Source organism: Streptomyces sp. KLMMK (assembly GCF_036961605.1).
GTDB classification, from domain to species: domain Bacteria; phylum Actinomycetota; class Actinomycetes; order Streptomycetales; family Streptomycetaceae; genus Streptomyces; species Streptomyces telluris.
Genome location: NZ_JBAMDC010000017.1, coordinates 1 through 56,406, shown reverse-complemented (window position 1 = coordinate 56,406; position 56,406 = coordinate 1). Strand labels below are relative to the sequence as shown.

The window sequence follows — 56,406 nt, the reverse complement described above, 5'->3', positions numbered from 1 at the left end:
CCTCGCCGTCATCAGCGACCTGATGGGCGTCCCCGAGGCCGATCTGCCGCGCATGGCGCACTGGACGGAGGTCCTGCTGTCCGCGGGCCACGGGCGGGAGGCCAGCGACCGCGCCAAGGCCGAGATGGCCGCCTATTTCGTGGAGATGCTGGCGCGCAAGGGCGCGGAGCCGGGGCCCGACCTCGCCAGTGAGCTGGCCGCCGCCGTCGCGAAGGGCGAACTCAGCACGGAGGAAGCCGTCGCCATCGCCCTGCTCATCCAGGCCAGCGCCGCCCACGCCGTGCGCAACAACAGCAGCAACATGGTCTACGCCCTGCTCACCCACCCCCACCACCTGGAGCGGCTGCGCCGCGAGCCCGGGCTGCTCCCGCAGGCCATCGAGGAGTTGCTGCGCTACATCCCGCACCGCAACGCCGTCGGCCTCGGCCGCATCGCCATGGAGGACGTGGAAGTGGGGGGCGTGCTGATCCGGGCCGGCGAAGTGGTGCACTCCTCGTACCTCACGGCCAACCGCGACCCCTCCGTCTTCGACCGCCCGGACGAGATCGACTTCGACCGGGAGCACAATCCGCACCTGTCCTTCGGGCACGGACCGCACTTCTGCCTGGGCTCGATGCTCGCCCGCCTGGAATCCGAGATCATCCTCTCCAGCCTGATCGCACGCTTCCCGGACCTGCGTCTCGCGGAGCCGGTGGAGAAGATCCGGTGGCAGCGGAGCGCGCTCATCCGGGGGCCGGAGCACCTGCCCGTCGCGTGGTGAGCGATGCCCGGTGAGCGAGGAAGGGTCCGATGGCCGAACCGCTGACGAATCCGACGCCCGATGCGACGTCCGCCCCGGCCGCCGCCGGCTGCCCGGCCTTCCGCAAGCCGGGCGGGACGGTCCACGACTGGCCGGTGGACCACCTCCCCGCCCTGGAGTTCGACCCCCTCATGCACCGCCTGCTGCGCGAGGAGCCGATCGCGCGGATCCGGCTGCGGTTCGGCGAGGGCGACGCCTGGCTGGCCACCCGGTACGAGGACGTCAAGACGGTCGCCGCCGACCCCCGGCTGAGCCGCGCCCTCACCGTCGACCGGCCGGTCACCAGCATGACGCCGCACGTCGTCGCCCCGGCCGGCGGCGTCGGCCGCACCGACCCGCCCGACCACACCCGGATCCGCCGGCACGTGGCCCTCACCTTCGGCCGCAAGCGCGTCGCCGCCCTGCGCCCCCGTGCCGAGGAACTCGCGGACCAGATGCTCTCCGCCATGGCCGAGCACGGCTCCCCGGCCGACCTGACCGAGTGGCTCACCGACCCCCTGCCCGCCCAGCTCATCGGCGAGCTCCTCGGCGTCCCGCCCCACGACCTCGACCGCCTGCAGAACTGGCGCAGCGTCATCCTCTCCAGCAACCACTCCGAGCAGGAGAGCAACGCCGTCAAGGGCGAGATCGCGAGCTACTTCAAGGCCATGGCCGCGCACCGCCGCGAGCACCCCGGCGACGACCTGTTCAGCGCCCTGGTCGAGGCCCAGAAGGAGGGCGGCCTCAGCATGCCGGAGCTGATCTCGCTCGCCGTGATGCTCGTCCTCAACGGCATGGACGCGGTCCGCAACCAGGTCTCCAACATGGTGTACGCACTGCTCACCCACCCCGAGCAGCTGGCCCGCCTGCGCGCCGAACCGGCCCTGCTCCCCCAGGCGGTGGAGGAGCTCCTGCGCTACATCCCGCACCGCAACGGCGTCGGCCTGCCCCGCGTCGCCACCGAGGACCTGCAGGTCGGCGAAGCGGTGATCCGCAGCGGCGACGTCGTCTACGTCTCCTACCTCGCCGCCAACCGCGACCCGTCGGTCTTCCGCGACCCGGACCGCCTCGACCTCACCCGCGACGACGCCCCCAACCTGTCCTTCGGCCACGGCCCGCACTACTGCGTCGGCGCCCTGATCACCAGGATGGAGGCGGAGGTCATGCTCACCGCCCTCCTCAACCGCTTCCCGGACCTGAGCCTGGCCGTCCCCGAAAGCGAAATGCGCTGGCGCCGAGGCTCCATCAACCGCGGCCCGGAGTCCCTTCCGGTCGCCTGGTGAACAGCGCCTGGTGAACGCCGTCCGGTGACCGCCGTCCGGTGAACGTCACCCGGGGAACGCAGAAGCCCTCCCGTCCGGAAGGACGGGAGGGCTTTCTGTCCGTGTGCCCCCGGGCAGATTCGAACTGCCGACACCTGCTTTAGGAGAGCAGTGCTCTATCCCCTGAGCTACGGAGGCGGGGCTTGCTGGATTCCTTGGTGAAAACCCTGGTGGATCTTCGTGGGGCTCAGCTTGCTCCTCGACCGCCCGCGTACGGGCGGTCGAGGACAGGTTAGCGGATGGCAGGTGGCCTGCGCTGGTGGGTGCTCGGTCTGGCTGGCTGGTCAGTGCTGGTGGGGTGTGGGGTCTTCGTGGTGGCGGGCGGCACTGGTGGCGTTCTGGGCGAGGAGGAAGCCGAGCATGACCAGGCTCTGGGCTGGGGCGCCGAAGGCGATGAGGCGGCCGTTGAAGAGGTGGCGGTCGAACTGGGCGAAGACGGATTCGGCGTCGTCGCGGTGGGAGTAGATCTCTTCGTGGGTCTTGGTCCCCGGGGGGATGGGGACGAGGTGCTCGGCTCGGTGGAACTTCCGTTCCGCGTCACTTTGCCCCGGTGGGCGTTCGCCGGGTGTGGTGGTGATGCCGACGCCTTCGCGGTGGTGGTGGGGGCCGTGGGGGCAGGGGACGGTGATCTGGTGGTACCAGCGGTGGCGGGTGTGCTGGCCGCGGCGCTGGAGGCGGGTGATGGGCAGAGGTGTCAGGGTGCTGGTGCCGTCGTCGCGGTAGGTGCGTTCGGTGACGCGGCCGCCGTGGGCCCATAGCTCGTGGCGGCAGCGGGGGTAGTCGAGGGTGTGCAGGGGGACGGGTGTCAGGCCGTCGTGCTGCTTGTTGATCAGGAGGCGGCCGCGGCGGTGGAGGGTGTCGCGGTGGGTGCCGCGGCAGGCGCCGTCGTAGACGAGGCCCAGGCAGCCGGCGGCGTCGGGGTGGTCGAGGAGTTCGGTGGCGGTTTCGATGGCGGCGGCCGCTTCGCCGCCGGGGTGGTGGTGGGGGACGTGGCGGTAGGTGATCACCACGCGGCGCAGGTATCCGGTGCGGCGGGCGGAGAAGACGATGAACTTGGTGCCGCGAACGGGGCGGCCGCCGCCTTCGGTCTGGGGCCAGGCTGCGGGGTCGACGCGGCGTCGGCGGATCTCTCCGGTTGTTTCGTCGAGGGTGTAGGGGGTGGTGGCGAGGGTGGGGGCTTTGGCGACGGTGCCGTCGCCGACCAGGAGCTGGTGGCGTGCGGGGTGACTCCAGGAGCGGGGCGCGGTGAGCGGGAGCAGTCCCTGGCGGAGGGCTTGTTTGAGGGCGAGGTCGCGGCAGGCCGCGTTGAGGTCCTCCAGGTGCGGGATGAGGAGGCTGCGCTGGGCATGCTGCCAGTGGTTGCGGCTGGGCCCCAGCTCGGGCAGGCGGGCGGCCTCGTCGGTGCCGAGGTGCTGGGCGACACCCTTTTTGATCTCGTTCCAGACGGTGGGGTGCTGCAGGTGGCCTGCGGTGGTGCGGGCGGAGCCGTAGACACCGCGGACGGCGAGGAAGAGCAGGTAGACGTACGGCGGGTAGTGGGCGGGGCGTCCGCCGCGGCGCCGGGGTGAGGCGGTGTCGAGGACGCGGGCGAGGGCGTAGAGGTCGGGGAAGGCGGCACAGTCGGCGATGCGCTGCGGGAGAGGGCGCTGGTCTTCTTCGCGGGCCCGGCGTTTGCGGCAGGGGCGCTGGCGTGGTGGTACCGGGTTGCCGAAGAGGTCGTCGGGCACGGTCAGTTCGCCTTTCCATGGGGGCGGGGTGGGGCGTGGGGGGCGGGTTGCCAGTGGTGGCCGATCGTGGCGGCGGTGCGGTCGAGGGAAGACAGTCCGAGCAGGAGGGCGGCGTCCTCGATGCGGCCGGTGCGGGCGTGGAGGTTCCAGGCGGCGTAGGCGGTGACGGAGGCAGGACGGACGGAGACGTCGGCGGCCACGCCGATGCGGGCGAGGAGGTCACCGAGAGCGACACAAGAGCGGGCCTGCAACTGCTCGTCGCCGCCCGCCTGCGAGGAGACCGCCAGCTTCAGCCGGCCGTCCGGTGTCCCCGGGGGCGCGTGGTCCCGGACGTATCCGGCGCGGGAGGTCAGGGTTCTGAGTTCCCAGGGGCTCAGCGGGCACCAGCGGGGTGTGGTCTTGGACGAGCCGTGCATCCATACGCGGGCTGCGGGCGCATCGAGGTCGGCGAGGGTGGTGTGGCCGATCTCGCCGGTGTGCCCTCCCGAGAGAGCGAGGGCGGCTGCGGCGGCGTGCCGGCTGGGCCGGTCGGTGAACTCGGCGGCGTGCCGCAGGGCGATGGCCTCGTCCTCGCTCAGTGGCCGTATCCGGCCGTACGCGCGCGGGGGCAGGGTGATGGCCCAGGTGGGGTCGTGCTCGCACAGCCGGAGTTCGCGGGCGGTGCGGAAGTACATCCGCAGCACGCTGCGGCGCAGGTACCGGGTGGCCAGGGCCGCGGGGGCTGTGACGCCGTGGCGGGTACGGCCGGGGGCGTCGATGAACGCCGAGGCAAGCTGCTCGGTGACCTCGGCGAGCAGGAATACCTGGCGGGCGTTGGCGTAGCGCTGGAAGCGGGCCAGGAGCAGGGTGAACTTCTCCAGGCTCTGCCGGGACATCTCGCCGCGCCCGGTCATGGCCGCCCAGGTGGCCATGACCTCTGCGACCGCGGCGGCCAGAACGATCTCAGTCACGGCCGACCGCCGGGCAGGCGGAGAGGGCCGTGTCCTGCCGGGCAGGCGAAGGCCCACCCTCACGGGTGTGGTGCATACATACACCGTGAGGCTGGTCGCGGTGCCCGGCCATTCCAGGCGGCCGGACCGGTGACGGCCGCCCCGGGAGGAGTGAAGGTCCGGGGCGTCAGTCCGCGGTGATCCCGGGTGGGTGAATCCCGGGCGCGTGCCCGGGTTGACGGCTGGCCGGGGCCGGCGGGGCCGGGTGTAGTCGTGGGTGTGGTGGGATGCTCACGTGGATGGCAGGGGAGTCGAACCCCTCGCGCGCAGTTCTACAGGCCGGGCGCGGGCACCAGCCGCCACCCCACCGGCGCCGGCGAGCCCCTGTTTCGGGGTGGACCGGCGCCGCTTTGCGGGTGTCGCCTGTCAGGCGGTGGTGGCCGGGGTGGCGTTGAGAGCTTTGATGCTGTGGGCCAGGCCGTGGAGGATTTCCGCGTACTGCTCGTTGGGCAGGGCCCTGAGCTGGTCCATGGACAGGCCCATGATCAGCACCGGGCCGGTTCCCGTGGCGTCAGCTCTGCCTCCGGTTGCCCCGGACGGGCTTGCCGGGGCTTCGTCGTCTGCGCCGTGGCCGTCGCCTGCGGGGGCTTCGGGCTCGGGCAGGCTGAGGTGCAGGCGCTTGTCGCGGCGGACGACGAGGGCGATGACGAGCCACTCGACCAGGTAGATTCCTCGGCGCGGCTTGCCCGGCAGGCCCTGCTGCAACCGGGTTGCCACTTCCTCCTGCGGCAGGGGCCCGTCGGCCAGGATTCGGACGGCTTCCTGGGCCGCCCAGTGGTCCTGGTAGAGGCCGCGTAGCAGTAGCCGTGCACGGGCGGAGTCCGCGTTCCACAGCGCGGCGAACTCCCGGCCCGCGCTGGTGGTGCGGTAGCGGCCGCGGCCGCCCTCGGCCAGCCCGGTGCCGACCAGGTAGCTGAGGGACTCCGTGACCGAGTCGGCGTAGCGGCCCATGTGCCGGGCGAGATCGGCGCCCTTGATCTCCCGGGCGTCCCCGCCGCTCAGTTCGGCCAGCGCCTGGGCCACCCGGATCTGACCTGTGACCTGCATCCTGTCGGTGGGCAGCATCCTTGCCGTCTTCGGGGCGCTCATCGCGGATCCCCGGTCCGGCCGGGCGTCCACGCGCACGGCAAGCGGCGTGGGCGGTTAACCCGTGAGGGGGAATCAGGCAGTGCCATGGTGAACCAATCCCCCGCCCCTCAGGGCAGGTTGGGGACAGGGGGCTCAACCGGCACCGCAAAAGTGTGCTTACACTTGCCGTCGTTGAGCCCCGAATCGGGTGCGCATCACGGTGGTGCCGCTGAAGGTCTGCGAAATCGACGGCGGCGCCACCTTTTGTTTTCCGTGCCGGGCGCCTTACCCGCCCGTGGTCTCAGCGTCGGCGGATGCCTCGTCGGCGGCTCCGGCGATGCGCCACCAGCCGGTGGCGACGTGGACGATGCGGCGGACAGACTTCAGGTGGGTCAGCCTCGGGCTGACCTTGCCCGAGTTCGCGTCCGGCTTGACGGTGCGCACGTGGCTGACGATCTCCTGTGTGGAGGCCTTCCGGCGCCCCGCGAGGAAGCCGAGGATCAACTCATCGGTGGTCGGCGCTCTCTCCTGCGCCTGAGGGCCGCCCGGCCGCGGCGGAGGGCAGGACAGCACCATCAGCCGTTCCTCGAGCGCCGACAGCGCGCTGGAGGTGGCCTCGGCCCGCAGGCATGCGCCCGCAAGCCCGCGCTCCGCCTCCTCGACCACGCCTCGTGCCTGCTCCACGCGCGCCTCGTCCTCCCGTGACGCCTGACGCAGTACCTCAACCAGCCCCGCCACGTACTCGTGATGCGACACCGCGCACCTCCCCTCAGCCGGCGCCCGCCGAACGCTACGCGACCACGCACCCCACCAACCCCGCCCATCCAGGAAAACAGCAGGTCAGACAAGACGAAGAGGCGATCAAGTTCCCCCTATCGGGGGTCGGACACCTGCGGTCGCATGACGCCCGCACCATCCGCGCCCACCAGGGAAGCCGCACCGCACCTTCGCCCGCAGCCCCTGAAGGCGACTGGCGCGCCCAGGTGGGGCGATGAACGGGGTGTCGGTCGCACGCAGACCACGGTCCACTCGCTAGGTTTGGTCCATACATGCACCGCAGCTGTGTGCTGCCCTCCGCAGCAGGAAGGGCCGGGCCCGTGGGCGCATGGGATGATCCGTGGATGCCCCGGAGCAGTAACGACCAGGTGCCGTGCCATTACGTAGCCGACGGGGCCTGGCCGCACGCCACCTTGACCTTGGACGCTCCCGCCAGTGCCCACTACGGCCAGGCCCTGGCCCGCAACCTGCACCGGGCCCTGGCCAGCACCAATCACAGCTTGCGCACCCTCGCCGAGGCCACGGGCATCACCCACTCGACCATCAGCCGCGTCCTCAACGGCAAGGTCCTCCCCGACCTCGGCACCCTCGCCCGCCTGGAAGCGGCCTTCGGCTTCCAGCTCTGGCCCGGCCCCGCCGCCCTGCCGCCCACGCCGTAGAACACCCTCCGCCTCCGCCGCCCGGCCGTACGCCGGGCGCGGCGACGCGCGCAGGCGCAGGCCTCGGCCTACCCTCACGTCATGTGCATGTATGCACCGCTACTGTGGCGGCAGGTCTATCTCGTCTGTTTCGAGGAGCGTCATCGCATCGCGTTGCTGAGCCCGCAGGCGCCGCACGACTGCCGGTGGACGCTGCCCGGTACGCGCCGGCGGGAGTGCGAGTCCTACCCCGAGGCCGCCCAGCGCCTGCTGCACATCCTGGCCCCGCCAGGTGCGCTGATGCTCGCCGCCACCGAAGGACGCATCCAGGCATCAGCACCCGTACCGTCCCGGCGGTCGCGGCGCTGGGAGACACGCCTGTTCCTCACCCACGCCACCGACCCCTCGGCCCTGACCGCCCCGGCCGGGAGCGGGGAACTGTACTGGGTGCCCTACCGGCAGGCGGCACGTGTGGTCACCGGCCTGGCCATCCCCGAACTCGGCTACTTCCTCGACGGCTACGTCGGGGGCTGGATCCCGGACGGCTGGATCACCCTCGGCGGGCCCGGGCGATGATGCCCGCCGAGAAGGCCAGTAGGTGTGCGAGGGGCCAGCGCGGGGATGTGCCCGGCCATCGGTACCGCAGGTTCCCACCGCGCTGGGCGGGGCCGGACGCCCTGTCATGCGCCTGTCTGCCGGAAGAGAACCCTCTTTGCTGGGCAGCCTCTGACAGGAAGCCGAGAAGCATGATCCGGGAGGGACTGTGAAGGGACCCGCACCATCGTCATCACGGCGGGTGCACTGACTGTGCCGGCGCTGGGCAGCACCGCAAGCGCCTCAGCCAACACCATCATCAGTGTCGGCGTTGGTGTGCTGGGCGGCAATGAGGCGGAAGTCGCGGTCGGGGCAAAGCCGTCCGCCACCGAAGGGAGAAGCCCATGTTCGGACCCAAGAAGTTCGCTGCCGCTGTCGTCGGCGCCGTTCTGCTGAGCACGGGCGCAGGAACGGGAGTGGCCTCGGCGCAGGGTCTGCCGATGGCACCGCAGCCCGGCGCCGCCCCTGTCGATCAACTGCCTCCGCGTGCCGGACGGGCACTCGGGCCCGCCGAGCGTGCCGGGTCCACCGGCGTGGTCGATGTCCACGGTGCGCGTGCGAGAGGAGCAAGCTCCCGGAAGCGGGTGAGAGACGGGGCGCGCTTCTGCGCGCCGCCCCGTACCGGAGGAGAACGCTCCTGCCTGGGGCAGGAATCATCCCGGAGATGTCACCGAGTCGAAGGAGTGACCTGTGGATGCTGTCACAACAATCGTGAATGTGCTGTCAGCCGTCCTCGACGTGGTATCAGGGCTGCTCGGTGGGTTGCCGTTGCCGGTTCCGCTCCCTCCCCTTCCCGTAGCGTAGCTCCCATAGAGAATCCCGCGCGGAAAGGTGACCAGGTGCCGGGAGCCGCCGAAGGAGAGGGCCGCTCCAGGCATCGCCACGCGAGGCAGGGCCAGGGTCGACGATCTTGAAGCCGGGCGGATGGCGTGCTGTCCGGTGTCGGTGACCTGGGTGGCACCAGTGTTGCCTTGACCGTCGGTGACTGCGGCGAACTCCTGTTCCGGCTCGCCCTGGGCGATGGCAACATGCGCGGTGTTCGAGGGCGGTGGTGATGTCCAGGTCGGTGTGGATCGCGCCCATGGCCAGGGAGCCCATGTGCAGGGCGTAGCTTTCCCGTAGCCGTGGGATGCGGGTGCTGGTTTTCCGGGTGAGCAGCGGCCCGTACGTGCTGCCGGTGGTGGATTTGAGGATGCACTCGTCGACCCGGCTGTACCGGCGCGGTCCATGGGGACGAACGCGCGCCGGGCCCACGCGGGCCTTGGGGGCACTACCCGTGCGGCCGGGCTGCACATTCCGCAGGCGACTGACGGGCACCAGACGGGGTGGCGCCGGCACGGCTGATCGTTCGCCGGCCTCGGTCGGCCACTGTCCCGGGATGTGCCCCCAGGGTGTGAGCGGGAGCTAGTCGTCCTGCCCGGCGGCCTCGCCGGCGGGTGGACTGCCGTGGACACAGGGAGCCCCAAGCCCGGCAACGTTGTTTCCGCAGACGTTGATCGGGACCGCCATGGGGATGGTGACCTGCGTCCCGCCCAACACGCCGCCCTCAAGCCCGAGAGTGGTGTCGGCTGAGGCGGTGGTGGTGCTGCCGAGCGCGAGCGCGGTCAATGCACCCGCCGTGATGACGATGGTGCGGAATCCTGTCATAGTCCCCTCCTCGGTGTGCTCTCCGGTTTCTTTTCGGGAGGCTGCCCAGCGGAGGCGGTTCTGCTTCCGGGCGGGCGGGGGCGCGACAGGGCGCCCGGCTCCCTCGTCCGGCGCGGTCGGACCCTGCGCGAGACCGGGCAGCCGGGCGGCATCTGTGCCGGCCCCTGCTGCCGCCCGTTCGGCGCTTCGCAAGGGGTGTTGGCCGGGTCCGCCGATGGTGCCCCATCACTCAGAGATCCAGTGGATCCAGCCGTCGGCACCGGCGTCGGGGAAGGCGCCGAGTCCGGGGCGTCCAGGTCGGCATCCGCGCGGGCTGCCTGCCGGTACGCCGCACGAGGCGGCTCCCCGCTGCTTGCAGGAGCGGTCAGCGGTCAGCGGTGACGGGCCGCTGGCCCCGGATTCTCCGGTCGGATGGGCCATCTTGGTCTGACCGTGCGGTGGGAGGGCCGGATCGTCGGACGGGTGGGCCCAGCGCACGTGCGGCACCCCTGACTCCCGCGACTCCTCGCCGATCCCGGCCTTGGACGCCACGGCCAAGGTGCCGCCCAGGTGGCCCGGGCGGTTGGCGGCAGGCAGCTCCTCAGCGGTTCTTCGTGGTGGGGGTGTGGGGCTCGTCCGGCTCGCTGGCGGTGAGCGCGCGGGCCGCGTCCTGCAGGAGTTGTGCGAACTCTTCAAGATGCTGGGCGAGTTCGGGGTTTCCTTGGAAGGTGCTGCCGGGTTCGGGGGCGAGGTCGAAGAGCTGGAGGGCGATGCGGCGGGGGGTGTCGGCGGTCAGTTCGATGGTGCTGGTGTGCGCGCCGACGCTCCGTACGCGCTCGGGCAGGACCTGGGTGCGGTCGAGGAGGGTGGCGGCGTCGGTGGGGACGGTGACGCTGAGGGTGTAGCGGGCGGGGGTGGCGACGATGCGTGCGGCGAGGAAGGCGAGGGGGTCGGTGGCGGGCAGCTCGCGGGGGGTGACGCGGTGGCCGGTGGGGGCGGGTTCGGTGAGCCGGTCCACGCGGAAGGTGCGCCAGTCGGTGTGGGTGGTGTCGTAGGCGATCAGGTACCAGCGGTGGCCCGCGACGACCAGGCTGTGCGGCTCGACGCGTCGCGGTGTCGTACCGCCGCTTTTGGACGCGTAGGTGAAGGTGACGATCTCGTGGTCGCGGCAGGCCGCGGCCAGGACGGCCAGAGCTGAGGGGTCGGCCCCGGGTCCTGTGTCCCAGGGGACGGTGGCGGTGGCGGCATGGATCGCGGCGACCTGGTGGCGCAGCCGGGCGGGCAGCACCTGTTCCAGTTTGGCCAGGGCACGCACCGCGCTTTCGGCGGCGCCGCTCACGCCGCTGGTGGCGGTGCGCAGGGCGGTGGCGATGGCGACGGCTTCCTCGTCGTCCAGGAGGAGGGGTGGCAGGTCGGCGCCGGCGGCCAGGCGGTAGCCGCCGGCGGTGCCGGTGGTGCCCTCGACGGGGTAGCCCAGCGTGCGTAGCCGGTCGATGTCACGCCGGACGGTGCGCAGGGTGACGTCCAGGCGGTCGGCGAGCTCGGCGCCGGTCCAGGTGCGGCGCATCTGGAGCAGGGAGAGCAGGCGGAGCATGCGGGCGGGCAGGTCCTGGGTCATGCAGTCCAGGTTCTCAGGGATTAGTGACGCGAGCTGTCCTAAAGCAGCTCTACCGTCGAAGACGTCCGAGCGGCGAGGAGCCACCTCAGCGGGCGGCAGCAGTCCTCTCCCCGCGGGAGAAGGCAGTGGCTCTGCCCGGGCAGCCTGTGGCTCCTCGTTGACGAAGTAAGCCCGTCCGCACCCCGTGGGTGATCGGATGTGCCTCAGATGAGCAGGAGAAGTCATGATTACCGCAGTGAACACGGTTGTGGTCTGGGTGCTGGACCAGGACTCGGCCAAGGCATTCTTCACCGAGAAGCTCGGCCTGCAGGTGCGCATGGATGTGCCGTCCGGCGATGACCCGCGCTGGCTCACCGTGGGCCCCGAGGACCAGCCGGAGCTGCAGCTCAGCCTCATGGTCCCGGGAGCACCGCTGCAGGACGCTCGGTCCGCCGAGCAGCTGAAGGCGCTGCTCGCCAAGGGGGCGCTCTTCGGCTGCACGTTCACCGTCGAGGACTGCCATGCGGCCGTCAAGGAACTGTCGGCGCGAGGGGTGGCCGTCCTCCAGGAACCGCAGCACAAGCCGTGGGGCATCTCCGCGATCTTCCGCGACGACTCCGGGACCTGCCACGAACTCCTGCAGCCCCAGCACGGCATGCCGGCAGACAGCAACTCCTGACCATTCCCTGGGGAGGGCCCCCTTCCGCCCGAAGCCACGATGGCGAGCCCCGAGCGTCACGCTCAGGACGCCGCCACCGGATGACGACGGTCGCCGAGCCCGCACGTCACGGCCGCGGGTGAAAGGGGGCGTACTCTATGTCGCTGGTGGTCATGCCGAGGCGGTCCGCGATGCAGGCCGGCCCGCCTGGGGATCTCCACCACCCGCCGCGCCTATGGTCGTTGTTCTGAACGGCAGGGGCAGTACGTCGCCTTCAGGCGGCGGCGAGGGTGGTCGGTGCCGTCTGGCCTGGCGGTGTGGGCGGGTCCGACGGTGGGACACGAGCGTGATGGGTGCCCGCTCATAAGTGCCCCCCTGCCCTTCTGCCGGCGCCTCCGCGGGGAGGGGAAGCTCAGGGCGTTCAGGAATAGTCGATCTGGGCAAAGCCGTCGCTGCCGCTCTTACCGTTACCCATGAAGTTGCCGACGTAGCCGCCATCGCCGCCGTTGCCGTGGCCGTTGCTGTTCACTCCGCCGGCCCTGTCTCCCGTCGGGCTGCCATTGTGCCCGCCGGTACCAGGAGTTTTGACCGGTGCTGTGAGTGTCATGCCGCTGACGAGCCCGAGGAGGTTCAAGGTGCACCCGTCGGCACGCGTAGGTGTGAATTCGCCTGCTCGGGCACCCTCGGAAACATCGGTCCCGTAGGTCGAACCGCCCCAACCGCCGCCACCCCCGTGGGCTCCGCAGACGAAGCCGGACGGGCCGGGCAACTCGAATGCCGTGCTGCCGCCGCTACCACCACCCCCGCCAGCAGTAATCCCATAGCCGCCTCCGTCGCCAAGACGATTTCCCCGGCCTCCCCTCGTCGTCACGGAGGTGCTCGCGCTGACCCATGCCCCGCCGCCGCCACCACCGCCGCCGCTGCCGTAGCGCCCCGTACCGTTTTGTCCATTTCCGCCGTCTCCGTACTGACGGCCTCGGCCATTGGGGCCACCCGCACCGCCGGTACCGCCGTTCCCCTTGAGCCCGTCGTCTGGAGCGTTGTCGTTGCCTGCTCCTCCGCCGCCACCGCCCGTGCCGACCAGGACGTTGAAGGTCTGGCCCGCCTTGACCCCCCTGACGGTGAAGGTGATCCGGTTGCCGCCGGCACCGCCGGCACCGGTGCGCTGGGGCGCATATTCGGCCCCGCCGCCGCCACCTGCGCCGGCCCCGGTCAGTGTCACTGTCAGGGTGGTCACGCCCGGGGGGACAACGAAGACCCCTGACTCGGCGTATGTCGCGGTGCCCGCCGCATACGCCGGGCCTGGCATGCCCGCCATAAGGCCCTGCGCGACCAGGCACCCTCCGAGCAGGACCGCCCAACGGCGCCGCCCCAGTCTCCACCCGCCGGCCGCACCGGCCAAGGATGCCCGCCCGCCTGCAACAGCCGGGCTGTTTACCTTCCTCTTCGCTGCTCCGGTCTGGCGCCGGCCCCCACCGGTGCAGGGCTGGTGCCGCCCCTTGCGCGCCGAGCTGTCATGAAGCCCCACGCTTCACCCCCAGGAGAGAAGGACAGTCGGCCCAGAGGCCGCTGACCGGCCATGGCTTTCCGGAATCCTTCAAGAGATACCGGCACGCAGAAAAATCCACCCATTCAGGCATGAACGCCAGTGCGATTCGGGGGTGTCGTCCAACGGGAACTGATTGCCGGGGCGGCGCTTGCGAGTGTTGCGGTAGGACTCTTCGCCGGCCCGGGGCAGGACGATCTGGTCCGTGATCTTCTTAGTGATGCGTTCAGTGCCGGTAGCGACCGCGTCGAGAGCGGATTCCCGCATGAGGATCGAGAGGCTGTTGATGCTTCTGCTGGGTGCGATCGTGGAGGTATTCGCAGTGTTGGGTGGCGTCAACGGCGCGGATGCCGAAGCGGCCGAGTTCGAAGAGGGTGAAGCGGCCTGGGTCCAGGACTACTTCATGCACCTCGGCTGTTCCCCACTCGCCTGCGTCGATCACCAGGTGTTCCTCCACCCGGACCGGTGCCGCCAGTCGCGCGCCCCTGGGGCGTCCGCCTTGCCCCCGTGCCTCTGAGCCCTCTCGCCCTTCCGAGCGCGCTCGCCTCTCGTAAGGGCGCACGGTGGTCATGCAGGGGTTACTTCGGCGGGAGTGCGGCAGCCGCTTCCCGGCCCAGTTCCAGCCATTCGTCCAGGATGTGGTCGTCGAGGACTTCTCCTGCAACGATGATCCAGCCTTTCGAGATCCGGCCGCGGAATTCATACGGTCGTGCGCCGGGCTGGGCGAGGGCCTGTGGGGTGTCGTCCGGGGTGACCCGCACCAGCAGTTCGTCGCCGACCACGCCAACCGCCGTGTTCCCCCGCACCGTGAAGACGAGCCCGCCGAACATCTTCTTCGCGACGACCTCGTCGGTCTGCTCCAGCAGCTTCCGGACCCGTTCCGCCAGCACCTCGTCATACGCCATGGCTCTCACGCTACCCACGCGTCACGGCATCCGCCCGCGCAACCCCGCCACGAGCCATATAGGACATTCCTCGCCCTACATGCTCGTTACGGTCAGATCCAGAGGGCGGAAGCCGTCCCGGCCGCCCGCAGCGGCTGCTCTCACCAAGACGGCGGCCCCCGGAGTGCACGCCCGCCCCGACCGGCGGAGAAAGGAACCGCAGGGGCGCCCGGCGCATGCCGCCCCTGCGTTCGCACCCTGGTGAAGGCCGCACCTGACCGCCCCCGACCATGGAGGACCCATGCCGTTCGCCCCGTGCCTGAGTGTCAAGGACACCGCGGCCAGCATCACGTTCTACAAACAGCTCGGCTTCGACGTCGATTCCAGCACCGCCCGCCCCGGCGACGACATCCACATGCTGCTCTACCAGCGCGGATTCTGCGCCATGCTCTACAGCAACGCCGACCTGAAGAACTGGCTGCCCAGCCTGGCCGACACCCCCATCGGCTTCGCCGGCATGTTCTACCTCGGCGTGGACGACTTCGACGGCGCCCACGACCGCATCGCCCAGCACGCCGAGATCATCAAGGACACCGGCACCGACCACACCGGCCAGCGCATGTTCTACTTCCGCGACCCCGACGGCTACGTCATCGGCATCAACGACCAAGCCGCCTTCCAAGCCAGCGACCTCGGCAAATACGCCTGACCCGGGCCCCGGACAACAGAAAGACAAGACCAGAGCCATGAACAGCGACAAGTTCGTGCACGAGTGGGCCGACGCCTATAACGACCAGGACTTCGACCGGTTCGGGGACCTGTACACCGACGACACCGCCTACGAGTGCGGGCCCTTCGGGCTCGCCTTCACCGGCCGGGACGCCTTCGTACGCCACCTGCAGGAGTACGCCGGTGCCGTTCCCGACCGGAAGTTCACCATCAAGCGAATCATCGCCGACGGAGACGCCATCGCCGTCGAATTCGACTTCGCGGGAACCAGCTCCGGGACACACCCGGGCCTGCCGCCGGCGGGAGAGCCCGTCACCGTCAGCTTCTGCTCGGTCCTGCAACTGCGCGGGGACCGGATCGCCTCGCAGACCGACTACCTCGGCGGACAATGACCTCCCTCTAGAGGCACAGACGCGGTTCCAGGTGCCCGCAGGCCCGTAACCCCGGTCGTTGATCACCACGGGCCGGGAAACCGGCCATGGCCAGGCACCTCCAGGATTCCCCCGGCTCAAAGCGGAGTCCGGCGAGGGGCCGACGCGGTCCGGAGGCCCCCGTTCGGCGGCCTCACCCGCGGAAGCACCCGGCCGTGTGCCGGCGTACGGCCCGCCCGATCGTCACCCCCCGCATGAAGGACAGCACCGAATGAACCCCGACGACGTCGCGGCCTACGCCCTGGACCTGCCCGAGGTCACCGAGGAAGAGCCATGGGGCCCGCACCGGCCCGTCTACAAGACCGGCGGCAAGATCTTCGCCACCCTGGCAGCAGCCAACACCTCCCAGCCCGACCGGCTGAGCGTGAAGTGTGAATCCGCCCTCGCCCTGCACCTGTACGAGCAGTACCCCGCGGTACGCCCCGGGTACGGATACCAGGGCCCCCGGTGGCACTGGATCACCGTGCACCTGGACGGCACGGTCCCCAACGAGGAACTCGCCGAAATGATCAGCCACTCCTGGCACTGCATGGTCGACGGCCTGCCCCGCACCACCCGCGACCGGCTGCACAGGCTCCACCGCGATCAGACCCAGCCTCCCGCGCAGAGCCGGGCGGACCGACCGGCATCGCCGTAAGTGCGCGTGTCTGATCCCCGGTGCCGAAGAAGCAGACACGACAACTGGCACTACCGCTCTCTACGCGCTGACCTGCGGCGACAGCCGCGGCGTTCCCGAGAGCCGGGAGGGGCGTTCCCTGATACCCCGCCAGCAGGGCCCTGCCCTGCGGCTTCTGAGTTTTCATCAAGCCCCACGGAGGCGGGGCTTGCTGACTTCCTTGATGAAAACCCTGTGTGGATCTTCATGGGGCTCAGCTCGCTCCTCGACCGCCGTGCGTGGTGCGTGCAGGGCGGTCAAGTACAGGTTAGCGGATGGTAGGTGATCGGCGCTGCTGGGTGCTCGGTCCGGCTGGCTGATCAGTGCTGGTCGGGTGCGGCGTCTTCGTGGGGGCGGGCGGCGCTGGTGGCGTTCTGGGCGAGGAGGAACCCGAGCATGACCAGGCTCTGGGCTTCGGCGCCGAAGGCGATGAGGGCGGCCATTGAAGAGGTGGCGGTCGAACTGGGCGAAGATGGATTCGACGTCGTCGCGGTGGGATTTCCGTTCTGCGTCGCTTTGCCCTGGCCTGCGTTCGCCGGGTGTGGTGGTGATGCCGACGCTTTCGCGGTGGTGATGCGGGCTGTGGGGGCAGGGGACGGTGATCTGGTGGTACCAGCGGTGCGTGGATTCGCCACGGCGCTGGAGGCGGGTGATGGGCAGGGGAGCCAGGGTGCTGGTGCCGTCGTCGAGGTAGGTGCGTTCGGTGACCCGGCCGCCGTCGGCCCATAGCTCGTGGCGGCAGCGGGGGTAGCCGAGTGCGCAGGGGGATGGGGGTCAGGCCGTCGTGCTGCTTGTTGATCAGGAGACGGCCCCGGCGGTGGAGGGTGTCGCGGCGGGCGCCGCGGCAGGCGCCGTCGTAGACGAGGCCGAGGCAGCGGCGGCGTCGGGGTGGTCGAGGAGTGCGGTGGCGTTTCGATGGCGGAGGCTGCTTCGCCACCGGGATGGTGGTGGGGGACGTGGCGGTACGCGGCGCAGGTATCCGGTGCGGCGGGTGGAGAAGACGATGAACTTGGTGCCGCGTACGGGGCTGCCGCCCGCCTTCGGTCTGTGTCCAGGCGGCGGGGTCGACGCGGTGCCGGCGGATCTCGCCGGTGGTCTCGTCGACGGTGCAGGGGGTGGCGGCGAGGGTGGGGGCCTTGGCTATGGTGCCGTCGCCGGCTAGGAGCTGGTGGCGCTGCGGGTGGCTCTAGGCGCGGGGTGCGGTGGGCGGGAGCAGGCCTTGGCGGAGGGCTTGTTTGAGGGCGAGGTCGCGGCAGGCGGTGTTGAGGTCGAGGCGTGGGATGAGGAGGGTGCAGTGGGCGTGCTGCCAGTGGTTGCGGCTGGGCCCGGCCCGGCGGCCTCCTCGGTTGCGGGGCCGGTGGTCTTCGAGCGTGCGGGCGAGGACCTGGTACGGCTGGGTGGATACCTCCCGCTGGGAGCGTCACTGCTCACAGCGCGACTACGGCACCATCCCTCATGGAGCGCCGAGGATCTGCATGAGCGGTTGATGGCGGCCCGGGACCGGCTGGGAGAACTGCGCGCCGGCGAGCGTGCGGTCGCCGCGACGTCCGAACTGTCCTATCGGGACCTCGCACCGGAACGCCAGCACTTCTTCCAGTGCCTCGGTTTCTACCCGGGCACAGAACTCGACGTGTACCTGGGATCTGCGCTCGGATCGGTCTCGGTGGTCGTAGCCCGACAGCAACTGGACGGGCTCTACGACGCCCAGCTGATCGACGAACACCCAGGAGTCGATACCGGCTTCACGATCTCTTGCGCGACTACGCTCGCGGTCTCGCTGACGGAGGAGACAGCATGGCCCACGTACAGGCCGTTAAGCGTGTGTCACCTACTACCTGGCCGATCTCGCTGTCGCGCATGAGCACATCGTCCGCAGCGGTTCGATGGTTCCACCATCAGTCGGCGACACGGGACACGTTGAGACTCCGGCCATGGAGTCTCGTACGGCGGCACTGGGCTGGCTGGAGAACGAGCGGCCCAACGTTCTGGCCTGCATCCGGCCGGCCAATGGGTTCGCCCTGCATGACCTCGTGATCCGTCTGGCCTCGGCGATGGCGCCCTTCCTGCGGCAGGCCGGCCCCTGGGACCAGGCCGTCGGACTTCACCGGACGGCTGCCGAGGCCTCCCGCCACACCGGTGACCAGCGGGCGCTGGCCGCCGCACTGGCCGAACTCGGCGTCGCACGGCGCTTCATGGCGTCCTACTCCGAAGCGACCGAGAGATCGAGCGATTCTACGGCACGGCCGATGCCGACATCCAGCCTTTCGACGAGCGTCAGGACCAGATCGAGGGGGCTCTCTTCGGGTCACCGCCTCTCGCCTCCGCTGCTGGTCGAGGACGAGGCCGTGGACGTCGTCAGGTCGCCTGAGTAGTAGTTCTCCGGCGGTGGCCTCAGAGGGCAACACCGGCTCGCGGGCGACTCGGCGGTGCGAAGAGTGTCAGACCTCGTTGTCGGGGTGACGGCAGACGGTGATCAAGCCGCGCGTGTCGTCGGTGGCTCTTGCCTCTGGCCTCACGGTAGCGGTCCCATGGGACCGCCACCGTGAAACACGAAGAACGTGATGACTCTCCAGCGTCAGACCGAGGAGGCTGGGTCGACCGAACGGACCAACTCGGTGCGTTGTGCTCAAGCCGTTGGCGCGGGATCGGACGAGATGACGCGAGGAGCGGACTTGGCCCGCACGGCGTGCGACGGCATGCGTCACTCCTGCAGGACGTTGTCCCGCCCTGCAGCGCGAGCAGGTGGTACCTGCTTCTTGACCTTCACAAGGCCCAGTTCGACCTTGAGCTGCTCGAAGACCAGGTCCGGAGTTCCGATACGCCCCACGGCATGGCTGTGTGCGGTCAGCGTGGCCTCGGCGAATGGGCTGTCGAGGGTGGCGACGCGATCCCAGCTTCTGGCCTCTGCCAGGGGAACAGACTTCACGTTCTCCCTGTCCAGCAACAGATGAGGGATGTCGAGGTACTGAGGCAGGAGCTGGAACCTGTTGTCGTCCGTTCGGAACACCCTCAGGAGAGCGTCGCGGTTCTTGCTTGTCCCCTCCTCGCGCCACTTGGCCACGAGGGTCGACTCGAACAGCGGGCCTGCCTTGACGACCCGAACGAACTCGGCCTTCGCCTTCCGCAGCGGACGGCTCGGGTTGGGCACTGGAGCGTCCTCGTACAGGTCACAGGCGGGTGTGAGCACCAGCCACCAGGATCCCTCCGGATCACGAAGAAGGTCGGCCGCGGTGAGGTGCAAGGTCACGGGCGGCTTGAGGTAGGTCCGGGCGGCCGACGAGTGGCCGACCACGGTGCCGTCCGCCCCGTCGAGGGCACCGTCCAGCTCTCGGATCGCGTTTTCCTTGAGCCAGGCCGCCAGCCGGTGTACGAGCAGCGGAGCGATCTGCTGCTGGTCGGCCTTGGCCATGTCCGGCCAGTTCGGCGCAATGACGTCCCGCAGGAAGTCCCGGATCTCCCGGTCCACGAGATCACCGAGCCGACGGGTCAGCGAAGGGACTCCGGACTGGAGTCCGATGCGTACGGCCTCCAGGACCTCGTCCAGCCTGTGCTTCGTCACGACCTGGACGAGCGGTGGCGCCTCCAGGTCCTGCACTTGACCGGGAACGTTGGTGCAGAAGATCACCGGAACCCAGCGGGTCTTCGCGATCCTGTCGTACAGGTCCCGACCCCGCCGTTCGAGACCAGGGACTATTCCCGGCCCCTGAGACGAGTCCCTGACGTCGAGAACGACCAAGTCGATCTGTTCTCTCGCGAGAATCAGTTCGGCCTCGCCGAAGTCCTGTTCCGTCTCGATGGAGATGGAGCCCAAGTCGCTGAGCTCCTCCTCCAACATGTTTTTGAGTTCACCTGCGATGTCCTCCTCGTCGTCGACGACGAGTATCCGGAACACCGCTCCCCCCTCTGTCACCCAACTCTCCTTCGAAGGCGTGCTCTGAAACATGCGCCGGCAAGTGGTCCTGGCGAGACCAGGTACAGGTCGCCGTCGTAAAAGTCCTTGACCACGCTGCCGGCGATGCTTAGCCCCAGGCCGATCCCGTCGGGCTTGTCGCTGAAGTAAGTGTCGAAGATCAGGTCCTTGATCTCCTCCCTCACTCCCGGACCGTTGTCGCTGACATCAATGTCGACCTCACCGTCGGGGGTGCGCTCGGTCGTGATGAGGATGCAGCGGTCAGCGCCCTCTGGAAGGGTGGACAGCCAGTAGATCGCGTTGCCGACGAGATTGAGGATCACCTGGGCGATATCGCTCGGCTCTGCCGTCACGGTCACGTCTTCTCCGCCGACAGTGACGGTTATGCCCTGCTTGGCGAGCTCCGCCTCGTGTACGGACACCGCCTCGTCGATGGCCTCGTGCAGCGAGATGTTCTTGGGACGACCGCGCTGGCGCCCGCTGAGCGGCTCGACGCGGGTGAACAACCGGTCGAGGGCTTTCTCCTGAGCGCTGAAGTCGGTGTGGACCTTGGTGAGAGCTTCGCAGAGGCCGGGATCCTGCTCGCTCGTTCCCTTCGCCAACCTGTTCAGCCTCCGCAGCACGTAGGCGATACGTGTCAGGGCGGCCCGGCCGTCGTGGAGCACCACGTCCACCAGGGTTCCGAGCGTGGCGAGCCGGGAGAACTGGGAAATGATCTCCTGGACCTTCTGCACACTGTCGTTGATGGCTTCCGCGGCCTCGTCCAGAGCGCGTCCGAGTACGGCGTCGTCCGGATAGCGCTGGTTGACCACATCGCGGAGTGGGGCAAGGGTGAAGTTCTGGAAGACCCCGTGGCCGCCGCCCTCTGTTGGGGGCAGCAGAGGCTTGCTGTCCAGAGACCGGGGAGGCTCGGGCCTGCGGAGTCTGTACCGCCATGTCTCCAGCCTGCTCACGGCTTGGACCATGATTCTCTTGAGTTCCTCGTACTCCGGGGAGTCGATCAGCCCTTCGCGGTGAGAGCGGTCCCGCAGTCCGGGGTTCCCGTCGGCTGTGACGTAGACGAATCCCGCCACCTGGTTGTTCGAGAGTCGCATGGTGGGGTTGTTCACGCGGCGCTGGTCGAACTCCAGCCAGTCGTATCCGGTCTCTCCGAACGGCTGGACACGGAAACCGTCGCGGTACAGGGCGATGCCGGTATTGCCCCGGATGAGTTGTCTTACCTCGCTGACGTTCCGGGCGCCGAGGTCGATCTTGAGAAGTCTGCGCAGTGAACCGCTGTCCAAATCCCAGGTTCGGATGTCCAGCTTCACGGGGCCGCAGCTGGGGAGATTCGTGTCCTGCCGGAAGTCGTCGCGGATTACGACCTCCTCCTCCACGCCCATGGCAGTGAGGGTGAGGTGTGCCTGTCCGTCGGCGTCCACGGCGCCGACGAGCCGGTAGTGAGGATGTGCCAGCGTCTCGCTTGCGCTCACGAAACCCGAGTAGTGACGCAGTTCGCCCGGCGGAGTCTCGATGTAGATCGAGAATTCTGGCTGGTCCGGCACTGCCAGTTCCGTGGGGGGCGGAGGCGGGAGCAACCGAGAGAGGGACCGTTTCAGAGTCTCGATGGACTCCGCCGTCCACTGCTGGCGAAGACCTTCGAGGCGTACGACCGTCCCGTGCGGACACCGCCCCGGTTCTGCGGTCACGCCAGTCTGGAACTCTCCGGCCAAGTCGTCGAACAACTGCTCCGCCTCGCCGCCGATGGCGAAGACCTTCGGAGACCGGACCGACCAGTTGACCGGGACTTGATCCAGATAGGCGTCCTCGACGGAGAAGCTGCGCCAGTCGAGTCGCAGAGTCACCTCGTCACCGTCACCACGGCACGTCGCCAGCGAGGTCACACGTGCCAGACGAGCGGCGGAAAACCTTCCGATACCCTTGGCCCCGAGCACTCGACGCCCGCGCCCTTCACTGAGGGGACGCCGGTGTCGATGGGAAGTCGCGATCTCCATCCAGGTGCCGCGGACGGTTTCCGCTGACATGCCGTGTCCGTCATCCCACACCTCGATGGAACCCACCCCCTCTTCGAGGGGTGCGTTGAACCGAATCACCACGAGGCTCGCGTCGGCGTCGTACGCGTTCTTCACCAGTTCGGTGAGGGCGACCCGCTCGTTGCTGATCAGTTCCTCACCCAAGGTGCTCATCAGTCGCGCGCGCGGCCGGAGGTACGCCTCCGTGTCCTCCGAGTCCACCTGAGCCCCGCTTTCGGTCACCATCTGCGCTGCCTGTCCGCATAGCAGGCCGGGGGCAGAATCCTATAGGCGACAGGATCGGCGAATGGTGCCTACGGATGGCACGCCGGGTGCTTCGGCGCCGGAGTGGCCGAAAGTCGCCCGAATCGGCCGTGCTGGCGAAGGCGAACCGTCTCGAATGTGTCTTCTGGAGGGTGCCCTCGTTGGGACGGGTATGCAGGTTGGCGCGAGATGGCTGCGCGTGCGGGCCGCCGACAGCAGTGTCAGTGGCGTCCCGTACCATAGATCACCTCAGGATGCACCAGGAGACTGCCTCGGACGTCGGTCGCGCGCTACGCCGACCTTGTGGGCGCGAGGCGGGTCAGACCAGGCGAAGGTCAGGTGTTCCGGCAGTCCAGGGGCGCCGGAATCATTGCCTCCGCAGGTTGGTCCGTGATCTCCTGGTGCTCATTCATGTCGTGTGTGCGGAGGGCTGTGCTGTGGAGAAAGGGAAGTACGGCGTACCCTTGGAGCGGAGCGACTACCTCCCGTTGGAACCCCATGAGGAGAGCTGCTCTCCGGAGAACTTCCGGAAGTGGCTGAAGACCTACGGTAAGGGCAAGCGACTGGCGGTCGACCTCTTCTCCGGGGCCGGCGGCCTGAGCTACGGCGTGAAGCAGGCGGGGTGGACGGTCGCAGCCGCTGTCGACTTCGACGAGCGTGCGCTGGAGACCCACGCGGCGAACTTCCCGGGCATGAGCCTCCGCATGGACCTCGGCAACTCAGACGAGCGCGACACCCTGATAGGACTCCTGAAGGGCGCCGACATCGACCTGATCGCCGGCGGTCCTCCCTGTCAGCCCTTCAGCCGTGCCGGGCGCAGCAAGATCCGGGATCTCGTGGCCAACCATGATCGGGATCCGCAGGACCTTCGTAAGGAGCTGTGGCGCTCCTACCTGCACGTGGTCGAGGAAGTCCGACCCCGCGCGGTACTCATGGAGAACGTTCCCGACATGGGGCTCGGCGACGACTTCTTTGTCGTACGCACGATCGAGCAGCGCCTGGAGGATCTCGGGTACGCTACACAGGTTCGCCTAGTGGACGCTTGGCACTACGGTGTCCCCCAGCACCGGAAGCGACTCATCCTGCTCGCCAGGAACGACGTCGAGCGCTTCGACTGGCAGCCGAAGCAGGAGGGGTTCACCAGCCTCCGTGACGCGATCGGCGACCTTCCCGATCTTGACCCGCAGCCGATAGAGCGCGTCGGTGAACGAGAGCTGCCGTACCGCGCTCCGGAGGTTCCTTCCTCGTTCGTGGAGATGATGCGCAAGGACGCACCAGAGGGCCTGATCTGGGACCACATGACGCGGCGGGTCCGTGAGGACGACTGGGAGATCTTTTCCAAGCACATGGACTCCACGACCCTCTACTCGGACATCCCGAAGAGGCTCCGTCGCTACAGCGCCGAGCACTTCACAGACAAGTACAAGAAGCTTGCCTGGGACGAGCGCAGTCGGTCGATCACAGCGCACATCGCCAAGGACGGCTACTGGTACATCCACCCGGACCAGCCGCGCACGCTCACTGTGCGTGAGGCGGCCCGGGTGCAGACTTTCCCTGACTGGTTCCGGTTCGCCGGCACTCGCAGTGACGCCTTCCGGCAGATCGGGAACGCGGTGCCCCCGCTGCTGGGCAAAGCGGCCGCCGAGGCCATCGCACCGGTGAAGGGTATGCAGGCGCCACTTGGAGGGCTGCAACCGCACTGGCGCCAGGTCCGGGACGAACTGGCGACCTGGGCAGAAAGCCGGCGAGATGGTGACGACTGGTGGCATCTCCCAGGAGAGCAGCTGTCATCACTCTCAGCGGCGGTGATCGCGCTCCTCTCCGGCACCAAGCTGTCAGCAGCTCAGATGGACGAGGTCCTGGCGGACGTGAGATCGCGTAAGTGGCTCACCACCAAGGCATACGCGAACCTCCTGGAAGCCGCTCCCTCGGAGAAGGCCAGAACCCGGCTGGAACGTCTCGCCCCTCTCGTTGATGGCACAGCGGCCTGGAAGAAGAGCAGGCGTCTCGAGATTCCCGAACGCCTCGCGTTCAAGCCGGCCGAGTCGTCGCTCTACCGCCTGCTGGTGGGCGACGACCTTCTCTGGGTGGGGCAGGGCGCGCTGCGAGTTGCCGCACGCCTGAACGACAGTGACGCGGACCGCACGAACAAGCTCAGTGACGGCCGTGTCAACCTCGTGAGACTCGTGGGTGCAGGAGACGAGAGCGCGCCGCTCCGTATGGCAGCGCTGCGCCTCCTCGGTAACACGGTCTGCGGTGCGCAACGGTCGCTGTGCTCTGACTGCCCGCTGAGTAAGTACTGCCCACGGAAGTCCGATGACGCCTCGGCCGTGGAGGCGAACAGCAAATCGAAGGGCAACACGCAGGGAAAAGGTAAGCAGCCGCCGAAGTAGGAGGAGGCATTGCTGAGGTCGATCCCCCGGGCCTACGGCCGCGCGCTACGACGATCCTGAGCGCGGCCTGCTCGGCGTCCGAACGGACCTCGCACTCCCAGACGCGAATCACGGTTCAGCCGGCGACCTTGCACGCCTGGGTGTTGCGTCCGTCGCGCCTCCTGTTCGCCTCGGTCTTGTCTGACCACCGCTTGGCGTTCGGCCCCTGGAACTCGACTACACCGTGGACAGGGCAGCCATGCCAGAAACATCCGTCGACGAACACGGCGACCCGATGACGAGGCAGGACGAAGTCCGCAGTGCAGCGGGGAGCGACCCTGCGCTGGAGCCGGTAGCGGAGCCCGAGACGGTGAACTGCTCGTCGGAGCTTCACCTCCGGGCCGGTGTCACGGACCGGCGTCCGCGCAGATGATCACCTTTCCTGGTTCGCACCCAGCCGCTGTCCGGCTCCTCGACACTGCGGTCCATGATCAGTGGTCCAGTTCTCCGGGTACTTGAGGAGGAGAGCGTGCCACACTCCTTCCATGCTCCGAGAACCCGCCGAAATCCGCATCGGCGACCACGGCCAAGTCGAAACTTCCCATGGGTTTTCTCGCGGAGGCGGGCCTGACGCCGGGCACCGAACTGTTCGCCTTCAGCGACGGTGATGGCCGCATCGTCCTACGGCGCGCCGAGGACGCAGTCCGTGACCTTCTGGGGACCGGAACCTTGTGAAGGTGGAGGGAATCCCTCGCCCGGACCGCGAGGTGAAGCTGCACCGGTTCGAGGAGGCCCTTGGCCGCTTCGCGGACCAGGGCGCTTCCGATGCCTCTTGGCCAGCCGCGGTACGTATTGTCGGTGCAGCGCGAGCCACCTCGTGGGCGCCGATCGCCCCGTCGGGCACGCCACCACCCGCCACCGCGACGCCTTGGCCGCGGAACGCAGGAAATGCCCCGTATCCGCAGCGCCGCTGCGGCCCGAGCGACCAAAAATACCCAAGTGGGTGCAGCGGGCAATATATTTTCGCGATCGCGGCATGTATGCCAAATGTGGGCGCGATTTCACCGGGCTAGTGAACCGGTTCAGTTCCGAGAACTCTGACCACACGATCCCGCTCGCTCAAGGAGGCCTGAATGGTGCCACCAGCCTCAAATTGCTGTGCTCTGACTGCAACAACAAGAAATCTGACAAGTTCCAGCTGGTGAGCAGTCGGTATCAGAATTGGTACTGAAAGTTCTGTCGTCACATGCTGCAGAGCTTCCAAGCACAGCGCGCCGAGCAGAGCCCCAGGCTCCCAGGGGCTGACAGCGTGCTGACGCTGTTCGCCGGCGAATGATCAACCTGCTCTGCAATCTGCGGACTGTACCCGGTAAGGACGTGGAAGCTGACTGCAGCTTCTGCCCCTCCTGGAGCGCCAGCGCCCACGAGTAGGCTCAGCCGCCGCGCCTTCAGCGGTTGGACCGGATGCCACCCGCACGTTCAGCCGACACGACAGCCGATCCGGCGAACCTGCGCGGTCGGAGCGCTAGACGACGGCCGGACTGAATCCGATGCCGATCGCCTTTTCGTGTACCAGCAGCGCCTGGCTGGCCTGGGCGGGGGAGATCTCGCCCTCGGTTCGCAGCTTGGTGGCGATGACCTTGGCAAGTTGCCGTTCGGAGGGTGCCAGATTCCGGGTCTGGAGCGCCCACTCGCCGAGTGACTCCCACTCGGCCGAGCCGATCCCCCGTACCTCGGCCAGATTCTCTCCCTCCGTTTCCGAGGCATCCACCGCGAACTCGACTGGCCGTTCCAGGAGTTCGGCTTCGAGTGAATCCGGAACCTCCCAATCCAGGCCGGAGACGTCTTCCCAGCAGGTGCTGCTCTTTGCCCACTCCGTGACGTGCTTGCCTTGCGTGATGACCTTCTCCATCACGAGGGGGCAGAGGTCGTTCACTGCGGATAGCAGGGCTGGAGTCACTCCCTGTTGGCGCCAGATGCGGTCGAGGTCGATCCTCTGGGCTGTGGCGGCAGACAGCCGAGCCATGGTGTACGTGGTCACGAGCGCCTTGTGGCTTCCGGCCTCGTGCTCTTTCGCTACCGCGTCAATGACCTTGAAGAGCAGGCCCATGGCGATGACTCGCTGGCAGTAGGCGACGTTGACGACCGGTGGTGCGCCCTTCATGATGATCATGAACTCGTTGAAGTTTTTCTGGGCGCCCCGGCTCACGTGGTGCGGCAGCTGGTTCCAGGAGTTCACGTATTTCGCGAGGTCGGACTTGTTGAACCGCTGCTTGGTGGGGTGCTCCTCTCGGAACTTCCGTCTGGCAGCGACGGAGGGCGTCTTGGCCTCCTCCTCCGCGTACTGGCCACGCGCCCGTTCGTAGAACCAGCGGGTCTCCTTCTGCGCACTTCCGTCTACTGCGGGAGCCCAGAGGGACCTGCTGACCCGCTCGAAGTCCACGTGGAATCTGTGGTTCGAGCTGAAGTCGACCAGCGTCACCTTGTTCTGGGTGTTCGAGTATCGGGAGATCAGGGGGACGATCTCCTCAAGGTGGTCTGGGGCGACCAGGGACAGCTTCATCTGTACCCGGACCTGCGTGAGGTCCTGCTTGTCACGCTTCATGACGTGGTGCAGCGTGGCCGTGGTCTGGCCGCCGTTGACGATCTGAAGGCCGGTCAGCTTACGGATGGCCACCGGGTGGCCATCCGGGTCCGCGACGAAGTCGGCCTCCGACGCTGTGGCTGTGATTCCGTTGTTGTACGCGAGGAAACGCGCCGGCCGGTTCAGCAGGGTGTCCCGGATCCCGCGGTTGACCGCTGTACGGGTCTGGAGGAACGCTCGGACGTTCAGCTCGAGAAGACGCGTCCGGTGTTCGTCGTACAGCTGGGCGAGCCGTTCGCCGGGCAGCACTGTGAGGATCACCGAGTGGTTCGGCTCGGTGCTCTCGGCCGACAGGCAGGAGAGGGGCGGTTCGAATTCGACCACGATGGGCTCGCTGATCGAGCCCGAGGTTTCGTGCCGGTACAGGCGGGTGAGGTCCCAGAGCTCATGGCTGACAGGCAAGCCGTTGAATTCGGTCGCTTCGGGGAGAGCGCCTGCGGTGCTCACCTGGTTGGTGAACAGGAACAACCGGATCTTCACCGCGTTCGCCAGGGCCTTCTCGACGCCCTCGCACAGCTGATGGACCTCGCTCGCCTCAGAGTGGTTGTGGCGGATGGATCCGCACTTTCGCAGGAACGCCAGCAGCCTGCGGAACGCCTTCGAGGAGTCGCCCTTGGTGAGCTTGTCGGCACCGGGTTGACCTTGGGCGAGGTCGTACTCCGTGGTGTACAGGTCGAGAGTGGATCGGTCCTCGCTCACCCCGAAGCCATAGACGACGAGGCCGTGCTCTTGGTGGTAGGCGACGGTGGTGTTTGTGACCACGCCGGCCTCTTCGAGCTGATCCAGAACCCGTCGGGTGAACGTCGTCGGAATGGATGCGGCCTCGTTCTCGGCGAGCGACTGTATGTCGCTCATCAGCGTGCGGGCGTAGTCGTGAAGGGCCAGCTCAGCCATCGGTACCTCTGATCAGGGCGGTGACCTCGTCGGTCGTGACACGGTGCTGCTCGAGCGCGGTGACGCTTAGGTCGTAGGTGCAGTTCCCTACACCGCGGGGAAGGGCCGACTCCACGATGCGGGGGAAGCTCTCGTCGACCTTCCACAGATCCGTACGACGGAGTGTGAACCTGGGCTCGTCGTAGAGGTGGCGGTGATTCGCGAAGTACCCTGCGCGGACCAGCTGGATCTCGAGACGTGTACGAGCGGACGGATTGCTGAGGCTGTTCCTGACGCTCCCGACAAGCGAGTTCAGGCTCTCACCTGACCCACCTCGACGTTCGTCCACAGCGAGTTGGACGAGCAGGATCGTCTCTACACCTGTTTCGTCGAGCTGGCGCTCGTTCGATATCCGCACGAAGCGGGGGCTCTTGACCGTGGTTGTCTTGACCTCGATCGCCGCGTTCGGCAACTGGAAGTCCTGGTTCGTGCCTTCGGGGCCTGTCCATGACGACAGAGCGGTGCTCTGCGGCTGCAAGGGCAGCACGAACTCCCGCAGGACGTAGAGCTCGCCGAAGAGGCCGCGTCTGGCTTCACCCCGGAGACCCTCGCTGCCGATGCTCCGCATCAGCTGCTGCCAGTGGAGGAACCGGCGCACGGCGGCCTCCAGAGCGGTCTCGCCTGATTCGGTGTCCTTCACCACGCTCGCTATGTCCTCGACCAGTGGCGTGAACACCTCGCGCAGCTCGTCGGCGGTCAGGGAGACCTGAAGCTCGAACGCGCGAGGGGAGACCGAGCTGAACGACAGGGTCAGCCCGTTGGTCTGCGGCAGGTCCACAAGGAGGTGCCGCACCTTGTCGGCAGCACGGGCATCGGCCCGCAGCAGCAGCATCCTTCGATGACCAGGATGCGATACCGAGAGGTGGATGTCGTGAGATGACTCGGGGAACAGCCGCCTAGTGGAGCGCCCGGTGCCAGCCTGCGGGGACTCCAACTCGCGCCAGAGACTCTCGTCGATCACTGGTCGACCTCGTCTTCGCCCTCGCCGTCGAAGTCGTCAATGTCCGAACCCTGCTTCCACCAGACCTCGTTGACCACGTACTCGGTCTTGCTCTGGTGCTTCGAGAACGGGAAGCTCACCGCGAAGCCGACCAATGGGACCGACGGCCCCTGGCAGTCCGAGGCCGGCGGTTCGATCGGATAGATCAGGAGCAGGGGTTGGTCGGGACGACGCTGAGCCCGGAGCGGGGTGCCGGTGGGGGTGGTGGGGTTCCTGGGCTTGCCGTCGCGCTTGAGCTTGCCTTCGGCAGCTTTCTTCGTCGCGGCCATGGCCCTGTCGTACTGTCCCTGGTCAAGATCGGTGCTCTCGTCCTTGGGGCTCAGTACACGCTTGATGGTGTAGCGGCTTTCCGAGGTCCTTCCAGAGGAGGCCCGGGTGACCATACCCAAGGAGTGACCGGCGATATTCACCGGCTCGGTGACGGGCTTCCTGCCCACGACACGCACCGTCCAGTCGCTCAGCTCCCCGTACTTCGCGCACTGGCGGATGTAACCGGCGATGAACTGAGGACGGACCCGGTGGGCTTCCTTTGCGGTCTGGTACGCGTCGAAGAATGCAGCGGCCACTGTCTCAGGGGGGATCCCCCGCCACACGAGGCTGCCACTGGCCTCGTCGACCACCGGGGCGGAGAGCTCGGTCAACGTCCTGGTGAAGGCGTGGAGCGCGTCGAGATTCTTCTGGGCCACGCCTTCACTGAGGTTGAAGATGGTGGTCTCGGCCAGTTCGCCGGAGTAGCTGAGCCGCACGCGTGTACCCTGACGCATCTTGTTCGCGGCCGTGATAGCCAGACCGAGCGACGAGGTCCGGACCTTGAGGCCGAACTCCCGAGGGGTGAGGCCCAGAACCGCCATCTCCTCCACGTCGCGGCGCAGCTCGTCCGTCGCCGCGGTGATCTCCGCGTAGGCCGACTCGAGCGCACGTGTCGTGTACAGGCGACACAGGTCCTCGTAGCCAGGCCGGTAACCGAACCAGCGGCCCATCTGGAGCAGGGTGTCGTACGTCTTCGAGAAGCGCAGGTAGTAACTGACAGAAAGACCCTCGAGTGTGAGGCCTCGGGAGAGCTTCTCGCCACCGATCGCGATGACGGAGAGGCCCTTGTGTCGGTTCTCGTAGTAGTCGAGAACGTCCTTCGCGGCACCGTTCACGGCCTTGACCCGGAACTTCTGGATGGCGGGGAGGATTTCCTCAGCCACCTGGTCCCAGATGAGGCGCTCGGCCTCGTCTGCCGGGAAGTAGTCCGTAGTGGAGACGAAGTCCTTCTCCCAGACGTCCCGGAGCTCGGCCAGGCAGGTTGCCGAAGCGCTTCCGTAGCGGTCGCGGAGACTGTCCGCCAGGAGTCGTACGAAGTCGTCCACCTGATCACGCACACGGCCCTGGACCGCGGTGAACCGGGTGACATGCACCAGCATGGAGTTGTGCTTGTTCACCTGTCCCCGTGCACGGCGAGCGGCACAGGTGAGGACGAAGGAGTAGATCGCCCGTTGGAGCGAGGGAGGCAGGTCGCCAGCCGGGGTGTGACCTGACTTGTGCTTCTCGGGGATCCACGCGGAGGTGTCGTCCACGTGCCGGATCAGGGGCAGCGGCTCGATGTCGTTCTCCTCCTCGTTGTCCACTCGGAGGCCGAACAGGCGCTCCGGGCCGAGGTAGTTGGACGGGGCGCGCAGCGTGCGGATGAAGCTGTCGGGGAAGAGGTCGCCGCCGAGGGTGTCGTGATCGGCGTCGGGATCGACGTAGATGTTCGCGAACGGTGTCGCCGTGTACCCGACGTACGAAGCTTTGGCAAAGCTCCCTACCAGCAGGCGGATCGCTTCGTTGATCTTCGAAGGCTCGTTGTCAGGGTCAGAGGTGTTGATGGACGCGTTGTCGGCCTCGTCGTCGATCACGAAAAGGGGGATGTCCCGGACGGTCTTCCGGCCTGTCGTCGGGTCCTCCTCGCCATGTACCTCGGTCACCCAGGTACGCAGGTAGTCGATGATCCGACGGTGCTTCTTCACCACGAGGACGACGGGGAAGCTGGCGATGGGCAGGTTGGCCTTGGCGGCTGTGCGGCGGTCGAAGTCGCCCTTCTCCGCGCTGTTGGTCAGCGACGCGACCGGTAGCTGATCCACGTGGGACATGGCACCCACACCGATCTTCCAGTTGGCGCCTTCCTGGTCCGACCGCAGCTGGTACTGGGTGTCGAAGCCGAGGAGGCCCTCGTCGATGCGGAGCTGTGTCTGGCTTCGGAGGTCGTTGTGAATGCCCGCGAAGACGACGATCAGCCGGTAGCCGGCGTCTGCGGCCTTCGTCGCGAGCCCGATGTACTGCCCGGTCTTGCCCGACTGCACCTGGCCGATCACGAGACCGGTGCGTCGCCACGCTCCGGGACGACGCGGGTCCTCGAGCTCACCGAGGATCTCCTCGGTGCTGCGGTCGATACCCCGTGCCACCTGTGGAGGCAGGTCCCGGACGGTCCTCAGGTACCGGTAGTAGCGTTCCCAGAAGGCCCACGTGCGGTCGTTCTTGGCGTCAGCGAGCCAGGGGATGTGGCCATCGGCGTTGTGCAGGGCCGATGACTCCTCCTGGTAGACGCTCGTCTTGGCCTCGAGAACCTTGATGAGCCGTACGCGGTCGACAGTCATCTCCTTCAGGCTGATCACGCTCATGGCCATGGTCGCTGCCTGCTCGACCTCTTGGGGTGTGGCCTGACGATCGCCAGGCAGGAACATGAGCGCCGCCGTCACGGCATGAGCGAGTGCCTCGTCGGCGGTGGAACTCACGGAGACCTCCAGGCTTTCTGGTCTGTCAGTGGGGCGAGGATGAAGAGTGGGGGCGCGGCCAGGGGTCAGCTGTTCCAGAACCCGTCCAGCTGGTCGAACGGCTGGGTCGTTCTGATCAGGGACCTCGCCTCCTCGGCGGGCTTTCCCTGGGACAGGAAGACCTTGAACATCTGCTGTGCCACTTCGATCGCATGCTGGTCGGCGGGACCTGGGCCACCAAAGGGCTCGGGATCGTCTGCCGTGTCCACTTCATGCAGGACACGCAGCGCAGGAACGGGCACCGTCTCCTCCAGAAGGCGAAGCAGCGCCCGGACTCGAGCCGGGTCCGATTCGCCGTCTTGGAGGACCGCCTGCACGAGTGGGTGCCGTCGGTTGATCTTGCAGCTGACCTTTCCGCTGTCCCTGCGCACGCTCCAGGGGAACGACAGCGGTCCGCTGTGCTGGCGTGCCGCGATCCGTCCGCGATGCCGTACCGTCTCGGCGGCCTCTCTTCGGACCATCTGAGCGACCCGGGTGAGGTGCCGACGTAGAGCCACCGGGGCGACGACGGTGGCTTTCCGCACGTCGACTCGCCACTCAGCGTCCATCTCGGCCGGGATGTCGATGGCGACGCGGGCGAGGTTATAGCGCTCTTCACGGCGAAGTCCGCGAAGTCCGAGCCAACTCCCAGCGAGGATGAGGCGGTTTCGCCGGTAGACATAGAAGCCCTGGTGTCTCAGCCAGCCCTGAGGGCCGCCCGCAGTCGCGTACGCGGAATCCGTCAGGCGTTGAGGGTCTGGCAGCACGAACGGCTCCACCAGGACTGTTCGGCCTTCCAGCGGGAGCGGCTCGGGCGGCAGGCGCCGTACTGACGGGTGCGACGTGAGGAACGGGTCCCAGGGAGTGACATGGCAGCCGGACACCCGAAGCGTGAGGGCGGATACGCCGGTAAGGAAGCGGGCGAAGACGAGACCGAGGTGGGTCTTCACCTTCTCGGTCTCGTCGTAGAACTGCTGTTGCATCCGCTTGTCGCCCGCAGCCGCGTCCTGATATCCGGAGAGTCTCTGCCACAGGACCACGGTGCCGCGACTCCGGCCCTTGGTGATCCGGTCAAGGATCTCCGATGTCTCAGGAGCCGGCGTGTGCAGCAGTCGCCATTCGCTGGTCCTCTCGACGACGTCGAGGTCCCAGGTTCGAGTGAGCCAGACACCGTCAGTGGCCGTGCACACCGTGACTAGACGGCACTGGGAGAAGGAGGCGGACTTGAGTCCGACTCCATAACGTCCGAGGTCTGTGGAGGATCTGTCGGTCGCAGGACCACGCGCTGCGACTGTCATCGCGGTGACGAGGGACGTCTCGGCCATGCCGCATCCGTCGTCCACGACCGCTATCCAGGACTCCGGGCCGACCCACGAGAACTCGATATCGATATTCCTAGCCTTGGCCGACACGCTGTTGTCGACCAAGTCTGCCAAGGCGTCCGGGAGCGAGTATCCCAGTGCGCTGAGGGAAGCCACCATCCCGACCGGAGCAGGCGGCGCGATGTCGTAGGTCATGTCTGGTATCAGCCCTGCCTCCCCGTTCCGGACGCGTCAGATGCGCGCGGCTGTCCCGGAGCCAGAGGCACCGAGCAGGCGTACACCCTGGGTTCGGGAGTACTCGCCTGCTGGTCCAGTAGATCGATAGTGCAGCCCCCGCCCGACGGTGATGCTACTGGAGCAGGGGGTGAAGATCTATGCTTCTCTCAGGCTCTGGTCCCTTATGGCGGCGGTGGGCGCTCGCGATGGTGATCGGTGCGTCCTGGGCGGTGCCGCGGTCCGGCAGGTGTGTTCAACAAGCGGTATGACCTGCAGACGTATCTCGAGGCCTCAGTCGCTGTCGCGCTCGGTCCAGGCGGTCAAGCCGGGCCACAGATCGGCACTCAGCGCCGTTTCGAGGCGAGCAAGGGTTCTCATGTCGGGCAGAACCATCCCGCGCAGCAGTCTGCTGATGGTTGCGTGCGAGGCCCCGGCCTTGTCCCCGAGTGCTCTCAATCGAAGCCTGCCTGTGTTGCGTTGTCGACTCTTGGGCGCGTCGTGTCTGTTCCGGGAGCGGGGTCGCTGGTGTGGAGAGAGGCTTCGAGGCGCGGTTGGGTCGGACGTGTCCGCCGCATCGACCTTTTGGCGGGCCGCGAGCTGGAGATCGGTGCCGTGCTGAGAGCCTGTCGTGGGGGAGGCCGGAATCCACCTGTGGGATATGTGGTCACTTGACGAGAGTGATGACGCCATTGGGGAATCCGGCCCTCCAGGTATCCGCGCAGAAACGGGCCGAGCTCGCGTGGATATGTGTCAAATCCTCGCCTTCGGTATCGATCAGCAAATGCCAGACATGATCGGCATCTGGAAAGGGGTGGGCGGCGCGAGCGCGAAGGCTGACGGGCCTCAATCTGTCGTCACGGACGACGAAGATACGCTTCAAGCTGGACTAGCCGCCCCTCTCCGGCAGGGGAGCAAACCTGCCAACCATCGGAGTGGCGGCAAGGAACCGGTGGGAGAAGAGCGGGTTCAGAACGTGAATGACAGAGAACCTGGACGGGCCGGCCAGGAATCACTCTTGCTTGATCGGGCGCCAGAAGGTGATTCACTGAAGTGAGGTGAAGGGGGAGGCCTGCGATGTATTGCTCTTGGCGGCGCATCACGCTTGGTGGCTCGGGTGAGCAGCCTGTGGGTCGTGAGGGAGGAGCTGCGCCTTCAGGAGAAGGTGGGGCCTTCATCTCCGTACCTGAGCTGCTGATGAGGGAACAGGCCCTGGCTTGCGCGGATGCGCTCGGCGTTCCCAGATCACCCTCGGCGCGTTTTGGCCGTGGCGTACGTCCCCTGCTCTGATCTGCGGCGGAGGGCTTTCGAACAAGCCCCACGGAGGCAAGGTAGCCGCCAGTGTAGCGGGTGGCGGCGGGCGGGGGTCAGGGGCCGAAGCTCCAGGAGAGGGTGTGGTCCGTGGTGGCCAGGGCGGCCAGGACGATCAGGTCGGCCGCGCCCAGGGTCAGGCCCAGGGCGGCGCGGCCGCGGCGGTTCGTGCCGCGGAGGAGGGCGAGGCCGGCCAGGGCGAGGGCCAGGGGGCCCAGGACGATGTTGAAGATCAGGAGGCCCACCAGGCCGAGGACGAAGGAGGCGACCGCCATGCCGTCGGCCTCCCGGCGGGCGGGCGGCTTCTCCGGCTGCGGCTGCGATTGCGGTTGCAGCTGCAGTTGCCGTCGGGGCTCCGGGTGCTTCGTCAGGGTCGTCGTCGGAGTCGTCGGCATGTCAGTGCTCCCTCCTGCGCTCGCGGATCGCGAAGACCAGCAGCCACAGGGCGATCGCCGTCGCCGCCGGGATGATCACGGGGAGTGCGAGATGGGCGGCGGCGCCCACGAGGACTCCCAGGAGGAGCACGGCCGCCACTAGGAAGATCATGTCCTTCCCCTTCTTGGGTGAACAGTTGGAATGACAGTTGTTCACTGAAATTCAGCGTAGCGCTCCTGGCGTCCCGTGGCAAACAGTTGTTTACTGAATCCATGAGCAGCAGCACCCACGCCACCCTCGGGGTCCGCCAGGCCCAGAAGCTGAAGACCCGTCAGGCCCTGCTCGACGCCGCGCTGCGGCTGCTGGAGGAGCAGAGTCTGAGCAGCCTCGGGCTGCGGGAGGTCACGCGGGTCGTGGGGGTCGCGCCCGCCGCGTTCTACCGGCACTTCCGGGACATGGCCGAGCTCGGCGTCGCGCTCGTGGAGGAGTCGCTCGGCAGTCTGCACGTGATGATCCGGGCCGTGCTGGCGGAGCAGCAGGAGGCCGAGGAGGTCATCGACCGCAGCGTCGAGGCCGTCGCCGGGCATGTGCGGCGGCACCCGGCGCACGTGCGCTTCATCGCCCGCGAACGGCACGGTGGGGTGCGGGCGGTGCGGGAGGCCATCGCGGCGGAGCTGGAGCGGTTCGGGGACGAGGTCGCCGCCGCCCTCGCCGCGCAGGAGGTCTCGCAGGGGTGGAGTGACGAGGACGTGCGCATGCTCGCCGGGCTCTACGTCGACCACCTTGTGATGACCGCGTCCGCGTTCCTGGAGGCGTCCCCGGAGGAGGAGCGCGCCATCGCCGACACGGCCGGGCGGCAGCTGCGGCTGATCAGTCTCGGCCGCCGTCACTGGCGCGCGGCCTGACCGTCCGCACCCGCACCTGCCAGTCGCCCTCGTCGTTCTCGCCGAGCACGTCGACGGACATGCCGGGCGGCCCGGTGTACCGCTGCCCGGCGGTGTACGGGGCGTCGCTCAGCGCCGCGTTCACGTTCAGGTCGGCGGTGTAGCAGCCCTTGCTGCCGGGGGTGGCGTCCGCGGTGCGCACGGGGCCGGAACCCGTGGACATGGTGGTGGTGATCGCGGTGACCAGGACGCCGGAGCGGCACACCGCGTGGTCCAGCGGCCCGGGCGTCCGCGCCTCGAGAGTGATCACGGTGTGCCGGGAGACGGGGACGACCGCGAGCTTGAGGCCGCCCGGGACCGACGTGGGGGTCAGGGCGAAGGAGCGGACGCCCGGCCCGTCGAGGCAGCGCACCTGAGCGGGCGCGAGCCAGCCCAGCTTCCACTTGTGCCAGGCGAGGAAGTCGTTGGACGGGCCCCAGTCCTCGTCCATCGGGTCCCAGTGGCCCACGGGCGTCTTCAGCAGCGCGGCGCCGCGGCCCGTGTAGTAGAGGTCGGGCAGGCCGAAGCTGTGGGCGTTCTCGTGGTTGAGGACGCGGAAGGGGCTGTCGCCCGTCTGGCGGCTCCAGATGAACGAGACGTTCTTGAAGGGGGCGCCGTCGGCCGTGGTCAGGCCGGTGGGCGAGCCGGCGAACGTCACCGACCGCACGTCCTCGGTGGCCGGCGGCCCCGCGCCCGGCGTCACCAGTACGTTGATCAGGTCGTAGCGACGGAAGTCGACGGTGTCGTCCACCGCGTCGAGGATCTCCGCCGCGATCGCGTGGTAGCCGTCGTCGCTCTCCGCGTCGAAGGGCGTGCCGCGCTCGATCCCGTAGGCGGCGTACGGGCGGGACATCCGGATCCAGCGCAGCACCGGCGTGGAGCGGTAGTCGAGCCGCCCGTAGGAGCTCGACCGGTAGTAGTCCGCGACGGCCGGGAAGAACTCGGCGTAGCGCGCCTGCGGGGTGGTCGTGGCGGGGGAGTCCGGGAAGTCGATCAGGAAGGTGACGGCGCGGACGGTGCCGCTGGAGCGGGCGTAGCCGGGCGGCGTCCGCGCGGTCTCGGAGACGTTGTCGGTGGCGCCGGGCAGGGCGCACGGGCCGGAGGGCGGCCGTCCCCCGGTGTCCCCGGCGGCGGGCGGCCCGCCCGCCCCGGTCTCGGAGCCGGGCCCGAAGTGCCCGGCGGGCACCGGCGAGGTCATCGCGAGGGCGGTGGCCGCCATGACCACGACGGCCAGGGCCTTCATGCCGGAGTCTCCGGGCCGGGGCTCATGCGGGCACCTCCAGGACTGGCATCTCCGGGGCGCGACCGGGACTGGCCCCTCTGACGCCTCCGGGGGCGCGGCGCCGCCGTTCTCTGTGATCACCTTCTGCCGCCACGGCCCCGCGCGCTCCCCGGACTGCGGCAGATGGGGCATGCCTGTCGACCGCACGCGCGCCGACGACGGAGAGTGACGCACGTCACCCTCGGCTCGCGAAATATCCGGGGACCTTCTCCCCGTTTACCCCTCGTCCGAGGAAAACGGGGAAACTCTCCCCGGTTACGCCGCGGGCCGCGTCCCGGGCCCTGTCCCGGATTCCGTCCCGCCCGTCCGCCCCCGTCCCGAAGGAGCAAGGCCGTGGTCACCGCTCAACCGCCACGCCTCCGTGCCGACGCCCTGCGCAACCGCGAGCGGATCATCGCCGCCGCACGGGAGGCGCTGGTCGAGTACGGGGCGGAGGGCTCCCTCGATGAAATCGCTCGACGCGCCGGGGTCGGAAATGCCACGCTGTACCGGCACTTCGCGGACCGCCGCGAGCTGATCCACCATGTCACCCTCTCCGTCATGGCCCGTCTAGCGGACCGGGCCGAGGCGGCACGAGCTGAGGAGCCCGATGCTTTCCGATCGCTGAGGCGGTTCGTCCACGCCGCCGCGGACGAACGGGTGGGCGCGCTCTGCACGTTGCTCGACGAGGGCGTCGATCCCAACCACCCCGAGCTGGTGGCGGCGCGCGACCGTCTCGACGGGCAGGTCGAGCGCATCATGGCCGACGCCCGCGCGTCCGGCCAGCTGCGCGGTGACATCGGACTCGGTGATCTCATCGTCGCCATCACGCAGTTGACCCGGCCGCTGCCGGGCAAGGGCTGCGCGGCCTTCGACCAGTTCGTCCACCGGCACCTGCAGCTGTTCCTCGACGGCCTGATGGCCCCGGCCCGGTCCGAACTCCCCGGATCCGCCGCCACGCTGGAGGACCTGCGCCGCCACAAGCACTGTTCCGCGGCCGGCGCCGCTGCCGGCGAGGCATCAGACCCGGGCTCCGGCCCGGGCTCCGGCACCGGCCCGGGCTCCGGCACCGGCCCGGGCTCCGGCACCGGACCGGGTTCCGGCACCGGACCGGGTTCCGGCACCGGACCGGGTTCCGGCACCGGACCGGGTTCCGGCTCCGGCCCCGGCTCCACCCCCCGGTGACCCCCCAGACTTCGCAGGCCCCGCCGGGCCTGCACCACCACCACGACCCCACCGTCCCGCTCCACTGCGCGCCGAGGTAGACACACTCATGCCAGACATCAGTACCGCCCCCGACCCGAAGCGCTGGAAAGCGCTCATATTCATCGCCCTGGCCCAGCTCATGGTCGTCCTCGACGCGACCATCGTGAACATCGCCCTGCCCTCCGCCCAGGCCGACCTCGGCATCTCGGACGGCAACCGGCAGTGGGTCATCACGGCTTACGCCCTGGCCTTCGGCGGTCTGCTGCTCTTCGGCGGCCGCGTCTCCGACCTGTGGGGCCGCAAGCGGGCCTTCGTCATCGGCCTGATCGGCTTCGCCGCCGCCTCGGCGCTCGGCGGCGCCGCGGTCAACACGGGGATGCTGCTGGGCGCCCGCGCCCTGCAGGGTGTCTTCGGCGCGCTGCTCGCCCCGGCCGCCCTGTCGCTGCTCGCCGTCCTCTTCACCGAGGCGAAGGAGCGCGCCAAGGCGTTCGGCATCTTCGGTGCCATCGCCGGTGCCGGCGGTGGCGTCGGCCTGATCCTCGGCGGCCTGTTCACCGAGTACCTCAACTGGCGCTGGACGTTCTTCGTGAACATCCCCTTCGCCGTCGTCGCCGCGGCCGGTGCGATCGCCGTCATCCGTGAGCCGGCCGAGGGCCGCAACCCCTCGAAGCTGGACGTCCCCGGCGTCATCCTGGCCACCCTCGGCCTGGTCTCGCTGGTCTACGGCTTCACCCGCGCCGAGTCCGAGGGCTGGACGGCCGGCAGCACCCTCGGCTTCTTCGCCGCCGCCGCGGTCCTGCTGTTCGCCTTCGTGCTCGTCGAGAAGAAGGTCAAGGCCCCGCTGCTGCCGCTGCGCGTGCTCACCGACCGCAACCGCGCCGGTGTCTACATCTCGCTGGGGCTCGCCGCCATCGCGATGTTCGGCCTGTTCCTCTTCCTGACCTACTACCTGCAGATCGTCCGGGGCTACTCGCCGGTCAAGACCGGTCTCGCGTTCCTGCCGATGATCGCCACGATGATCGCCGGCTCCACGCAGATCGGCGCCCGCCTGATGACCCGCGTCCCGGCACGCTGGCTGATGGGCCCGGGCTTCCTGCTCGCGGCCGTCGGCATGGTCCTGCTCACCCGGATCGACCTGGACACCTCCTACGCGGCGGTGGTCCTGCCCGGTCTGATGCTGATGGGCCTCGGCATGGGCACGGCCTTCATGCCGGCCATGAGCCTGTCCACGTACGGCGTGCAGGCCCGTGACGCCGGTGTCGCCTCGGCGATGGTCAACACCTCGCAGCAGGTCGGCGGCGCCATCGGCACCGCTCTGCTGAACACCATCGCCGCCAGCGCCACCACCGACTACTTCAAGTCGCACGCGGGCGCCGGGTCCGACCCGAAGCTGCTCACCTTCCAGTCGATGGTGCACGGCTACTCCACCGCCGTGTGGTGGGCCGTCGGCATCCTGGCGCTGGCCGCGCTGGTCGCGGTCACCTTCGTCAACGCCGGTCACCAGGGCGGCGCGGTCGCCGGTTCGGGCGACGGCGAGGGCGCGGAGAACTCCGTCCCGGTCATGGCGCACTAGCGCCGTACGCCGCCCCACCGCTGCACGTGTGAAGGCCCCCGCCCGTCCGGGCGGGGGCCTTCACACGTACGCGGTGCCGCTCAGCGCAGCCAGGGCAGGTCCGCGCCCGCCGGTTGCAGCCCCTCCGCGATCGTCCGGCACATGTCGCCCAGCTGGACGACCTGTTCGGGGGAGAGCCGGTCGAAGAGCGCGGCCCGGACGGCGGCGACGTGGCCCGGGGCGGACCTCTGCAGCATCGCGAAGCCCTCGTCCGTGAGGACGGCCAGCTGGCCGCGCTTGTCGGAGGGGCAGTCCTCGCGGCGCACCCAGCCGTTCTTCTCCAGCCGTGCGACGGCGTGCGAGAGCCGCGACCGGGTGATCTTGGCGTGCTGGGCCAGTTCGGTCATCCGCATCCGGCGGCGGGGCGCCTCGGAGAGCGAGACGAGCAGCCCGTAGTAGACGTGCGGCATGCCCGCGTCGCGCTGGAGCTGCCGGTCGAGGTGGTCCTCCAGCAGGGTGGTGGCGTGCAGGAACGCCCGCCAGACGTCCTGTTCGGCGTCGGTGAGCCAGCGCGGCTCCGCCGCGGCGGCGGAGGCCCTCCGCTCCGTACGAGCGGTGTCCTCTTCGGGTCGTTCGGTCATGACATCCACTGTTTCACCCACCGGCTTCCTGTCGCTGCTGTCGCGCTCTCGGTCGCGCTCTGGATCCTTGAAGTTTAAATAAGGTCGAGTTAAGCTCAAACCCAGAGCTTGAGAGTTCAAGTACTCCTTGGAGTACTGCCCCGACCAGGAGGGTCCATGCCGGCCACCGACACCCGTACCGGCGCGCGCATGCCCGCGCTCTACCTCTCCCACGGCGCCCCGCCCCTCGCCGACGACGAGCTGTGGACCGCCCAGCTCGCCGCCTGGGGCGCGGAGCTGCCCCGGCCCACCGCGATCCTCGTGGTCTCCGCGCACTGGGAGGAGGCGCCGCTCGCCCTCGGCGCCACCGGGACGGTGCCGCTCGTCCACGACTTCTGGGGCTTTCCCGAGCGCTACTACCGGGTCCGCTACGCCGCCCCGGGCGCCCCCGGGCTGGCCGAGCGCGTCCGCAAGGCGCTGCGCGGCGCGGGCACGCCCGTCCAGGACGTCCCGGACCGGGGCCTGGACCACGGCGCCTACGTGCCGCTGGTCGAGATGTACCCCGAGGCCGACGTGCCTGTCCTGCAGATATCCCTGCCCACCCTCGAACCGCGCCGGCTGATGGAGATCGGGCGCAAGCTCGCGCCCCTGCGCGACGAGGGCGTGCTGATCGTCGGCAGCGGCTTCTTCACCCACAACCTGGCCGCGCTGCGGCACGCGGGATCCGGGCCGCCCGCCTGGTCGGCGGAGTTCGACGCGTGGGGCCGCGAGGCGCTGGACGCCCGGGACGTCGACGCGCTCCTGGACTTCGAGCGCAAGGCCCCCGCGGGACGCCTCGCCCACCCGCGGACCGAGCACTTCGCACCCCTCTTCGTCACCCTCGGCGCCGCCGAGGACGACCTGGACGGTCAGCGCAGCGTCATCGACGGGTTCTGGATGGGGCTGGCGAAGCGCTCGGTGCAGTTCGGATAGGTGCAGTTCGGATAGGTGCAGTTCGGATAGGCGCAGTTCAGGTAGGCGCAGTTCGGATAGGCGCAGTTCGGAGAGCGGCATCGGCAGTGGCATCGGCCCTCACGCTAGGGCCGGTTGTCAGATACACGGAACCGTCTGAAGTCCTACGTCGCTGGGTCCCGTCACATGTCCGCCCGGTGCTCGTGCCAGTAGAAGACGTAGTACGAGGCGAGGCCCATGCCGATCCCCGTCAGCAGTCCGATGCCCGTGGAGCGCAGCACCGTGCCGCCGCTGAGGCTGTGCAGGAATCCCATGCTGCCGCCGAAGAGGGCCCCGAAGGCCGCCGCGCGGACCTCGGTGATCATCGTGTTGCGCTCGTGGAGCAGGGCGTAGCCCGCCGCCATGGCGATCAGGCCGGCGACCACGCCGATGAGGACGGCGGCGGCCACCGAGTAGCCGTTGTTGCTCGCCAGGAAGATGGCGAACAGACCGAGCACGACCCCGCCGACGACGGGTACGGCCCAGGTGGACCGGGGCGCGTGCCCGGCGGGGAGGTGGGTGCCGCGCGCCACCGGGCCGGGGCCCTCGTGGGCGTGGTGGTGGCGCCCGGGCATGATCGAGTGCGTCATCGCGGGGCTCCTCTCTCGTCCCACCAGCGCACACCCGTGCGGGGGTACGGGCAACTCGATCAAACGGAGCGTGGCAACCACGGGGCCGTCCGCGTCGTCCTTGAGGGTGGGAGCGCGGTCAAGGGCGACGGCTCCCGGCCGGGGCGCCGGCTGTCGCGCCCCCGTGACGGCCGTCTCACCCGGCCGCGGCGGCAGGGGCCCGTGAGGTCCCCGGGACGCCTTTCCGTGCGGTCTGACCTGCGCTTCCGTAGGTCTCCTCGGCATGCATTCCGGTCTGCGGCCGCACAGGGTACTGCATGATCACCAAAAATAAGACGTTCCGTGGGAATTCTGTCCGGATTCCAGTCGTTCTTTCCATCGGACGGGGCAACCGTGACAGGGTCCGCCCTTACAGGGAAGCCCTATCGAGCCCGTCCGTCCCGCGACCGACTCATCGCAAGGGAGTACGCATGGCAACCCGTGCCGTCGCCCGTCGTCAGACTGCCGACAAGGGCGCTGAGGGGGCGAGCAGCGCGCGCGCCTCCGGCGAGATCGCCGACCGCGACCTGGTGGGGATGTACCTCGACGAGATCGCACGTACACCCCTGCTCGACGCCGCCAAGGAGGTCGAGCTCTCCCAGACCATCGAGGCGGGCGTCTACGCCCAGCAGCTGCTCGACGGCCATGAGGAGCCGGGGAAGGGTGCCAAGGCCGCATCGCGCGAGGAGCTCGAGGTCATCGCGGCCGAGGGCGCGCGGGCCAAGGACGTTTTCATCAAGTCCAACCTGCGCCTCGTCGTCGCCGTCGCCCGGCGCTATCCCCGCAGCGGCCTCCCCCTCCTCGACCTGATCCAGGAGGGCAATGCGGGCCTGGTGCGCGCGGTGGAGAAGTTCGACTACACCAAGGGCTTCAAGTTCTCCACGTATGCGACGTGGTGGATCCGTCAGGCGATCACCCGTTCCATTGCCGACCAGTCCCGCACGATCCGGCTGCCCGTCCACCTCGTGGAGGAGCTCGGCCGGATCCGGCGCGTCCAGCGCGAGTTCAACCGCGAGAACGGGCGCGACCCCGAGCACTCCGAGATCGCCGAGGAGCTGGGCACCACCCCCGAGCGCGTCGGCGACGTCCTGGACTGGGCCCGTGACCCGGTCAGCCTGAACATGTCCGTCGACGACGAGGGCGAGACCCAGTTCGGCGATCTGCTGGAGGACACCTCCGCGGTGTCGCCCGAGCAGTCGGTGATCGCCCTGTTGCGCAGCGAGGAGCTGGAGGACCTGATCGGCCGCCTCGACCAGCGGACCGCCTCGATCATCAAGGCGCGCTACGGCATCGAGGACGGCCGCGAGCGCACCCTCACCGAGGTCGGCAAGCAGCACGGCCTCACCCGTGAGCGGATCCGGCAGATCGAGAAGCACGCCCTGCTGGAGCTCAAGAAGATGGCCCATGACACGGGCTTCGACGCGGCGGCGTAGTGCGCCGTAGTGACGTAGCGGCTTAATAGGGCATAACCTCATAGACCGGGCCCCGGCGCCACCCCCCCTGCGTCGGGGCCCTCCTTTGCCTCCTGCGTCGCCTCCTGCGTCGTCTCGCGTCGCTGCTGCGGCAGGCCGCGCGCCTCTCACCCCGCCGCGGCCCGGGTGATCCTCGCCCCCAGCTCGCGCAGGTGGTCCACCAGGCCCTGCGGCTCGTGGACGGTGAAGTCGCAGTCCAGCAGCGCCAGCCGGAAGGCGATCCACTCCACCGAGTCGGTGAGCTCCAGATCCAGGCGGCACGTGCGGTCGTCCACCGGCTGCGGCGCGCCGACGTGCTGGGGGAGCCGCGCCGCGACGAACTCCGCCGGGGCGTGCAGCGTCGCGACGACGCGCACCGACGGCTGCATCCGGCCCAGCGAACGGTTCATGAACTCGGCCGCGTCCGCCGCCGGCAGCTCGCGCGGGGTGAAGCGCGCGCCCGTGGCGAACGGCTCGCTGACCCGGTCCACGCGGAAGGTCCGCCAGTCCTCGCGGTCGATGTCGTAGGCGACGAGGTACCAGCGGCGCCCGGTGCTGACCAGCCGGTGCGGCTCGACGAGCCGCTGCATCTCGGTGCCGTCCCCCTTGCGGTAGGCGAAGCGCAGCCGCTCGTGGCCGGTGGCCGCCGAGGCCATGATCGTCAGCGTCCGCGGGTCGACCGTCGCGCCGTCGCCCGAGGTGATCGGCACCGTGGCCGCCTGCAGGGCCGAGACGCGGTGCCGCAGCCGGGACGGCAGCACCTGTTCCAGCTTGGCCAGGGCCCGTACGGACGCCTCCTCGATGCCGTCGACGGCGTGCCCGGCCCCGGCCCGCAGCCCGACGGCGATCGCGACCGCCTCCTCGTCGTCCAGGACGAGCGGCGGCAGGGCGGCGCCGGCCGCGAGCCGGTAGCCGCCGACGGCGCCCATGGTCGCCTGCACGGGATAGCCGAGGTCCCGCAGCCGCTCGATGTCGCGCCGGATGGTGCGCGTGGTCACCCCGAGCCGCTCGGCGAGTTCGCTGCCGGGCCACTCACGCGGCGTCTGGAGCAGGGAGAGCAGGTTCAGGAGCCGTGCCGGAGTGTCGGTCATAACACCAGGGTGGCAGCGAAGTGGGACACAAGCTGTCCTATATGGGGTCTACGGTCGGGTCATACGCAAAAACGCATCCCACACCCCACCCACACCACCGAAAGGCCAGGTCCATTCCATGACCACCGATTCACCGCCCACCGACCGCCGCCGCTGGCTGGCGCTCGCGGTAGTGATGACCGCTTCCTTCATGGATCTGGTCGACGTGACGATCGTCAACATCGCGATGCCCAGCATCAGGCGCGACATCGACGCCTCGTTCAGCGTTCTGCAGTGGCTCAGCGAGGGCTACGCGCTGGCCTTCGCCATCGGCCTGATCACCGGCGGCCGGCTGGGCGACATCTACGGCCGCAAGAAGGTCTTCCTGCTGGGCATGGGCGGCTTCACGCTCGCCTCGATGCTCTGCGGCGTTGTCAGCGACCCGCAGCTGCTCGTCGCGGCGCGCGTCCTGCAGGGCCTCATGGGCGCCCTGATGGTCCCGCAGGTGCTGTCGATCATCCACGTCACCTTCCCCGCGCACGAACGCGGCAAGGTCTTCGGCATGTTCGGCGCGGTCGTCGGCCTCGGCGCCGTCTCCGGCCCGCTGCTGGGCGCCCTGCTCACCCAGTGGAACCTCTTCGGCCTCGAATGGCGCCCGATCTTCCTGATCAACCTGCCGGTCGGCATCGCCGGTCTGCTCCTCGGCCGCCGCTTCATCACCGAGTCCAAGGCCCCGCAGGCGCTCAAGCTCGACCTCGTGGGCGTGGCCCTGGCCAGTGCCGGCCTGCTGATGCTGCTCTTCCCGCTCACCCAGGGCCGCGAGCACGACTGGCCGCTGTGGGGCTTCATATCCATGGCCGCGTCCGTGCCCGTCTTCGCCGGCTTCATCGCGTACGAGCGCCACAAGACGCGCAAGGACGGATCGCCGCTGGTCGAGCTGTCGCTGTTCAAGGTCCGCAGCTTCGCGGGCGGCGTCGGCGTCCAGCTGTTCTTCGGCATGACCACCGGCATCTTCTTCATGGTCTGGACGATGTACATGCAGATGGGCCTCGGCTGGTCCCCGCTGCGGGCGGGCCTGACCGGCATCCCGTTCTCGATCGCCGTCTCGGTGGCCGCCGGCATGTCCGTGCAGAAGCTGGTGCCCCGCTTCGGGCGCAACGTCCTCTCGGCGGGCGCCGTCGTGATGGCCGCCGGCGTGCTGACCTACATCTGGGAGGCCGACCGCTACGGCGCGGACATCACCCCCTGGCAGATGGCGCTGCCGCTGATCGTGATGGGCGCGGGCATGGGCCTGATCGTCTCCCCGATCACGGACGCGATCCTCTCCGAGGTGCCGCGCGAGCACGCGGGCTCCGCGTCCGGCCTGATCAACACCACGATGCAGCTGGGCCAGGCGATCGGGCTCGGCCTGGTCTCGGTCGCGTTCTTCTCCGTCGTGGACAAGGCGGATCCGCGGCACGAGGCGGTGGCCGACATCTTCAGCGGTGCGTTCACGCACGCGATGTGGTGGGTCGTGGGCGGCCTGGTGGTGGTGTCGGGGCTGATGTTCCTGCTCCCGAAGCACAAGGCCGCGGAGGCGCCGTCGGTGACGGCGGACGAGGCGGAGCCGGCGCTGGCCTGACCGGTGCCCTCCGGTGCGACCCCGGGCGGCTGGAGGACTCCAGCCGCCCGGGGTCGCTGCATGCGGTGACCAGTGGGCGGGCGCCTCGGAGGTTGCTCAGGGAGCGCCGGATGCGGCGTGGCTAGCATGGCGGCATGAGCGACGACACCTCCGACGACACCACCCTCGGCTCCTCACCGGCCTCGCGGTCCGGAAAACCCGCATCGCTGCTGACACTCAGGCGCGCGACCCGGTGGGAGACGTTCGCCGTCCTCGCGGTGCTGCTCATCCTGGCTTTCGCCTTCGCCTAGGCGGACGGACCAGGCCGTCGGAGGACGCGAGCCGGCTCGTCCAGCCAGACGGCGGTACGTCCTCCCTCCATGACGGTCAGGCCGAAGCGCCCGAACCCCGGGCGGCCTTCGGACTCCCACCACTCGTGCGCGGCCTCCACTTCGTCCCAGAGGCGGCGGGGCCCGGACTGGCGGACCTCGGTCTCCCGGCGGCCCTTCCGGAAGTCGGCCACCGCCCACGACGTGTCCGAGAGCCCGTAGAGCCAGACGGCACGGCGGCCCTCCCGTTCGCGGTCGGCGACGTGCGTGACATCGCGTACGAGCAGGCCCATCACGAACCCGGCCGCGTCCCCGGCCTGCAGAGTGGTGACCGAGGTGTCGGCCCGGTCCATGGCGCCCGACGGCACGTACGCCGCGTGCTGCCGCCGCACCAGCCTCTGCGAACGCATCCGCATGAAACCCACGGCCTGGGTGAAGGGCCCGGACGCGCTCCGGCCGTCCCCGGCGACGACCAGCCGCGCCGTGGCCTCCTCCGGCCCGTAGTACGTGCCCCAGGGCACGAGGATCACCCCGCCCGGAACGGTCTGCCCGACCCACGCGAACGGCAGGGCCCGCAAGCCGCACGTGGCGATGACCCGGTCGTACGGGGCGCGCTCGGGGAAGCCGAGGAATCCGTCGCGATGCAGGACGCGGACGGCCGGCCCCAGCCCCGCGCGCCGCAGCGCCTCCCGGCCCGCCGAGGCCACGGCGCCGTCCACGTCCACGGTGACGACGCTCCCGTCCGGTCCCACCCGGTGGGCGAGCAGCCCCGCGTTCCACCCCGTGCCCGTGCCGATCTCCAGCACCCGGTGTCCTTCCCCGACGTCCAGGTCCGCGAGCATCGAGAAGACCAGGCTCGGCATGGACGACGACGAACTGAACGACCGCCCGGGCTCGGGCCCGCGGTGCGCCCCGTCGTCCCACTGCGTGACGATGGGGCAGTCGGAGTCGGCGTACTTCTGCCAGGTGTGCGGATCACGTTTCCTGTCCACGGTGCGGCTCCTGCCCGTGTCCATGTCGTGCGGCCACATGACGTCCGGCAGGAAGGCGTCGCGGCGCACGGCGTCGAAGGCGGGGAGCCACGCGGGGCGCAGGGCGCCGGAGGCGGTGAGTGCCCGGCGGAGTGCGTCCCGGTCGGCGTCGGCGTCCCGGCCGACGTCCACGGTCTGTCCGTCCATGGGCCGGGTCACTTTCCGTGCGTCCCGCCGCCGGGAGGGACCGACCCGTCCGGGGTCGGCTCGTCGGCCGGCGTCCACGGCTGCCCGGGGTGTCCGTCGCCCTCTTCTTGGGGTTTCCCGTGGCCTCCGCTGTCCTGCACGGATGGGACGGTGCTCGTCCGTCGGCTCATGGCGCCTTCCTCCGGGTGGTCGGTGTGGACTTGCTGGTGCTGTGCCGTCGCTTGCACGAGCGCAGCGACGTCCCTCCAACGCCCTTCCCGGATGGCGGTTGCACGGGAGAGGGCGAGCCTGAGGCACTGCCTGCACGCGGTCATGTGCAGGACCGTACGAGTGCGTGTTTCTCGGGTGCGGCGATGTTTCGCGTTGGTTCTCGCAACTACAGGCCCGTTTCCCGAGGTTGCTCAACGCAGGTCGAGATTGGCTTTGGCCCGGGCGATGAGCCGGTGTGCAGCGGGCCCGTAGACGGCAGACTCCTCAAGTAGAGACCACGTGCGCATGTAGAGAGACACGTCCTCGGGGGAGTCGATCCACATCTCGGCGTTCCAGGTGTCGGCCACCACGAGCTTGCCGTCCATGATCCAGAAGCCGTGCTTCGGGGAGAATTTGGTACGCACCCCGAAGGGGAGGATGCCGAGCGATACGGACTCCATGCCGATCAGGCTGACCAGTCGGTCCAGCTGGGCGACCATGGCGGATGGCGAGCACCTCAACGTGTGGAGCGCGGCCTCCCACAGGACGGCTTGGAAGAGGTGGCCAGGCTGGTACAGGGCTTCCTGGCGCTTCATGCGGGCGCGGACGCCGGCCTCAATGTCCTTGGGCGTGCCGTGCCGCTCGGACACGTCCGTAAGTACGCACCGGGCGTACTCCGGGGTTTGGAAGACACCCGGAACGATCGCGGGTTCGAACAGACGGACGTTCCGTGCCTGCTTCTCCTGTGCGGCATTGAGTTCCTGAACGGCCCGGTGCCCGGCGGCCAGCTGTCGGCGCCAGCTTCTCTGGCCGGATTCCAGGCCGCGTAGCCGGGCCTTGAGCTCATCGGCGGCTTCGGGCCGTCCGGTCTCCCGGGTCCAGGCTTCCAGGTCGTCCGAAGTCAGCGTCTGGCGGCCGTTCTCCAGTTTCGAGACCTTCGAGTGGGGCCAGTCGCATCTGACCGCCAACTGCCGGACGGTGAGCCGGGCCTCGGTGCGCAACTCGCGCAGCCGCGCACCGAGGGCGACACGGGCGTGCTGGAAGTCAGTGCTCACGCATGGGAACGTACCTGTTCGACGAACTGCTCGCGCCTGATCGCATGGTGCCAGGCCGCATCCCGGACCCGGCAGTACCGGGCGATGCGCACCGGATCCTCGATCAACTCCGAACCGAGGTATTCATCGGCCTCGTCGAAGTGCAGCAGCAATGCCCGCCGGGAGTCGAACAACCAGAAGTCCTCGGCGGGCAGACCCACCTTCTCGGCCTCGGCCCGCCACAGATTCCTGATGTCTTCACCTGCGGCGATGTTGTTGGCGGCGCTTGCGAGGAGGAAGCGCTGCCCTTGGGTGGGCGGGCTGTCGACCAGGCGGACGCGTTCGATGCGCTTTCCCTGGCCCGTTTGGGCTCGGATGTTGTCGGTCCAGGTGGACGACTCGATGCCGAGACTCTCTCCGTTCCGGAACCGTGCGTAGCGCTCGCTTGCCAGGTCGGAGGCGTATCCACGCCGCGTTTCCAGCCGCCAGGCGGTGTACTGGAAGTCGCGGAAGTAGTCCCCGAAGGTGGCGTCGTCGATGTACTTCGGCACGTTTGCTACTCCTTGGGGGCGAAGCGGGTGAGCAGTTCGCGGGGAACGCGAACGAAGGACTCGCCGTCGAGGATGTTCTCGAACTGCTTCGTCTCGCAGGCATCGGTGACGGTGTAGCCCTGGACGATGATTTCTCCGGTGTCGAGGTCCTCGTACAGAGTGGGGCACTTGCCCTCCTCCGAAGTCGTTCCGATCAGTCGAACCCTGAGAGCCATGGCAATCACCTCTCGTCTGCCGACATCGGCGGCCGGATCTTGGGCGACCGTAGCGAGTCGGCCGAGAAACACGCCAGGGCGCCGGATCGCGCATCCCGGCGGGCTTGAGCTCCGGGCTTCGGGGGTCGGAATCCGAGCCCTTTTTCTGAGGAATGGGTGGTGGGTTCAACCCACCCACCCTCCCAACGCCGCCTATACCACGGCGTGTTCACTTTTCGTGATCGGGTTGCGACATCCTGTCGCCTCGCCCTAGCGTTCGCAGCAACAAACAACCCCGGTCAGGCGCGGGAACGCCTGCCGGGGTTTGACCAACGAGATCGTTGAGGCTCGATCCCATGGCTGACGCCGACTCTAGCGCTGCCCAGCGCTCCCCGCACCCGCATCCCTCCGCCGCCCCCGGCTACGGCAAGCGGACCGCACCCGATCAAGCCCCCCGCCGCCGTGGCGACTTCGCCCACTTACGGGCGCGTGAGGCATCCATTGCGGCCTTCATCGACCGGCTTCCCGACGGGGCGGCCATGGATGCGAAGACCCTGGCCGCCCGGCTCCCCGACTACGGGCAGGCCGCCTGCCGCACGGCCCTGCGGCGGCTGTCGGAAGCCGGGCATCTGCGGCGGGTGACCGAGCGGATCAAGGGTGACGGCGGCAGCTGGCACTGGGTCACGCGGACGTATTTCTCTCGTACCGCCAGGGATGATGCCTGGTGGGAAGTGCTCCTTACCGGCGGTGTGCCGCCTCAGGCCCTCGACGAGCGGCCCGCGCCCCGGCCCGCCCGCTCCCAGCGTTCCCGTGCCTACCTCCTCCTCGCCTCCCTCGGTCGCGTCGACCCCCGTATGGCCCTCTCCGCCGCCGAGTGCCAGGCCCTCGAAGCGCTCGCCGCACAATGGCTGGATCTCGGCGCCCGCGAAGAGGAGGTCGTACGGGCCCTCACCGCCGGGCTGCCGCCCGAAGTGCACAGTGCCGGGGCCCTCGCCCGGCGGCGGCTTGCCGACAAGATGCCACCCGAGCGGCAGCCGGAGCCGGGACCGGAGCCGGAAGCGGGGTCGGGATCGGGGTCGGGATCGGCGCCCGAGTCGCCGTCCCGTCGCCCCCTCCGCATTCTCGAATGCACTACCTGCCGCACCCCCGGCCGCCCCGAAGCCCTCCCCGGCGGGCTCTGTCGTGACTGTCGCGGGCTTCCCTCCCCGTACGCCGATTGCCGACCCGATCCCGCCGAGATTCGTCGTCGCTCCGACGGCATTCGGCGCGCCTTGCGGGCCGTCGTGCAGGCCACAGCCCTTCCCTCGTAGACCTCGCGTAACCCTCCGTCGTCCCCCGGACGCGCACCGTTCGGATTTGACGACTTCAACATCACCTCCGCATCATTCCACTAACACGTTAGTGAAACGAGGGTGCCGAATGATCGCGTTCCGGATCGACCGGCGCAGCGGCATGGCCACGTACCTGCAGCTCGTTCAGCAGGTCAGGCAGGCGCTCCGCCTGGGTGTACTGGAGCCGGGGGACCGGCTGCCGACGGCCAGGGAAGTGGTCGAGGCCGTCGCCGTGAACCCCAACACCGTGCTCCGCGCCTACCGGGAGCTGGAGCGCGAGGGGCTCGTCGAGCCGCGGCCCGGCCGGGGCACGTTCGTGCGGCGGTCCCTCTCGCGGGCCGCCTCGGCCGGTGACTCGCCGCTGCGGGCCGAGGCCGTCGCCTGGGTGGCGCGGGCCCGCGCGGCCGGGCTGGAGCGGGAGGACGTCGCGGCGCTCGCCGCCTCCGTCCTCGACGAATCCTTTCCGCCCCCCGAGCTGCCACCTCCCTTCATCCCGGCCCCCCGGCCGCCGCAGAACTAGACAGACGCGCAGACGGACGCGCAGACAGACGCGCCGACAAAGACGTAGACGCTGGAGGAAGACAACGTGACCGACGACCCCACCACCGCCCTGCGGGCGACGCGCCTGGGACGGAGGTTCCGCGGTGGCTGGGCGCTCCGCGACTGCGACTTCGCCCTGCCCGCCGGGCGGATCACCGCCCTCGTCGGCCCCAACGGTGCGGGCAAGAGCACCCTGTTCCACCTGGCCACCGGCCTGCTCCGGCCCACCGCCGGAGAGCTCCGCGTCTTCGGTGCCGAGCCGACCGGTCCGGACGCCCGCGACCGCATCGCGTTCCTCGCCCAGGACAAGCCGCTCTACCCCCGCTTCACCGTCGACGAAACCCTGCGCTTCGGCCGCGAGCTCAACCGCCACTGGGACGCGGCCGCCGCCGAGCGCATCGTCCGCGCCGGGAACATCCCTCTCGACGCCCGCGTCGGCGCCCTCTCCCAGGGCCAGGCCACCCGCGTCGCGCTCGCCCTCGCCTTCGGCAAGCGCCCCGACCTGCTGCTCCTGGACGAGCCGCTCGCCGACCTCGACCCGCTCGTGCGCATCGAGGCCATGGGCCTGGTCATGGCCGAGGTCGCCGACCGGGGCATCACCGTCGTCATGTCCTCCCACGTGCTCTCCGAGCTGGAGAACGCCTGCGACCACGTCCTGCTCCTCAAGCGCGGCGCCGTGCGGCTGGACGGCGACGCCCAGCAGCTGTGCGACGCCCACGTCCGCATCAGCGGGCTCGCCGACCCGTCCACGGACGACGGCCTGCCGTCGGCGATCGACCGCGCCGGCGTCGTCGAGGCGACCGTCACCGGGCGGCAGGTGCACGCCCTTCTCCGTCACACCGGACCGATCCCCGGCGACCGGTGGATCGCCGAAAGCCCCTCTCTGGAAGACCTCTTGCTCGCCTACCTGCGTTCCGACGGCACCCCCGCACCCGCCGCCGAGGCCGCCGCATGAAAGGCACCCTCTGGCTGGCCTGGCGCCAGCAGCGCACCCTGATACTGACCGGCGCCGCCGTCCTCCTCGCCGTCACGGCCTGGGTCGTCGTCATGCGCATGGACATGATGGACTTCATCAGCAGCCACCACATCGACCCCGCCGCCTGCAAGGGCTGGGACGGCGACTGCCAGGACGGGGCCGCGGGCGAGGCAGCCCTCAAGCTGCTGGACGACAACACCGGCCCCCTCCGCGCCCTCGGCTCCCTCAGCACCGCCGTGCCCGTCCTCATCGGCATCTTCTGGGGCGCCCCGCTCCTCGGCCGCGAGCTGGAGAGCGGTACGTGGAAGCTCGCCCTCACCCAGGGCGTCGGCGCCGGCCGCTGGTTCGCCACCCGCTTCGCCCTCGCCACCCTCTGCACCGTGATCGGCTCGGCCGTCCTCGCCGCGCTCGTCGCCTGGTGGTGGTCGCCGGTCTCCAACATGCTCAACGGCCTCTACTGGCACGACGGCTACCTCTTCAACGCCACCGGCCCCGCCGCCGTGGCCTGCGCCTTCTTCGGCCTCGCCGCCGGCACGGCCGCCGGCCTGTTCATCCGGCGCACGCTGCCCGCGATGGCCGCGGTCCTCGGCGCCGTCGTGGCCGTACGGTTCGCGCTCAACAGCTTCCGCTCCGACTGGTTCTCGCCGCAGGTGTGGCTCAGCCAGGGCGACGCGCCCCGCCGGGAGATCGGCAGCGGCTGGTCGACCGGCGAGTTCGGCTTCGTCGACGCCGCGGGCCGCAAACACGCGATCGCGGACGCCTGCCCCTGGGGCGAGGGGCTGCCCGACCTCAAGACGTGCATGGCCCAGAAGGGCTTCACCGGCCGCTACCGCACGGTCTACCCCAGCAGCGACTTCTGGTCCTTCCAGTGGATCGAGACCGGCATCTTCCTCGGCCTCGCCGCCGCCCTCATAGCCGCCGTCTGCATCGTGCTGAAGCGCCGTCCCCTTCCGTAACCCGTAACCCCCGTCCCTTCCGTGACTCCGCCCGCTGCTCCCCGTAACCCGCCGCCGCCTCTCCTGACCACGGAGGTCCCGCCCGTGTCCTCGCGCAAAGCAGCCGCCCTGCTCAAGAACCGCAGCAACCTCTCCCACAAGGTCCGTTACGCGGTGACCCACCCCGCCCGCATCGCGCCCTACCTCAAGCGCACCGCCCGCGACGGCTGGCTCCGCCTCAAGCACCCCGACCACGTCGACTACTACCGCGCCGTGATGGCCTCCGACACCGCCCGCAGCCCCGAGGCGGCGGTCGGCAGCAAGAGCCACGACCGCTGGCTCGCCCTCGGCAGGATGCAGTTCGACTACCTCAAGGAGCACGGCCTCGCCCCGCGCCACCGCATGCTCGACATCGGCTGCGGCAACCTGCGGGCGGGCCGGCTCTTCATCGACTACCTCGACGCCGGCCACTACTACGGCATCGACATCTCGCCCGACATCCTCATCTCCGCCAAGCGGACCCTGACCACCTACGGGCTCCAGGAGAAGCTGCCGCACCTCACCATCACCCAGAACCTCACCCTCGACTTCCTCCCCGACGCGCACTTCGACGTCGTCCACGCCCACAGCGTGTTCTCGCACTCGCCCATCGAGGTGATCGAGGAGTGCCTGGCCCACGTCGGCCGGATCCTCGCCCCCGGCGGCTTCTTCGACTTCACGTTCGACCGTACGGAGGGCGCCGAACACCAGGTGCTCCGCGAGGACTTCTACTACCGCACCGGCACCCTCGTCGCCCTCGCCGAGAAGCACGGGCTGCGGGCGCGTTTCATGGACGACTGGGAGAAGCGGCCGCACGGACAGTCGAAGATCCGGGTGTGCCTGCCCGAGTGAGCACCGGGTCGGTGGGAACCTCGGCTCGTGAGCGATGAGCCGCCCCCCACCGACCCTCCGGCCGACCCCGCCGACCACCACGAGCCGCACGAGGGCGCCCTCGGCAACCGCCTCAACCGGCTGCGGGCCGCCGTCCTCGGCGCCAACGACGGCGTGGTCTCCACGGCCGGCCTCGTCGTCGGCGTCGCCGGCGCCACCGACGCGCGCGGCACACTGCTGACCGCCGGGCTCGCCGGGCTGCTGGCCGGCTCCATGTCCATGGCGGCCGGCGAATACGTCTCGGTGAGCACCCAGCGCGACTCCGAACAGGCCGCCCTCGCCCTGGAGCGCCGCGAGCTCGCCACCGCCCCGCAGGCCGAACTCGACGAGCTCACCGAGCTCCTGGAGGGCAAGGGCCTCACCGGCGAACTCGCCCGCGAGGTCGCCGAGCAGCTCACCGAGCACGATGCGCTCCGCGCGCACGCCGAGGTCGAGCTCGGCATCGACCCCGACGAGCTCACCAGCCCCTGGCAGGCCGCCGCGGCGAGCTTCCTGGCCTTCACGGCCGGTTCGCTGCTGCCGCTGCTCGCCATCGTCCTGCCGCCGGCGCACCTGCGGTTGGCGGTCACGGTCGTGGCGGTGCTCGCGGCGCTCGTGCTGTGCGGGTGGGGGAGTGCGCGGATGGGGGACGCCCCGGCGGGGCGGGCCATGCTGCGCAATGCGGGCGGGGGTGCGCTCGCCATGGCGGTGACCTACGCGGCCGGTTCGCTGCTCGGCGCCGCCGGGGTGTGAGCCGCGGTGCGGCTCCGCCGGGGGTGCGGTGCGGCTCCGCCGGGGTGCCGTGGTCCTTCGGCCGCGGGTCGTACGTGGCTTGTCGCGCAGTTCCCCGCGCCCCTTGTCGGGGTGCGTTGCCAGTGCGGACCCCGTGTCGGGCGCGAGGCCCGCCCGGTTATCCGTGCAGCCCTTCGGTCGCGGGTCGTACGTGGCTTGTCGCGCAGTTCCCCGCGCCCCTTATCGGGGCGCGTTGCCACTGCGGACCCCGTGTCGAGCGCGAGGCCCGCCCGGTTATCCGTGCAGCCCTTCGGCCGCGGGGCGTACGTGGCTTGTCGCGCAGTTCCCCGCGCCCCTTGTCGGGGTGTGTTGCCACTGCGGACCCCGTGTCGGGCGCGAGGCGCGCCCGGTTGCCCGTGCAGTCCTTCGGCCGCGGGGTGTACGTGGTTTGTCGCGCAGTTCCCCGCGCCCCCTATCGGGGCGCGTTGCCACTGCGGACCCCGCCCGGTTACCCGTACAGCTCCCCGTACGAAGGAAACACCCCGCCCGGCCCGTCCACCGACTCCGCCGCGAGCGCCCCCTTCGCCACCGCGCGCGTGACGACGTCCGCGCCCGCCGCCAGGATCTCGTTGAGCGCGCCGGCCGCCAGCAGGACGGCCGTGTCCCCGAAGACGTCCTCGGCCACCAGGGGGCGGTCCCCCGTGGCCAGGGCGAACACCGTGTCGCCGTCGTTGAGCAGGTGCACCGGGCGGATGGCGCGTGCCAGGCCGTCGTGCGCCGTGCCCGCGAGCTTCTGCGCCTGGGCGCGGGTGAGCGCGGCGTCGGTGGCGACGACCACGAGGGTGGTGTTGAGCGGCGGCCGGACGGATGCCGCCGAGCGCTTCGCGGACTCCTCCCGGGCCTCGGCCAGCCGCTTCTGCGCGGCTGCGTGCCGCGCCTTCTCCGGGACCTCCACGACGCCCTCGTACAGCCGCCCGTACAGGAGGCCCGTCGCCGGATCGGCCACCGAGCCCGCGGCGTTGACGACCGCCAGCGCCGCGACCGTCGTTCCCGAGGGCAGCACGGCGCTGGCCGT

The 56,406-nt window shown here is 69.2% G+C and carries 53 protein-coding genes, 1 tRNA gene and 1 pseudogene (1 of these 55 only partly in view); 26 read left to right on the top strand and 29 right to left on the bottom strand.

All coding sequences use genetic code 11. The annotated features are described in order from the left end of the window. Together V7793_RS05670 and V7793_RS05665 are read left to right on the top strand one after the other, a co-directional pair. Positions 1-760: the 3' portion of a cytochrome P450 gene (locus tag V7793_RS05670; protein ID WP_335581798.1), read on the top strand. 470 nt of this gene lie to the left of the window's left edge; the window shows 760 of its 1,230 coding nt (coding positions 471-1,230); the start codon falls outside the window, past its left edge; the stop codon is at positions 758-760. Positions 761-789: 29 nt separating this feature from the next. Beyond that, positions 790-2,061 (top strand): cytochrome P450, encoded by a 1,272-nt coding sequence (locus V7793_RS05665; protein ID WP_335581797.1) that lies wholly within the window; start codon positions 790-792, stop codon positions 2,059-2,061. A 104-nt stretch (positions 2,062-2,165) separates the two neighbouring features. On the opposite strand, the gene V7793_RS05660 is transcribed toward V7793_RS05665, so the two are convergent. The 5 genes from V7793_RS05660 to V7793_RS05640 all read right to left on the bottom strand — a co-directional run bounded on the left by V7793_RS05660 (position 2,166) and on the right by V7793_RS05640 (position 6,640). Continuing rightward, positions 2,166-2,238 (bottom strand) — tRNA-Arg (locus V7793_RS05660). A gap of 146 nt (positions 2,239-2,384) precedes the next feature. Beyond that, positions 2,385-3,827 (bottom strand): hypothetical protein, encoded by a 1,443-nt coding sequence (locus tag V7793_RS05655; RefSeq protein ID WP_335581796.1) that lies wholly within the window; start codon positions 3,825-3,827, stop codon positions 2,385-2,387. A gap of 2 nt (positions 3,828-3,829) precedes the next feature. After that, positions 3,830-4,777, bottom strand: a complete 948-nt coding sequence (locus tag V7793_RS05650) for a hypothetical protein (RefSeq protein WP_335581795.1) — start codon at positions 4,775-4,777, stop codon at positions 3,830-3,832. 405 nt (positions 4,778-5,182) lie between these two features. Next, positions 5,183-5,905 carry a hypothetical protein gene (locus tag V7793_RS05645; RefSeq protein WP_335581794.1) on the bottom strand — a complete coding sequence of 241 codons (723 nt, stop codon included), beginning with the start codon at positions 5,903-5,905 and terminating at the stop codon, positions 5,183-5,185. Between the two features lie 264 nt (positions 5,906-6,169). Then, the gene (locus tag V7793_RS05640) at positions 6,170-6,640 is read right to left on the bottom strand and encodes a hypothetical protein (RefSeq protein ID WP_335581793.1); all 471 of its coding nucleotides are present in this window, start codon (positions 6,638-6,640) and stop codon (positions 6,170-6,172) included. A gap of 365 nt (positions 6,641-7,005) precedes the next feature. Here V7793_RS05640 and V7793_RS05635 point away from each other — a divergent pair, with 365 nt between their 5' ends. Together V7793_RS05635 and V7793_RS05630 are read left to right on the top strand one after the other, a co-directional pair. Further along, positions 7,006-7,320 (top strand): helix-turn-helix domain-containing protein, encoded by a 315-nt coding sequence (locus tag V7793_RS05635; RefSeq protein WP_335581792.1) that lies wholly within the window; start codon positions 7,006-7,008, stop codon positions 7,318-7,320. Between the two features lie 81 nt (positions 7,321-7,401). Continuing rightward, complete coding sequence (locus V7793_RS05630) at positions 7,402-7,875, top strand: hypothetical protein (protein WP_335581791.1); 474 nt, start codon at positions 7,402-7,404, stop codon at positions 7,873-7,875. Positions 7,876-9,297: 1,422 nt separating this feature from the next. On the opposite strand, the gene V7793_RS05625 is transcribed toward V7793_RS05630, so the two are convergent. Then, positions 9,298-9,540 (bottom strand): chaplin family protein, encoded by a 243-nt coding sequence (locus V7793_RS05625; RefSeq protein WP_335581790.1) that lies wholly within the window; start codon positions 9,538-9,540, stop codon positions 9,298-9,300. A 580-nt stretch (positions 9,541-10,120) separates the two neighbouring features. Further along, positions 10,121-11,137 (bottom strand): helix-turn-helix transcriptional regulator, encoded by a 1,017-nt coding sequence (locus V7793_RS05620; RefSeq protein WP_335581789.1) that lies wholly within the window; start codon positions 11,135-11,137, stop codon positions 10,121-10,123. Positions 11,138-11,360: 223 nt separating this feature from the next. Here V7793_RS05620 and V7793_RS05615 point away from each other — a divergent pair, with 223 nt between their 5' ends. Then, on the top strand, positions 11,361-11,795 hold the full coding sequence (locus tag V7793_RS05615; protein WP_335581788.1) for a VOC family protein: 435 nt from the start codon (positions 11,361-11,363) through the stop codon (positions 11,793-11,795). 400 nt (positions 11,796-12,195) lie between these two features. Here the strand turns inward: V7793_RS05615 and V7793_RS05610 are convergent, their stop codons facing one another. The 3 genes from V7793_RS05610 to V7793_RS05600 form a co-directional block, all read right to left on the bottom strand. Beyond that, positions 12,196-13,011 (bottom strand): hypothetical protein, encoded by an 816-nt coding sequence (locus V7793_RS05610; protein ID WP_335581787.1) that lies wholly within the window; start codon positions 13,009-13,011, stop codon positions 12,196-12,198. A gap of 535 nt (positions 13,012-13,546) precedes the next feature. Next, positions 13,547-13,762, bottom strand: a complete 216-nt coding sequence (locus V7793_RS05605; RefSeq protein ID WP_335581786.1) for a hypothetical protein — start codon at positions 13,760-13,762, stop codon at positions 13,547-13,549. Between the two features lie 136 nt (positions 13,763-13,898). Continuing rightward, the gene (locus tag V7793_RS05600) at positions 13,899-14,225 is read right to left on the bottom strand and encodes a TfoX/Sxy family protein (protein WP_335581785.1); all 327 of its coding nucleotides are present in this window, start codon (positions 14,223-14,225) and stop codon (positions 13,899-13,901) included. Between the two features lie 280 nt (positions 14,226-14,505). On the opposite strand from V7793_RS05600, the gene V7793_RS05595 reads away from it, so the two are divergent. The 3 genes from V7793_RS05595 (at position 14,506) to V7793_RS05585 (ending at position 16,001) form a co-directional block, all read left to right on the top strand. After that, positions 14,506-14,913, top strand: coding sequence for a VOC family protein (locus V7793_RS05595; protein WP_335581784.1), 408 nt, complete (start codon positions 14,506-14,508; stop codon positions 14,911-14,913). A 37-nt stretch (positions 14,914-14,950) separates the two neighbouring features. Beyond that, the gene (locus V7793_RS05590) at positions 14,951-15,325 is read left to right on the top strand and encodes an ester cyclase (RefSeq protein WP_335581783.1); all 375 of its coding nucleotides are present in this window, start codon (positions 14,951-14,953) and stop codon (positions 15,323-15,325) included. 250 nt (positions 15,326-15,575) lie between these two features. Further along, positions 15,576-16,001, top strand: a complete 426-nt coding sequence (locus V7793_RS05585; protein ID WP_335581782.1) for an MmcQ/YjbR family DNA-binding protein — start codon at positions 15,576-15,578, stop codon at positions 15,999-16,001. A gap of 338 nt (positions 16,002-16,339) precedes the next feature. Here V7793_RS05585 and V7793_RS05580 read toward each other — a convergent pair whose 3' ends face one another. After that, positions 16,340-16,462: a hypothetical protein gene (locus V7793_RS05580; RefSeq protein ID WP_335581781.1), complete on the bottom strand. Its 123-nt coding sequence runs from the start codon at positions 16,460-16,462 to the stop codon at positions 16,340-16,342. Positions 16,463-16,469: 7 nt separating this feature from the next. Here V7793_RS05580 and V7793_RS05575 point away from each other — a divergent pair, with 7 nt between their 5' ends. The 3 genes from V7793_RS05575 to V7793_RS05565 all read left to right on the top strand — a co-directional run bounded on the left by V7793_RS05575 (position 16,470) and on the right by V7793_RS05565 (position 18,391). Continuing rightward, the gene (locus V7793_RS05575; RefSeq protein WP_335581780.1) at positions 16,470-16,748 is read left to right on the top strand and encodes a hypothetical protein; all 279 of its coding nucleotides are present in this window, start codon (positions 16,470-16,472) and stop codon (positions 16,746-16,748) included. 439 nt (positions 16,749-17,187) lie between these two features. Beyond that, a complete protein-coding gene (locus V7793_RS05570; RefSeq protein WP_335581779.1) occupies positions 17,188-17,880 on the top strand; it encodes a hypothetical protein in 693 nt (230 codons plus the stop codon). 70 nt (positions 17,881-17,950) lie between these two features. Beyond that, positions 17,951-18,391 (top strand): hypothetical protein, encoded by a 441-nt coding sequence (locus tag V7793_RS05565; RefSeq protein ID WP_335581778.1) that lies wholly within the window; start codon positions 17,951-17,953, stop codon positions 18,389-18,391. A 329-nt stretch (positions 18,392-18,720) separates the two neighbouring features. On the opposite strand, the gene V7793_RS05560 is transcribed toward V7793_RS05565, so the two are convergent. Beyond that, positions 18,721-19,929, bottom strand: coding sequence for a hypothetical protein (locus V7793_RS05560; RefSeq protein ID WP_335581777.1), 1,209 nt, complete (start codon positions 19,927-19,929; stop codon positions 18,721-18,723). Next, positions 19,926-22,187, bottom strand: a complete 2,262-nt coding sequence (locus tag V7793_RS05555; RefSeq protein ID WP_335581776.1) for a sensor histidine kinase — start codon at positions 22,185-22,187, stop codon at positions 19,926-19,928. The genes V7793_RS05560 and V7793_RS05555 overlap by 4 nt, the downstream gene beginning before the upstream one ends. A gap of 419 nt (positions 22,188-22,606) precedes the next feature. Here V7793_RS05555 and V7793_RS05550 point away from each other — a divergent pair, with 419 nt between their 5' ends. Continuing rightward, on the top strand, positions 22,607-24,598 hold the full coding sequence (locus V7793_RS05550; protein ID WP_335581775.1) for a DNA cytosine methyltransferase: 1,992 nt from the start codon (positions 22,607-22,609) through the stop codon (positions 24,596-24,598). A gap of 115 nt (positions 24,599-24,713) precedes the next feature. Here the strand turns inward: V7793_RS05550 and V7793_RS05545 are convergent, their stop codons facing one another. Then, on the bottom strand, positions 24,714-24,971 hold the full coding sequence (locus V7793_RS05545) for a hypothetical protein (protein WP_335581774.1): 258 nt from the start codon (positions 24,969-24,971) through the stop codon (positions 24,714-24,716). 273 nt (positions 24,972-25,244) lie between these two features. Here V7793_RS05545 and V7793_RS38120 point away from each other — a divergent pair, with 273 nt between their 5' ends. After that, positions 25,245-25,808, top strand: coding sequence for an HNH endonuclease (locus V7793_RS38120; RefSeq protein ID WP_443057845.1), 564 nt, complete (start codon positions 25,245-25,247; stop codon positions 25,806-25,808). Positions 25,809-26,102: 294 nt separating this feature from the next. On the opposite strand, the gene V7793_RS05540 is transcribed toward V7793_RS38120, so the two are convergent. From V7793_RS05540 to V7793_RS05515, 6 genes are all read right to left on the bottom strand, one after another. Then, positions 26,103-28,115, bottom strand: coding sequence for an AIPR family protein (locus V7793_RS05540; protein WP_335581773.1), 2,013 nt, complete (start codon positions 28,113-28,115; stop codon positions 26,103-26,105). Next, positions 28,108-29,115 (bottom strand): PD-(D/E)XK motif protein, encoded by a 1,008-nt coding sequence (locus V7793_RS05535; protein ID WP_335581772.1) that lies wholly within the window; start codon positions 29,113-29,115, stop codon positions 28,108-28,110. Before V7793_RS05535 ends, V7793_RS05540 begins: the two co-directional genes overlap by 8 nt. Beyond that, entirely contained in the window at positions 29,112-31,913 is a 2,802-nt protein-coding gene (locus V7793_RS05530) for a Z1 domain-containing protein (RefSeq protein WP_335581771.1), read from the bottom strand. Before V7793_RS05530 ends, V7793_RS05535 begins: the two co-directional genes overlap by 4 nt. A 65-nt stretch (positions 31,914-31,978) precedes the next feature. Beyond that, positions 31,979-33,448, bottom strand: a complete 1,470-nt coding sequence (locus tag V7793_RS05525) for an ATP-binding protein (protein WP_335581770.1) — start codon at positions 33,446-33,448, stop codon at positions 31,979-31,981. 1,385 nt (positions 33,449-34,833) lie between these two features. Then, on the bottom strand, positions 34,834-35,172 hold the full coding sequence (locus V7793_RS05520; protein ID WP_335581769.1) for a hypothetical protein: 339 nt from the start codon (positions 35,170-35,172) through the stop codon (positions 34,834-34,836). Position 35,173: 1 nt separating this feature from the next. Then, the gene (locus tag V7793_RS05515; RefSeq protein ID WP_335581768.1) at positions 35,174-35,323 is read right to left on the bottom strand and encodes a hypothetical protein; all 150 of its coding nucleotides are present in this window, start codon (positions 35,321-35,323) and stop codon (positions 35,174-35,176) included. Between the two features lie 101 nt (positions 35,324-35,424). Here V7793_RS05515 and V7793_RS05510 point away from each other — a divergent pair, with 101 nt between their 5' ends. Continuing rightward, positions 35,425-36,057 carry a TetR family transcriptional regulator gene (locus tag V7793_RS05510; protein ID WP_335581767.1) on the top strand — a complete coding sequence of 211 codons (633 nt, stop codon included), beginning with the start codon at positions 35,425-35,427 and terminating at the stop codon, positions 36,055-36,057. Here the strand turns inward: V7793_RS05510 and V7793_RS05505 are convergent. Next, positions 36,023-37,318 carry a M6 family metalloprotease domain-containing protein gene (locus V7793_RS05505; RefSeq protein ID WP_335581766.1) on the bottom strand — a complete coding sequence of 432 codons (1,296 nt, stop codon included), beginning with the start codon at positions 37,316-37,318 and terminating at the stop codon, positions 36,023-36,025. The two genes, V7793_RS05510 and V7793_RS05505, sit on opposite strands and share 35 nt — an antisense overlap. A 372-nt stretch (positions 37,319-37,690) precedes the next feature. Here V7793_RS05505 and V7793_RS05500 point away from each other — a divergent pair. Both V7793_RS05500 and V7793_RS05495 read left to right on the top strand, forming a co-directional pair. Next, positions 37,691-38,314: pseudogene (locus V7793_RS05500) on the top strand (TetR/AcrR family transcriptional regulator); the annotation flags it as partial. A gap of 295 nt (positions 38,315-38,609) precedes the next feature. Next, a complete protein-coding gene (locus tag V7793_RS05495; protein WP_335581765.1) occupies positions 38,610-40,115 on the top strand; it encodes an MFS transporter in 1,506 nt (501 codons plus the stop codon). Between the two features lie 80 nt (positions 40,116-40,195). Here V7793_RS05495 and V7793_RS05490 read toward each other — a convergent pair whose 3' ends face one another. Further along, on the bottom strand, positions 40,196-40,735 hold the full coding sequence (locus V7793_RS05490; protein WP_335581764.1) for a MarR family winged helix-turn-helix transcriptional regulator: 540 nt from the start codon (positions 40,733-40,735) through the stop codon (positions 40,196-40,198). 156 nt (positions 40,736-40,891) lie between these two features. Here V7793_RS05490 and V7793_RS05485 point away from each other — a divergent pair, with 156 nt between their 5' ends. After that, positions 40,892-41,686: a dioxygenase family protein gene (locus V7793_RS05485; protein WP_335581763.1), complete on the top strand. Its 795-nt coding sequence runs from the start codon at positions 40,892-40,894 to the stop codon at positions 41,684-41,686. 161 nt (positions 41,687-41,847) lie between these two features. On the opposite strand, the gene V7793_RS05480 is transcribed toward V7793_RS05485, so the two are convergent. After that, complete coding sequence (locus V7793_RS05480) at positions 41,848-42,294, bottom strand: hypothetical protein (protein ID WP_335581762.1); 447 nt, start codon at positions 42,292-42,294, stop codon at positions 41,848-41,850. Positions 42,295-42,743: 449 nt separating this feature from the next. Here V7793_RS05480 and V7793_RS05475 point away from each other — a divergent pair, with 449 nt between their 5' ends. Beyond that, positions 42,744-43,745 (top strand): sigma-70 family RNA polymerase sigma factor, encoded by a 1,002-nt coding sequence (locus V7793_RS05475; RefSeq protein WP_335581761.1) that lies wholly within the window; start codon positions 42,744-42,746, stop codon positions 43,743-43,745. Between the two features lie 146 nt (positions 43,746-43,891). On the opposite strand, the gene V7793_RS05470 is transcribed toward V7793_RS05475, so the two are convergent. After that, on the bottom strand, positions 43,892-44,854 hold the full coding sequence (locus V7793_RS05470) for a helix-turn-helix transcriptional regulator (RefSeq protein ID WP_335581760.1): 963 nt from the start codon (positions 44,852-44,854) through the stop codon (positions 43,892-43,894). 118 nt (positions 44,855-44,972) lie between these two features. On the opposite strand from V7793_RS05470, the gene V7793_RS05465 reads away from it, so the two are divergent. Further along, positions 44,973-46,454: an MFS transporter gene (locus V7793_RS05465; protein ID WP_335581759.1), complete on the top strand. Its 1,482-nt coding sequence runs from the start codon at positions 44,973-44,975 to the stop codon at positions 46,452-46,454. A 134-nt stretch (positions 46,455-46,588) separates the two neighbouring features. Further along, entirely contained in the window at positions 46,589-46,744 is a 156-nt protein-coding gene (locus V7793_RS05460; protein ID WP_335581758.1) for a hypothetical protein, read from the top strand. Here V7793_RS05460 and V7793_RS05455 read toward each other — a convergent pair. The 4 genes from V7793_RS05455 to V7793_RS05440 form a co-directional block, all read right to left on the bottom strand. Continuing rightward, positions 46,741-47,940 carry a methyltransferase domain-containing protein gene (locus tag V7793_RS05455; RefSeq protein WP_335581757.1) on the bottom strand — a complete coding sequence of 400 codons (1,200 nt, stop codon included), beginning with the start codon at positions 47,938-47,940 and terminating at the stop codon, positions 46,741-46,743. The two genes, V7793_RS05460 and V7793_RS05455, sit on opposite strands and share 4 nt — an antisense overlap. 401 nt (positions 47,941-48,341) lie before the next feature. Next, positions 48,342-49,184, bottom strand: a complete 843-nt coding sequence (locus V7793_RS05450; RefSeq protein ID WP_335581756.1) for a helix-turn-helix domain-containing protein — start codon at positions 49,182-49,184, stop codon at positions 48,342-48,344. Then, the gene (locus V7793_RS05445; protein ID WP_335581755.1) at positions 49,181-49,714 is read right to left on the bottom strand and encodes a DUF6879 family protein; all 534 of its coding nucleotides are present in this window, start codon (positions 49,712-49,714) and stop codon (positions 49,181-49,183) included. The genes V7793_RS05450 and V7793_RS05445 overlap by 4 nt, the downstream gene beginning before the upstream one ends. Positions 49,715-49,719: 5 nt before the next feature. Further along, positions 49,720-49,929 carry a hypothetical protein gene (locus tag V7793_RS05440; protein ID WP_335581754.1) on the bottom strand — a complete coding sequence of 70 codons (210 nt, stop codon included), beginning with the start codon at positions 49,927-49,929 and terminating at the stop codon, positions 49,720-49,722. A 335-nt stretch (positions 49,930-50,264) separates the two neighbouring features. On the opposite strand from V7793_RS05440, the gene V7793_RS05435 reads away from it, so the two are divergent. From V7793_RS05435 to V7793_RS05410, 6 genes are all read left to right on the top strand, one after another. Then, complete coding sequence (locus tag V7793_RS05435; protein ID WP_335581753.1) at positions 50,265-51,218, top strand: hypothetical protein; 954 nt, start codon at positions 50,265-50,267, stop codon at positions 51,216-51,218. 109 nt (positions 51,219-51,327) lie between these two features. Continuing rightward, positions 51,328-51,759 carry a GntR family transcriptional regulator gene (locus tag V7793_RS05430; protein WP_335581752.1) on the top strand — a complete coding sequence of 144 codons (432 nt, stop codon included), beginning with the start codon at positions 51,328-51,330 and terminating at the stop codon, positions 51,757-51,759. Between the two features lie 66 nt (positions 51,760-51,825). Further along, a complete protein-coding gene (locus V7793_RS05425; RefSeq protein WP_335581751.1) occupies positions 51,826-52,734 on the top strand; it encodes an ABC transporter ATP-binding protein in 909 nt (302 codons plus the stop codon). After that, positions 52,731-53,711: a transporter gene (locus tag V7793_RS05420; RefSeq protein WP_335581750.1), complete on the top strand. Its 981-nt coding sequence runs from the start codon at positions 52,731-52,733 to the stop codon at positions 53,709-53,711. Before V7793_RS05425 ends, V7793_RS05420 begins: the two co-directional genes overlap by 4 nt. 84 nt (positions 53,712-53,795) lie before the next feature. Then, on the top strand, positions 53,796-54,581 hold the full coding sequence (locus V7793_RS05415) for a class I SAM-dependent DNA methyltransferase (RefSeq protein WP_335581749.1): 786 nt from the start codon (positions 53,796-53,798) through the stop codon (positions 54,579-54,581). Positions 54,582-54,608: 27 nt separating this feature from the next. Further along, positions 54,609-55,352, top strand: a complete 744-nt coding sequence (locus tag V7793_RS05410; protein WP_443057844.1) for a VIT1/CCC1 transporter family protein — start codon at positions 54,609-54,611, stop codon at positions 55,350-55,352. Positions 55,353-55,839: 487 nt separating this feature from the next. Here V7793_RS05410 and V7793_RS05405 read toward each other — a convergent pair. Beyond that, on the bottom strand, positions 55,840-56,406 hold a 567-nt coding region (locus V7793_RS05405; protein ID WP_335581748.1), incomplete at its 5' end, for a P1 family peptidase.

Excerpts from the sequence above, each read along its gene's own strand:
- V7793_RS05625 (WP_335581790.1), bottom strand. The coding sequence starts at position 9,540 with ATGACAGGATTCCGCACCATCGTCATCACGGCGGGTGCATTGACCGCG.
- V7793_RS05455 (WP_335581757.1), bottom strand. The coding sequence starts at position 47,940 with ATGGACGGACAGACCGTGGACGTCGGCCGGGACGCCGACGCCGACCGG.
- V7793_RS05595 (WP_335581784.1), top strand. The coding sequence starts at position 14,506 with ATGCCGTTCGCCCCGTGCCTGAGTGTCAAGGACACCGCGGCCAGCATC.
- V7793_RS05485 (WP_335581763.1), top strand. The coding sequence starts at position 40,892 with ATGCCGGCCACCGACACCCGTACCGGCGCGCGCATGCCCGCGCTCTAC.
- V7793_RS05470 (WP_335581760.1), bottom strand. The coding sequence starts at position 44,854 with ATGACCGACACTCCGGCACGGCTCCTGAACCTGCTCTCCCTGCTCCAG.
- V7793_RS05585 (WP_335581782.1), top strand. The coding sequence starts at position 15,576 with ATGAACCCCGACGACGTCGCGGCCTACGCCCTGGACCTGCCCGAGGTC.
- V7793_RS05495 (WP_335581765.1), top strand. The coding sequence starts at position 38,610 with ATGCCAGACATCAGTACCGCCCCCGACCCGAAGCGCTGGAAAGCGCTC.
- V7793_RS05430 (WP_335581752.1), top strand. The coding sequence starts at position 51,328 with ATGATCGCGTTCCGGATCGACCGGCGCAGCGGCATGGCCACGTACCTG.
- V7793_RS05475 (WP_335581761.1), top strand. The coding sequence starts at position 42,744 with ATGGCAACCCGTGCCGTCGCCCGTCGTCAGACTGCCGACAAGGGCGCT.
- V7793_RS05460 (WP_335581758.1), top strand. The coding sequence starts at position 46,589 with ATGAGCGACGACACCTCCGACGACACCACCCTCGGCTCCTCACCGGCC.
- V7793_RS05630 (WP_335581791.1), top strand. The coding sequence starts at position 7,402 with ATGTGCATGTATGCACCGCTACTGTGGCGGCAGGTCTATCTCGTCTGT.
- V7793_RS05665 (WP_335581797.1), top strand. The coding sequence starts at position 790 with ATGGCCGAACCGCTGACGAATCCGACGCCCGATGCGACGTCCGCCCCG.
- V7793_RS05420 (WP_335581750.1), top strand. The coding sequence starts at position 52,731 with ATGAAAGGCACCCTCTGGCTGGCCTGGCGCCAGCAGCGCACCCTGATA.
- V7793_RS05555 (WP_335581776.1), bottom strand. The coding sequence starts at position 22,187 with ATGGTGACCGAAAGCGGGGCTCAGGTGGACTCGGAGGACACGGAGGCG.
- V7793_RS05525 (WP_335581770.1), bottom strand. The coding sequence starts at position 33,448 with ATGACCTACGACATCGCGCCGCCTGCTCCGGTCGGGATGGTGGCTTCC.
- V7793_RS05490 (WP_335581764.1), bottom strand. The coding sequence starts at position 40,735 with ATGACCGAACGACCCGAAGAGGACACCGCTCGTACGGAGCGGAGGGCC.
- V7793_RS05440 (WP_335581754.1), bottom strand. The coding sequence starts at position 49,929 with ATGGCTCTCAGGGTTCGACTGATCGGAACGACTTCGGAGGAGGGCAAG.
- V7793_RS05540 (WP_335581773.1), bottom strand. The coding sequence starts at position 28,115 with ATGGCTGAGCTGGCCCTTCACGACTACGCCCGCACGCTGATGAGCGAC.
- V7793_RS05515 (WP_335581768.1), bottom strand. The coding sequence starts at position 35,323 with ATGATCTTCCTAGTGGCGGCCGTGCTCCTCCTGGGAGTCCTCGTGGGC.
- V7793_RS05505 (WP_335581766.1), bottom strand. The coding sequence starts at position 37,318 with ATGAAGGCCCTGGCCGTCGTGGTCATGGCGGCCACCGCCCTCGCGATG.
- V7793_RS05565 (WP_335581778.1), top strand. The coding sequence starts at position 17,951 with ATGGAGTCTCGTACGGCGGCACTGGGCTGGCTGGAGAACGAGCGGCCC.
- V7793_RS05480 (WP_335581762.1), bottom strand. The coding sequence starts at position 42,294 with ATGACGCACTCGATCATGCCCGGGCGCCACCACCACGCCCACGAGGGC.
- V7793_RS38120 (WP_443057845.1), top strand. The coding sequence starts at position 25,245 with ATGGCCGCATCGTCCTACGGCGCGCCGAGGACGCAGTCCGTGACCTTC.
- V7793_RS05615 (WP_335581788.1), top strand. The coding sequence starts at position 11,361 with ATGATTACCGCAGTGAACACGGTTGTGGTCTGGGTGCTGGACCAGGAC.
- V7793_RS05510 (WP_335581767.1), top strand. The coding sequence starts at position 35,425 with ATGAGCAGCAGCACCCACGCCACCCTCGGGGTCCGCCAGGCCCAGAAG.
- V7793_RS05435 (WP_335581753.1), top strand. The coding sequence starts at position 50,265 with ATGGCTGACGCCGACTCTAGCGCTGCCCAGCGCTCCCCGCACCCGCAT.
- V7793_RS05465 (WP_335581759.1), top strand. The coding sequence starts at position 44,973 with ATGACCACCGATTCACCGCCCACCGACCGCCGCCGCTGGCTGGCGCTC.
- V7793_RS05520 (WP_335581769.1), bottom strand. The coding sequence starts at position 35,172 with ATGCCGACGACTCCGACGACGACCCTGACGAAGCACCCGGAGCCCCGA.
- V7793_RS05635 (WP_335581792.1), top strand. The coding sequence starts at position 7,006 with ATGCCCCGGAGCAGTAACGACCAGGTGCCGTGCCATTACGTAGCCGAC.
- V7793_RS05590 (WP_335581783.1), top strand. The coding sequence starts at position 14,951 with ATGAACAGCGACAAGTTCGTGCACGAGTGGGCCGACGCCTATAACGAC.
- V7793_RS05580 (WP_335581781.1), bottom strand. The coding sequence starts at position 16,462 with ATGGCCGCCCTCATCGCCTTCGGCGCCGAAGCCCAGAGCCTGGTCATG.
- V7793_RS05620 (WP_335581789.1), bottom strand. The coding sequence starts at position 11,137 with ATGACCCAGGACCTGCCCGCCCGCATGCTCCGCCTGCTCTCCCTGCTC.
- V7793_RS05600 (WP_335581785.1), bottom strand. The coding sequence starts at position 14,225 with ATGGCGTATGACGAGGTGCTGGCGGAACGGGTCCGGAAGCTGCTGGAG.
- V7793_RS05645 (WP_335581794.1), bottom strand. The coding sequence starts at position 5,905 with ATGAGCGCCCCGAAGACGGCAAGGATGCTGCCCACCGACAGGATGCAG.